Source organism: Peribacillus sp. TE19612 (genome assembly GCF_056279465.1).
The window spans coordinates 1-50,879 of record NZ_JBWCCL010000021.1; the positions used below are offsets into that span (position 1 = coordinate 1).

At 37.3% G+C, this 50,879-nt stretch carries 49 protein-coding genes and 5 pseudogenes; 12 read left to right on the forward strand and 42 right to left on the reverse strand.

Annotated elements, in window-relative coordinates; all coding sequences use genetic code 11:
* Window positions 1-334 precede the first annotated feature (334 nt).
* A pseudogene (locus ACZ9AO_RS24275) lies at window positions 335-1,650 on the forward strand (IS1182 family transposase).
* 485 nt (window positions 1,651-2,135) lie between these two features.
* Here the strand turns inward: ACZ9AO_RS24275 and ACZ9AO_RS24280 are convergent.
* The gene (locus ACZ9AO_RS24280; RefSeq protein WP_048678486.1) at window positions 2,136-2,342 is read right to left on the reverse strand and encodes a hypothetical protein; all 207 of its coding nucleotides are present in this window, start codon (window positions 2,340-2,342) and stop codon (window positions 2,136-2,138) included.
* Window positions 2,343-2,653: 311 nt separating this feature from the next.
* On the opposite strand from ACZ9AO_RS24280, the gene ACZ9AO_RS24285 reads away from it, so the two are divergent.
* Together ACZ9AO_RS24285 and ACZ9AO_RS24290 are read left to right on the forward strand one after the other, a co-directional pair.
* Window positions 2,654-3,160 carry a DinB family protein gene (locus ACZ9AO_RS24285; RefSeq protein ID WP_476110880.1) on the forward strand — a complete coding sequence of 169 codons (507 nt, stop codon included), beginning with the start codon at window positions 2,654-2,656 and terminating at the stop codon, window positions 3,158-3,160.
* A gap of 42 nt (window positions 3,161-3,202) precedes the next feature.
* Complete coding sequence (locus tag ACZ9AO_RS24290) at window positions 3,203-3,373, forward strand: hypothetical protein (RefSeq protein ID WP_170946962.1); 171 nt, start codon at window positions 3,203-3,205, stop codon at window positions 3,371-3,373.
* A 36-nt stretch (window positions 3,374-3,409) separates the two neighbouring features.
* Here the strand turns inward: ACZ9AO_RS24290 and ACZ9AO_RS24295 are convergent, their stop codons facing one another.
* From ACZ9AO_RS24295 to ACZ9AO_RS24320, 6 genes are all read right to left on the reverse strand, one after another.
* Window positions 3,410-4,138 (reverse strand): GntR family transcriptional regulator, encoded by a 729-nt coding sequence (locus ACZ9AO_RS24295; RefSeq protein ID WP_101221531.1) that lies wholly within the window; start codon window positions 4,136-4,138, stop codon window positions 3,410-3,412.
* 67 nt (window positions 4,139-4,205) lie between these two features.
* A complete protein-coding gene (frlD, locus tag ACZ9AO_RS24300) occupies window positions 4,206-4,988 on the reverse strand; it encodes a fructoselysine 6-kinase (RefSeq protein WP_476110883.1) in 783 nt (260 codons plus the stop codon).
* Window positions 4,989-5,045: 57 nt separating this feature from the next.
* Window positions 5,046-6,059, reverse strand: a complete 1,014-nt coding sequence (locus ACZ9AO_RS24305) for an SIS domain-containing protein (protein ID WP_476110885.1) — start codon at window positions 6,057-6,059, stop codon at window positions 5,046-5,048.
* A gap of 134 nt (window positions 6,060-6,193) precedes the next feature.
* Window positions 6,194-7,537, reverse strand: coding sequence for an amino acid permease (locus tag ACZ9AO_RS24310; protein ID WP_034313170.1), 1,344 nt, complete (start codon window positions 7,535-7,537; stop codon window positions 6,194-6,196).
* Between the two features lie 24 nt (window positions 7,538-7,561).
* Window positions 7,562-8,140: a TIM barrel protein gene (locus ACZ9AO_RS24315; protein ID WP_476110887.1), complete on the reverse strand. Its 579-nt coding sequence runs from the start codon at window positions 8,138-8,140 to the stop codon at window positions 7,562-7,564.
* A complete protein-coding gene (locus ACZ9AO_RS24320) occupies window positions 8,112-8,381 on the reverse strand; it encodes a hypothetical protein (RefSeq protein WP_476110939.1) in 270 nt (89 codons plus the stop codon). The genes ACZ9AO_RS24315 and ACZ9AO_RS24320 overlap by 29 nt, the downstream gene beginning before the upstream one ends.
* Before the next feature lie 518 nt (window positions 8,382-8,899).
* On the opposite strand from ACZ9AO_RS24320, the gene ACZ9AO_RS24325 reads away from it, so the two are divergent.
* Window positions 8,900-10,393 carry a DHA2 family efflux MFS transporter permease subunit gene (locus tag ACZ9AO_RS24325; protein ID WP_476110889.1) on the forward strand — a complete coding sequence of 498 codons (1,494 nt, stop codon included), beginning with the start codon at window positions 8,900-8,902 and terminating at the stop codon, window positions 10,391-10,393.
* 122 nt (window positions 10,394-10,515) lie between these two features.
* On the opposite strand, the gene ACZ9AO_RS24330 is transcribed toward ACZ9AO_RS24325, so the two are convergent.
* The 14 genes and pseudogenes from ACZ9AO_RS24330 to ACZ9AO_RS24395 all read right to left on the reverse strand — a co-directional run bounded on the left by ACZ9AO_RS24330 (window position 10,516) and on the right by ACZ9AO_RS24395 (window position 21,222).
* Window positions 10,516-10,884 (reverse strand): hypothetical protein, encoded by a 369-nt coding sequence (locus ACZ9AO_RS24330; RefSeq protein ID WP_476110891.1) that lies wholly within the window; start codon window positions 10,882-10,884, stop codon window positions 10,516-10,518.
* A 15-nt stretch (window positions 10,885-10,899) separates the two neighbouring features.
* On the reverse strand, window positions 10,900-11,658 hold the full coding sequence (locus ACZ9AO_RS24335) for a response regulator transcription factor (RefSeq protein ID WP_318262233.1): 759 nt from the start codon (window positions 11,656-11,658) through the stop codon (window positions 10,900-10,902).
* Between the two features lie 5 nt (window positions 11,659-11,663).
* Complete coding sequence (locus tag ACZ9AO_RS24340; protein WP_476110893.1) at window positions 11,664-12,905, reverse strand: sensor histidine kinase; 1,242 nt, start codon at window positions 12,903-12,905, stop codon at window positions 11,664-11,666.
* 463 nt (window positions 12,906-13,368) lie between these two features.
* Entirely contained in the window at window positions 13,369-13,803 is a 435-nt protein-coding gene (locus tag ACZ9AO_RS24345; RefSeq protein ID WP_289349523.1) for a GlcG/HbpS family heme-binding protein, read from the reverse strand.
* Entirely contained in the window at window positions 13,790-14,155 is a 366-nt protein-coding gene (locus ACZ9AO_RS24350) for a glycerol dehydratase reactivase beta/small subunit family protein (protein WP_251543822.1), read from the reverse strand. The genes ACZ9AO_RS24345 and ACZ9AO_RS24350 overlap by 14 nt, the downstream gene beginning before the upstream one ends.
* Entirely contained in the window at window positions 14,152-15,990 is a 1,839-nt protein-coding gene (locus ACZ9AO_RS24355) for a diol dehydratase reactivase subunit alpha (protein WP_289349522.1), read from the reverse strand. The genes ACZ9AO_RS24350 and ACZ9AO_RS24355 overlap by 4 nt, the downstream gene beginning before the upstream one ends.
* A gap of 4 nt (window positions 15,991-15,994) precedes the next feature.
* Window positions 15,995-16,441, reverse strand: a complete 447-nt coding sequence (locus ACZ9AO_RS24360) for a diol dehydratase small subunit (RefSeq protein WP_476110896.1) — start codon at window positions 16,439-16,441, stop codon at window positions 15,995-15,997.
* A gap of 10 nt (window positions 16,442-16,451) precedes the next feature.
* Window positions 16,452-17,030, reverse strand: coding sequence for a propanediol/glycerol family dehydratase medium subunit (locus ACZ9AO_RS24365; protein WP_095394192.1), 579 nt, complete (start codon window positions 17,028-17,030; stop codon window positions 16,452-16,454).
* A 14-nt stretch (window positions 17,031-17,044) separates the two neighbouring features.
* Window positions 17,045-18,709, reverse strand: coding sequence for a propanediol/glycerol family dehydratase large subunit (locus tag ACZ9AO_RS24370; RefSeq protein WP_241637644.1), 1,665 nt, complete (start codon window positions 18,707-18,709; stop codon window positions 17,045-17,047).
* A 46-nt stretch (window positions 18,710-18,755) separates the two neighbouring features.
* Window positions 18,756-18,980, reverse strand: coding sequence for an aquaporin (locus tag ACZ9AO_RS24375; protein WP_251543827.1), 225 nt, complete (start codon window positions 18,978-18,980; stop codon window positions 18,756-18,758).
* On the reverse strand, window positions 18,977-19,312 hold the full coding sequence (locus ACZ9AO_RS24380; protein WP_476110899.1) for an aquaporin: 336 nt from the start codon (window positions 19,310-19,312) through the stop codon (window positions 18,977-18,979). Before ACZ9AO_RS24380 ends, ACZ9AO_RS24375 begins: the two co-directional genes overlap by 4 nt.
* Window positions 19,303-19,482 carry a hypothetical protein gene (locus ACZ9AO_RS24385; protein WP_476110901.1) on the reverse strand — a complete coding sequence of 60 codons (180 nt, stop codon included), beginning with the start codon at window positions 19,480-19,482 and terminating at the stop codon, window positions 19,303-19,305. The genes ACZ9AO_RS24380 and ACZ9AO_RS24385 overlap by 10 nt, the downstream gene beginning before the upstream one ends.
* A gap of 428 nt (window positions 19,483-19,910) precedes the next feature.
* Window positions 19,911-20,252, reverse strand: a pseudogene (locus ACZ9AO_RS24390) (aldehyde dehydrogenase family protein); the annotation flags it as partial.
* 325 nt (window positions 20,253-20,577) lie between these two features.
* Window positions 20,578-21,222, reverse strand: coding sequence for a zinc-binding dehydrogenase (locus tag ACZ9AO_RS24395; RefSeq protein ID WP_251543831.1), 645 nt, complete (start codon window positions 21,220-21,222; stop codon window positions 20,578-20,580).
* A 43-nt stretch (window positions 21,223-21,265) separates the two neighbouring features.
* On the opposite strand from ACZ9AO_RS24395, the pseudogene ACZ9AO_RS24400 reads away from it, so the two are divergent.
* Window positions 21,266-21,636 (forward strand): annotated as a pseudogene (locus tag ACZ9AO_RS24400) (IS110 family transposase); the annotation flags it as partial.
* 174 nt (window positions 21,637-21,810) lie between these two features.
* On the opposite strand, the gene ACZ9AO_RS24405 reads toward ACZ9AO_RS24400, so the two are convergent.
* Entirely contained in the window at window positions 21,811-22,674 is an 864-nt protein-coding gene (locus ACZ9AO_RS24405; RefSeq protein ID WP_476110903.1) for an SDR family oxidoreductase, read from the reverse strand.
* 225 nt (window positions 22,675-22,899) lie between these two features.
* Between ACZ9AO_RS24405 and ACZ9AO_RS24410 the strand changes: the two genes are divergently transcribed.
* Entirely contained in the window at window positions 22,900-23,343 is a 444-nt protein-coding gene (locus tag ACZ9AO_RS24410) for an Rrf2 family transcriptional regulator (RefSeq protein ID WP_323599313.1), read from the forward strand.
* Window positions 23,344-23,475: 132 nt separating this feature from the next.
* On the opposite strand, the gene ACZ9AO_RS24415 is transcribed toward ACZ9AO_RS24410, so the two are convergent.
* From ACZ9AO_RS24415 to xylA, 8 genes and pseudogenes are all read right to left on the reverse strand, one after another.
* Window positions 23,476-23,961, reverse strand: a complete 486-nt coding sequence (locus ACZ9AO_RS24415) for an HIT family protein (RefSeq protein WP_249598321.1) — start codon at window positions 23,959-23,961, stop codon at window positions 23,476-23,478.
* 124 nt (window positions 23,962-24,085) lie between these two features.
* Window positions 24,086-24,579, reverse strand: a pseudogene (locus ACZ9AO_RS24420) (phosphoribulokinase); the annotation flags it as partial.
* Window positions 24,580-25,065: 486 nt separating this feature from the next.
* The gene (xylE, locus tag ACZ9AO_RS24425) at window positions 25,066-26,487 is read right to left on the reverse strand and encodes a D-xylose transporter XylE (RefSeq protein WP_251542673.1); all 1,422 of its coding nucleotides are present in this window, start codon (window positions 26,485-26,487) and stop codon (window positions 25,066-25,068) included.
* A gap of 189 nt (window positions 26,488-26,676) precedes the next feature.
* Window positions 26,677-26,895, reverse strand: a complete 219-nt coding sequence (locus ACZ9AO_RS24430) for an aldose epimerase family protein (RefSeq protein WP_476110906.1) — start codon at window positions 26,893-26,895, stop codon at window positions 26,677-26,679.
* Window positions 26,825-27,103 carry an aldose epimerase family protein gene (locus tag ACZ9AO_RS24435; RefSeq protein ID WP_476110937.1) on the reverse strand — a complete coding sequence of 93 codons (279 nt, stop codon included), beginning with the start codon at window positions 27,101-27,103 and terminating at the stop codon, window positions 26,825-26,827. Before ACZ9AO_RS24435 ends, ACZ9AO_RS24430 begins: the two co-directional genes overlap by 71 nt.
* Before the next feature lie 17 nt (window positions 27,104-27,120).
* Entirely contained in the window at window positions 27,121-27,363 is a 243-nt protein-coding gene (locus ACZ9AO_RS24440; protein WP_289349514.1) for an aldose epimerase family protein, read from the reverse strand.
* A gap of 196 nt (window positions 27,364-27,559) precedes the next feature.
* Window positions 27,560-29,062, reverse strand: coding sequence for a xylulokinase (xylB, locus tag ACZ9AO_RS24445; protein ID WP_476110909.1), 1,503 nt, complete (start codon window positions 29,060-29,062; stop codon window positions 27,560-27,562).
* A gap of 58 nt (window positions 29,063-29,120) precedes the next feature.
* Window positions 29,121-30,458, reverse strand: a complete 1,338-nt coding sequence (xylA, locus tag ACZ9AO_RS24450; RefSeq protein ID WP_476110911.1) for a xylose isomerase — start codon at window positions 30,456-30,458, stop codon at window positions 29,121-29,123.
* 228 nt (window positions 30,459-30,686) lie between these two features.
* On the opposite strand from xylA, the gene xylR reads away from it, so the two are divergent.
* A complete protein-coding gene (xylR, locus tag ACZ9AO_RS24455; protein WP_251542680.1) occupies window positions 30,687-31,841 on the forward strand; it encodes a transcriptional repressor XylR in 1,155 nt (384 codons plus the stop codon).
* Between the two features lie 526 nt (window positions 31,842-32,367).
* Window positions 32,368-32,775, forward strand: a complete 408-nt coding sequence (locus ACZ9AO_RS24460; protein WP_476110913.1) for a DoxX family protein — start codon at window positions 32,368-32,370, stop codon at window positions 32,773-32,775.
* Between the two features lie 158 nt (window positions 32,776-32,933).
* Here the strand turns inward: ACZ9AO_RS24460 and ACZ9AO_RS24465 are convergent, their stop codons facing one another.
* The 4 genes from ACZ9AO_RS24465 to ACZ9AO_RS24480 all read right to left on the reverse strand — a co-directional run bounded on the left by ACZ9AO_RS24465 (window position 32,934) and on the right by ACZ9AO_RS24480 (window position 37,123).
* A complete protein-coding gene (locus ACZ9AO_RS24465; protein ID WP_251542668.1) occupies window positions 32,934-33,584 on the reverse strand; it encodes a class D sortase in 651 nt (216 codons plus the stop codon).
* 1 nt (window position 33,585) lies between these two features.
* On the reverse strand, window positions 33,586-35,004 hold the full coding sequence (locus ACZ9AO_RS24470) for a processed acidic surface protein (RefSeq protein ID WP_476110916.1): 1,419 nt from the start codon (window positions 35,002-35,004) through the stop codon (window positions 33,586-33,588).
* Window positions 35,005-35,691: 687 nt separating this feature from the next.
* Window positions 35,692-36,318 carry a hypothetical protein gene (locus tag ACZ9AO_RS24475; RefSeq protein ID WP_476110918.1) on the reverse strand — a complete coding sequence of 209 codons (627 nt, stop codon included), beginning with the start codon at window positions 36,316-36,318 and terminating at the stop codon, window positions 35,692-35,694.
* Between the two features lie 154 nt (window positions 36,319-36,472).
* Window positions 36,473-37,123 carry a hypothetical protein gene (locus tag ACZ9AO_RS24480; protein ID WP_289349509.1) on the reverse strand — a complete coding sequence of 217 codons (651 nt, stop codon included), beginning with the start codon at window positions 37,121-37,123 and terminating at the stop codon, window positions 36,473-36,475.
* A 764-nt stretch (window positions 37,124-37,887) separates the two neighbouring features.
* Between ACZ9AO_RS24480 and ACZ9AO_RS24485 the strand changes: the two genes are divergently transcribed.
* The gene (locus ACZ9AO_RS24485) at window positions 37,888-38,085 is read left to right on the forward strand and encodes a hypothetical protein (RefSeq protein WP_476110920.1); all 198 of its coding nucleotides are present in this window, start codon (window positions 37,888-37,890) and stop codon (window positions 38,083-38,085) included.
* Window positions 38,086-38,139: 54 nt separating this feature from the next.
* On the opposite strand, the gene ACZ9AO_RS24490 is transcribed toward ACZ9AO_RS24485, so the two are convergent.
* The 4 genes from ACZ9AO_RS24490 to ACZ9AO_RS24505 all read right to left on the reverse strand — a co-directional run bounded on the left by ACZ9AO_RS24490 (window position 38,140) and on the right by ACZ9AO_RS24505 (window position 44,288).
* Complete coding sequence (locus ACZ9AO_RS24490; RefSeq protein ID WP_251542658.1) at window positions 38,140-38,688, reverse strand: SMI1/KNR4 family protein; 549 nt, start codon at window positions 38,686-38,688, stop codon at window positions 38,140-38,142.
* Between the two features lie 126 nt (window positions 38,689-38,814).
* Entirely contained in the window at window positions 38,815-39,675 is an 861-nt protein-coding gene (locus ACZ9AO_RS24495) for a hypothetical protein (protein WP_476110922.1), read from the reverse strand.
* A gap of 941 nt (window positions 39,676-40,616) precedes the next feature.
* Window positions 40,617-41,309 carry a LysR substrate-binding domain-containing protein gene (locus ACZ9AO_RS24500; protein ID WP_476110924.1) on the reverse strand — a complete coding sequence of 231 codons (693 nt, stop codon included), beginning with the start codon at window positions 41,307-41,309 and terminating at the stop codon, window positions 40,617-40,619.
* A gap of 603 nt (window positions 41,310-41,912) precedes the next feature.
* Entirely contained in the window at window positions 41,913-44,288 is a 2,376-nt protein-coding gene (locus tag ACZ9AO_RS24505) for a M14 family zinc carboxypeptidase (RefSeq protein ID WP_476110926.1), read from the reverse strand.
* Between the two features lie 1,525 nt (window positions 44,289-45,813).
* On the opposite strand from ACZ9AO_RS24505, the gene ACZ9AO_RS24510 reads away from it, so the two are divergent.
* The 3 genes from ACZ9AO_RS24510 to ACZ9AO_RS24520 all read left to right on the forward strand — a co-directional run bounded on the left by ACZ9AO_RS24510 (window position 45,814) and on the right by ACZ9AO_RS24520 (window position 47,320).
* On the forward strand, window positions 45,814-46,242 hold the full coding sequence (locus tag ACZ9AO_RS24510) for a MarR family winged helix-turn-helix transcriptional regulator (protein WP_289349504.1): 429 nt from the start codon (window positions 45,814-45,816) through the stop codon (window positions 46,240-46,242).
* Between the two features lie 49 nt (window positions 46,243-46,291).
* On the forward strand, window positions 46,292-46,933 hold the full coding sequence (locus ACZ9AO_RS24515) for a nitroreductase family protein (RefSeq protein ID WP_476110928.1): 642 nt from the start codon (window positions 46,292-46,294) through the stop codon (window positions 46,931-46,933).
* A 93-nt stretch (window positions 46,934-47,026) separates the two neighbouring features.
* Complete coding sequence (locus ACZ9AO_RS24520) at window positions 47,027-47,320, forward strand: putative quinol monooxygenase (protein ID WP_476110930.1); 294 nt, start codon at window positions 47,027-47,029, stop codon at window positions 47,318-47,320.
* Window positions 47,321-47,738: 418 nt separating this feature from the next.
* Here ACZ9AO_RS24520 and ACZ9AO_RS24525 read toward each other — a convergent pair whose 3' ends face one another.
* From ACZ9AO_RS24525 to ACZ9AO_RS24540, 4 genes and pseudogenes are all read right to left on the reverse strand, one after another.
* The gene (locus ACZ9AO_RS24525) at window positions 47,739-48,359 is read right to left on the reverse strand and encodes a recombinase family protein (protein WP_476110932.1); all 621 of its coding nucleotides are present in this window, start codon (window positions 48,357-48,359) and stop codon (window positions 47,739-47,741) included.
* Window positions 48,360-49,078: 719 nt separating this feature from the next.
* Complete coding sequence (locus tag ACZ9AO_RS24530) at window positions 49,079-49,393, reverse strand: hypothetical protein (protein ID WP_476110933.1); 315 nt, start codon at window positions 49,391-49,393, stop codon at window positions 49,079-49,081.
* A 148-nt stretch (window positions 49,394-49,541) separates the two neighbouring features.
* On the reverse strand, window positions 49,542-49,805 hold the full coding sequence (locus ACZ9AO_RS24535; protein ID WP_476110935.1) for a hypothetical protein: 264 nt from the start codon (window positions 49,803-49,805) through the stop codon (window positions 49,542-49,544).
* Between the two features lie 551 nt (window positions 49,806-50,356).
* Window positions 50,357-50,879 (reverse strand): annotated as a pseudogene (locus ACZ9AO_RS24540) (hypothetical protein); the annotation flags it as partial.

Sequence of the window (50,879 nt, forward strand, 5' to 3'; positions counted from 1 at the left end):
ACAATGAATATTTTCTGTTCGGCAGAAAAATTAGCCATAAAAAACACCCCGTAAATGTTAGTTTGGTGTCTAACATTTACGGGGCAGTTCAACTCAATGAAAATCGAGTTTGTCTACAGTTTTTTTGGCTTGTACAAATTTGGACGTTGATTTCCACTTCATGCATTCGCTTTCCGCGGGAGTCTCGCACACCCGCTCCAATCAACTATGTTTAAAATTTTAGATGGAAACTCCTTTTGCCTACAGTCTTTTTTGTTTTAAAATAGAACTATTAAAACTTGAGGTGATGAGGATGCTTTCGAAACATCATTCTATTCAACGAGATTAACTTGAAATGATTACTTTAGATCAACTGGTGCCGGCGAATCATTTGGTTCGTAAAATGGAGGCTTCCATTGACTTCACTTTCATTTATGATTTGGTGATAGATATGTATTCAGAGGTAGGACGCCCAAGTATTGATCCAGTTATTTTAGTTAAACTGACATTCATTCCATATACCTTCGGTATTCGTTCCATGCGTAAAACGATTGAAGAAGTGGAAACAAATATGGCTTACCGTTGGTTCTTAGGCTATGGTTTCCATGATAAAGTACCTCCTACTCCACGTTCGGGAAAAATTATGAACGACGCTTTAAAGATACAGACCTGTTTGAACAGATTTTCTATCGCATCTTAATGACAGCTGCTGATAGAAAGTTAATAAGGGCTGAACACGTATTCGTCGATTCCACACATGTGAAAGCCAATGCGAATAAGCGCAAATTTGAAAAGAAAATCGTACTCAAAGAAACACGAGCATATCAAGGACGTCTTCAAGATGAAATAAATCAAGATCGTGAAAACCATGGAAAGAAGCCTTTTCCACCAGATAAATTTGATAAGGAAGAAACCAAAGCAATTAAAAAAAGTACTACGGATCCTGAGAGTGGCTACTATGTGAAAGATGAACGAACAAAACAGTTTGCCTATTCATTCCATGCGGCCGCAGACCGCAACGGTTTTGTATTGGGAACGATTGTAACACCTGGTAATACACATGACAGTCATATTTTGGAGCCACTTGTTGAGCAAGTGATTGAGAAAGTTAGAAAACCAGAAGCAGTTGCCGCAGATGCAGCTTATAAAACACCAGCGATTACAAGCTACCTATTTAACAAAGAAATCACACCTGCTTTACCCTATACACGTCCTCGTACAAAAGAAGGATTCTTTCGCAAACATGACTATGTTTACGATGAACACTTTGATTGTTACCTTTGCCCTTCGGGAGAAACTTTAAAGTACTCAACAACAAATAAAGAGGGCTTTCGCGAGTACAAATCGCCAAAACAAATTTGTGCAACATGCTTATTTTTATCACGGTGTACTGAAAGCAAAGACCATCAAAAAGTAGTGACACGGCATATCTGGCAAGCATATGTGGAAGAAGCAGATCATCTGCGTCATCATCAAGAGGTAAAACCTATATATGCGAAACGCAAAGAAACGATTGAGCGTGTATTCGCAGATGCAAAAGAAAAGCATGATATGCGTTGGACTACTTTAAGGGGACTTAAAAAATTGTCGATGCAAGCGATGCTTACTTTCGCTGCCATTAATTTAAAGAAGATGGCCACTTGGACATGGCAAGGTCCTAAAATGGCTTAACATTGTGGCTCGAAGAGCCCAAATCTCTTAACCTTTGGTCAAAATTTCAAAGGAATTTCAAAGGAATTTCAAAAGGGGTTCGGAATTTTTTAATTCCGAACCCCTTTTGTCTACAAACTGAATCCATTTATCATTAAATAATGAAAAATGGATTTTAATAAACTTTTATAAGATTCTAGTTATACACCCAGATAATTCGTTTTAAAGACTCTTCCGACGGCGCGCAGAAATCTACTGGTAAGGTTAGAAAGGTTTTGCTGGATTATCCATACCCACTTTTTACCTAACGGATATGCGCATGATCATAAATTTCCTCTCTCCTTATATTTTTACATTTATTAATATAAGGAGGAGGATTATTTAGCAAGCTACAAGTTATACATGGTTCTCTTATTTAATTACACTTTTAAACATTAAAAATTCCGTTGTAATGAAGGAGAAAAAATTCGAAAATGAAATATTCGTTTCCCTCCAGAGGGGATGACTTACATTGTTTCATAGTTTTTTATTTCAAATTCATTTAAAGGCCGATTAATCGACTTACTCAATTTTTTAGTAAGCTCTTGGTAATCCTTAGTATCATTTGGATCTATACCTTCTCTGACGTTTAGTATCTCGTATCGGTCATACTGTTCTGGAATAAGTTTTCCGTCTACATGGATATAAAGCCTATATTTGATCCTCAGATTCATATTACCATCTCCTTTACTATCAGTTCGATATAGGGAGCTATTTTCCTGCAAGAAAAAATGCCTATATGTGATGCTCCACTATTATTCATTTTATGACCTGAATGTTCGTAGTTCGTATAATCTCAAAACCTCTTATTTTATATGTATTACATTTAAGGAGCACATATACCCGTAGAATCATAAGGAGGATTGTTATATAAATTATAGAACAGCATATTAATGAATATACTGCATTGAATAAACCTGAATACTTTGTTCTTACTGCATAAATTGTCCAATCCGAAAAAACTAGTGTATATGGAGGTTTTTTAATGAATCACCCCGAGCCAGTATTAGAAATGTATAACTATCACGCATGGGCAAATGGAGTCATCATCGATCGGTTAAATGAACTTCCAGAACACGTTTACCATAAGGAAATTCAGAGTGGTTTTTCGTCGGTATCAAAAGTGTTGTCTCACATTTATCTCACAGATTACGCGTGGTTTGATATTATCTCTGGTATAAGTATGGATGAAGCAATGGCATCTTCTAGTGAATTAAAAGAAGAGGTCGAAAAGAAAAGTATTGAGGAAATGAAAAAAACATTTATGGACTTGTACGAAAGAAACAAAGCGATTCTGAGTACAGTGGATATGGAAAAGGTAATGGTTGTGGATAACCCATATGCTGGGTCGCTTGAAACTACCATTTCCGAATCGGTATTACACGTTGTCACTCACGGATCATATCATCGTGGCAATATAGCTACCATGTTACGGCAAATGGGGCACACTTCCGTTATGCAAGATTTTGGCCTTTACCTTTATACAAAATAGAACATCAAACTATATACCATTCCTGAATAGGGGGATGTATCGATGGATGAACTAGTTGGCTCTTGTGTTCGCTGTGCACATGATGTGTATTGTACGGCTGGTTTTCTGAACGGTATTCTTTTAGATAACAAGAATATCTTATGTTTTAATTGTAAGGATATTTTAAATGCGATGATCAAAGAAGAAAGTTTGGAGGAGGAAAATCAAAACTAGATGTTTAAATAGGTCATGCCAAATTAATGGCATGACCTATTTTGCCCGATGAACAGTCAGATTGACCTTGTTGGTTTCACACATGAACGTTGAGAGGTGCACAGGCTGGTCGTTTGCATCGAAAGCAATCTTCACTATTCTAAATAAATTTGCGCCAATATCGCATTCTAAATATTTAGCATAGATTTTTGTAGCACCAATCACGTCTATAATCTTATCGTTACTGACTATTTCGGTATGGTAATCTTCCAATAGGATCTTATAAGTTGATTCATCCCTTGCAATCTTCTTTTCCAAATCCGGAAAACGAAGTAACGAATAATGAGCGGTATCGTAGAAAAGCGGACGCTCATCTACATACATGAGTCGCTCTAGTTCGAGAACGGGGCTTCCTTCTTCAATGAGGAGATGACCTGCAACATCTTTTGGTGCTGCTATGACCTCACTTCTTAAAATCCGGGAATTCGGTATCTTCCCAAGCTGATGACTAAACTCTGAGAATCCACTTATGGATAACAACTCATTATGAAACTTATTAGATGCAACAAAGGTACCCCTGCGCGGAATACGTGTCAATGTTCCTTCCTTCACCAATTCCTCGATTGCTTTTCGAATGGTGATCCGGCTAACGTTATAAGTTTCACAAAGCTCTGCTTCGGTTGGGATTTGTTCATCTGGTTTGTATTTACCGTTCTGAATATCATTCTTCAACATTTGCCTTATTTGCATATATAGTGGCTGGGGGGTTGAAGGATTTAAATTCATATTAGATTCATCCTTATCCGTCAAAATTTATTATTTACTACCTATTATACATGATTTACAGTCCCAGTCACCATGCACCGAAATAGCTAATGGTTTTCGCAGCAGACTCTGTACCCATTTCTAAGCAATTTTCGATAGATTGGCCTTTCAATAATCCATAAATAAAACCGGAAATGAAGGAATCCCCCGCACCCATTGTATCCACCACATTCGCTTCAACGACACCGCATTGATAAAATTGAATGCCGTCATAGGCAAGTGAACCATATTCACCTAAAGTGGCGACCGCAATTTTAGATCCTTGATTTTTTACATCCTTTAAAAATTGGCGGATAAAAGCATCATCCTTCGTATAAGAGAAAAAAGGATAATCAACAAACTGTGGTAAAGTCTTCACTAGATCGTGATCTAGCTGATCTGAGAAATCAAAAGACGTGAGCATTCCATTTTCTTTAAATAAGGAATAGTACTTATCCGCATGTCCCCAAATCCCTGAATGTATGAGCTGGTATGTTTGAATGTAATGGAGTTCTTCCGTCGTTAAGCGGAAATGTTTCATGACACCTTCATCGTATTCTCCAAACCTGCGGTCATTTCCTACCATTTCAACAAAAGTAACAGCTGTTTTTCCTTCTTTCCGCGAAAGATGAGAAATATCAACACCTTTTTCCTGTATCGCCTTCACCATTTTTTCACTGTATTGATCGGATCCCACCCAGCCGATATAAGCAGAGTCAGCACCTAACCCTCTTAAATAGACAGCCACATTTAAAGGATTACCCCCAGGATAGACCTCCCCGCTCTTTTGATAAACATCCATACAGTTATCTCCGACTGTCACCGTTCTCATCATTTTCCCCCGCTTTCTTGAAACTTAAGAGCACTACTAAGTAGTGCTCCACTTATCTTAATATTCCATTTGGCGATAGTATCTTCTAAGTGTTAATGGATGATTTCTTTCACGCTCAAGGTATACGCTGATTCGACTTAATACTGACCAGTTGATGCTAACAGAAAAATGCTTTCTGAATTCTTCGCTGATGCCTTCCATTTCAAAGCTTTTGGTATCAATAACCGTTATATTTTTTGAGATTTTTTCTACAAATCTCTCTACACGGTCCATCAGCGGTCTAGTTTCATCTTCCCCTTTTAATAAAATAACACTTGTATCTTCAACAACAAGTTCAAGCGTACCATGGAAAAACTCTGCAGCGTGGATGGATTTCGCTTGAATCCATTGCATTTCCTCTAAAATGCACATGGCATATGAATAAGTGTTTCCCCATAGGTTACCAGAGCCGACCATCATGTGGTAATCCGTGTCTTTATGTGTAATGGCAAATTCCTCTGCTTTTTTGTCAAAAGATTTAACGGCATCTAGAATTGCACGCGGAAGTAGAGAAACCTCCTTCGTGAATTGTTCATATTGCGGGAATTCATTGTTGTTATGCATGAATCGGAAGACGACCATGTCCAAAAGCATAAAGAAAGTATCAAAAGAGTGCGTTTCAGAACCAGTCGTTATACAGTAATCCGCAATTTGTGTTAACGGAGTATTTGGCTCTGCAACTAAAGCGATTGTAGTGGCGCCTTTTTCTTTACAATATTCAGCCGCTGCAACTGTTTCTTGAGTAGTCCCGGATACAGATGTAAAAATGCAGACTGAATCTTTGCTGAAATGCTTATGATTCATCACCATGAACTCAGCAGCAATTTCTGCATGGACATCGATGGTAGAATTTGATTTTAAAATGTATTCATATGGATACATCATGGCTATGGTGCCACCAGCACCGATAAGGAAAATATTGCTGTAGCCCCTTTTTGTGATTCCATCTACGATTTCTTCAATCTGGCCTCTAAAAGCAAGGCCCTCTTTTTCTACAAGATTTAGAAATAACTCCTCATCAAACTTTAGCATTAACAGCTTCCTCCCTTACCCCTGTTTATTTGTTATGTCTTGTATTATATCTAAACATAATAATTTGCACAATTGTTTTATTTTAAAATTTTTTTGGTTTATCAAAAGAAGTCCTAACTTCCCTTATCATTCTGCTAAGCCACGATATCGCTGTCGTTATTTTTCTTTGATCCATATTTCCTTTCCCAATAATAGTATACCGGCAGACCTGTTACGATAACGATCAGCGCTGCAATCACTCCTTGAATAGGCGCCCAAGTAAATGTTCCCCAGGCCAGCCATGATGCTCCAAGAATAGCTAAAACCGTCGTTAACCTCCACATTGGCATACGATAGATTGGATTATAATCATCCCTTTTACGGCATTTATAAACAGCGGCAAAGTCCAGGATGTTAATTACCAATTGAATCAGTGTGAAATAGCCAAGTAACACAGTTAAATTACTGAAGCACACAAGTATACATGCATACGTAACCTGAACGATGATAGAGAAACTTGGAGTTTCATATTTAGGATGAACTCTTGCAAAACGTTGAAAGAATAGTCCGTCCTTTGCCATTGCGTACTCAAGGCGGGGCTGAAACATTATGCAAGAACTCAGCGAACCCAAGATAACAATAATCGCCGTAATGGCCACGAATGATGATGCAATATCAGATAAACCCGGAATATATTTTACAGCTTCGGAAACAGCCGCATTGGAGTTGATTAATTCATCAAACGGCATCAAACCGATGACACAAACGGCTAACAGTGTATATAAAGCCAACACAATGAATACCGAACTAATAAGAGCTCGTGGAAGTATTTTCCCTGGATTTTTGAACTCCCCAGCCATGAAACAAATCGCAGCCATTCCCGTATATGCCCATGTGGTTGCGGATACACCACCTATTAAACTTGACTTTTGGGCACCAGGTCCTGGTGTATAAGCAAAGTTATCAGGGTTCATGTACATAATTCCCAAGACAATGACAATCAGGAAAGGAATGATCTTGATAGCCGTGATAATGACTTGGAAAAGACCTCCTTCCTTCACACTTCTATAATGAATCGATGTGATGAGCAGGATGATCGCAATACCCAATAATTTCCCGGCGACCCCAGAGAAAAATGGAAAAAAAGTTGCTAAATAAGAAACGATCGCTAAAGCCATAATCGATATGGATGGAGGATCCAACGCCCAGAAAGTGGCCCATCCATATAAAAATGCCAGAGGCCTCCACCCAGCTTTATTTAAATAAACGTAACCGCTTCCATTTTGGGGGTATGCTGTCGATAACTCCGCCAGCACCATTACTTGCGGAATGGCAATCACCCCGCCTATTATCCAGGCTAGAATGGAAATGGAAGGAGTACCCGCAGCCTTTGCAACATCACCGGATGAGACAAAAATACCCGACCCTATTGTAGTTCCAACAGCAATAGCCAGAGCAGACCAAAAACCCAGTTTTCGTGTAAGTGTGCCATTACTCATAAAGAGTTCCTCCAAATTAGATGATTAAATTCCCAATTCCCTAACTTTTTCAATTGATTTCTTGATTGCATCTCTTGGATTTTGATAATAATTTGATCTTATAATCTCTAAAGTACAACTTCCTTTGTAACGATGGCTTTGAAGGCTTGTTAAATATTCCCTCCAATTTAAAACCCCATCATCCAGTGCCAAATGTGCATCTGATTGACCATCTCCGTCCATTAGGTGAAAATGGCCTAATTCAGGAAGGAAGGAATAGTACTCATCAGGTGTTTCACCTGCCAGGTCCATGGAAACCGTATCTATCATTCCTTTTAATGAAGTAGATTGGATTTCCTCTAACATTTTCTTTAGCCCTTTAGAGTCGATTACCAGATTGGATTCATACTTTGTCAATGGCTCTAAAGCAAGAATCAAACCTTCCATCTCAGCTACTTTGGTTAATTGAAAGATTGAGTCCCTGGCATATTTCCATGATTCCTCTTGTGAGACAGAAAAGTCCCCTATTCCAGAAGTGATAAGCATCATGTTTGTGTCCAACTCCAGCGCGGCGTAAAGATTTTCCATAAAATATTCAATGCTTTTTTTTTCGCCAATGAGCATCCGAGGATGCAATGTTATAAGGATAAATACATTGTTCTGGAGTATAGTAGATGATTTTCATATTTCTAGATTTAATTTCCCTTCTCATACTCCTTATATTTCCTAATATGTTGCGATAAACATACAAATGCGGCTCCCCACCCCATAATTCAATGCTTTTAATCTCAAGGTTGTCCATGCAATCCAAAAAATAATGAAAAGGGAGATGCCTAAAAGTGATATTCATCCCTGCAATATTCAATTCTTTCACCCCCTCATAATGACTTTTTATTTGTCATGCTTTGTATTATAATTAACCAGTACATTGATTGCAATAATTATTTTGAATATTAAAAAAATAATTATTCGCAAAATACGGAAAAGTCGTGATTTTATTATTCAACATTAATTAACTATTTTTTAGTGAATACGAATGGTAGAATGTTAAAGTATTTATACCTAGTGCACAAATTTCTCTGGTACATTGTAAGTATTATATGGGTGATTATTGTTTGAAATATGATATACCTGTAGAATGGATGTTAACCTGGGGGATTTCCAAGAGATAATGTATCCTGAAATATTGTCAAGTGAGTGGATAATAAAGAATAAACACCTCAAAAAAGCTTAATGAGGTGAATCTCCTTAAATGCTGTATTTTATCGGAAAATATAGGTGGGTTTACACTAATACTTCGTGAGACGAATTAGTTTCTAAAACTTTTAAAAATAGCAGGCAGTACAATTTTTACTATCCTAGCGAAAAGGACGTGCCATAATAATGAATCACGACAAAACAGCCATCACTAAAATCCGTACAGGTCCCATGTTTGCGGTGATGCTGGCTGGTGCTCTAGTTGCTTTCTTAAATCAGACTTTAATTAATATCGCATTGCCTCAATTAATGACTCATTTTGACATATCAGCTGCAACAGCGAATTGGCTTACTACTATCTTCTTATTGGTCAATGGGATTGTCATCCCGATTACCGCTTTCTTAATGGAACGATTCAATACAAGACAATTATATCTAGCTTCGATGGGACTCTTCGCCTTAGGAACTTTTTTATGCGGAATTGCCCCCAGCTTCTCCGTCTTATTGATCGGACGAGTGGTTCAAGCTGCAGGTGCGGGGATTTTGTTCCCGTTGATCACAAATGTAATTTTCACTTTATTTCCGCCTAACAGACGCGGTTTCGCAATGGGCATATTTGGTATCGCGATGAATTTTGCCCCAGCTGTAGGACCTACGCTATCAGGATGGATTATCCAAAACTATTCTTGGCGGGTTCTGTTTTTTATCATTTTCCCATTTGCCCTGCTTGACTTCATCTTTGCCATTTTCATCATTAAAAAAGTAGGGAAAACCAGCCGGCCTAAACTCGATAAACTGGGTGTAATTCTATCCACTATCGGATTCGGCGGGGTTCTATATGGATTTGCTACTGGCGGTACTAAGGGCTTCGGCAGCCCCGAAGTACTGACGATGTTCCTTGTTGGAGGAATCAGTTTAGTTTTATTTGTCTGGAGGCAATTTACTGTATCACATCCTATTTTGGAATTTAGAATTTTTCGGTATCGGATGTTCACTTTAACGACAATCATCAACATCATCGCAACCATGGGTATGTTCTCTGGAATGATCATCATGCCAATCTATATGCAGAATATCCGTGGGTTCACTCCGATGGAATCCGGTCTCATGTTATTGCCTGGCGGGATTTTAATGGGGATCATGTCACCTATCACAGGTAAGCTGTTCGATCGATTTGGTGCGAGATGGCTTGCGGTGAGCGGACTTGGCATCACTATCATTACAACCTATCTTTTAACGCGGCTTCAAACAGATACGTCCTATTCTTATGTGGTGTGGGTATATACCATTAGAATGTTCGGAATGTCGATACTGATGATGCCTATCTTCACAGCCGGATTAAATGAATTGGCACTTAGCCTAAATAAATACGGCACAGCAATGGTCAATACATTGAGAATGGTGGCAGGTGCTGTTGGCATGGCATTCTTTGTGTCCATCATGACAAACCAAGGAACGAAACATGTTCAGGAAATCTTATCTCAAAGGAACATATCACCGGATAATACATCACAAATGGCGATGGCCATTAAACAAGGCAGCGTAATGGGAGTGGATGATGCATTCATGATAGCAACAGGTTTGACCATAGTTGCATTCATACTGGCCTTTTATATACGGCAAACTTCACCACAAGAAGATACCATTACAAATCGCCTATCAAAAAAACATCTTGAATAAAAAAGGTTAAATCCAACCTATTTTCCAAGGTATAAAAAATTCTTATATTATTAAACTGACTTGCCCCATGAAAACAAGGCAAAAAAAAGAGACTCTTTTAGTGTCTCTTTTTTTTGCCCTAATTACATCATGGCCTCAACGAGAACGCCTTTATTTTGATTAGCGTACCCCATGTGAATTAAAAATACTAATGGAACAGGCGGGTAAAAAGGCTGGAGGAAAAATTGTAAAGGTAAAGATAAAGTAAGAAGAAAGCTAAGGAGTAACATTCTGACTTTTATTACGAGCGTAGAATATTTGCTCAGCAAATTGTTCCTTCTACCCGAAGGCGCTACTGTAAGTTTTAGAGGTTGCATCAAGCAACCGTCATGCAGGCTCGATGCCTGCTCTAAATCGAGAAAAAAGGATGTTTTTTTCTCCATGCATGAACGCACCAGCTGACGATCCAGCCGGTGTGCCTCCAGGTAATTCAACTCTTTCTTGTGTTCCATTGCAAAAAATCTACTTTACATCACAAAATTATTGAATGTATTGATTCTTTTCTTTCTTGACAAAAGAGATTTCTGCTGAAATTGCGTAGGTGTGATTCCTTCGTATTTTTTGAACACCCTAGCAAAATAATTGGAATCGGTAAATCCGCATTTCTCGCTTATTTCCATTACAGTTTCCCTACTGTAGCTAAGATGCTGTTTCGCTTTTTCCAGCCGACGGGACGTTATATAGTGAGTGATAGTGCAGCCCGTCTCTTGTTTAAACAGTCTGCTGAGGTACTGACCGTTAAGGTATACTAATCTAGATAATGTGTCTAAGTTTAAATCTAAATGAAGATGGTTTTCTATATATTCTATAAGGGTTACAACATCGTCATGCGTGCAGGATGCTTTTAAAGAGGGTGGAGCCGGGCTTTTTACCACCGGTATATATTTAATTAATGTTTGTCTGATCTCATTCTGATGAGCTGGTTTTAATAAATAATCATCTGCTTCCAATTTACTCGTTCGGTTGGCTAAGTCACACTCATCATACGCTGTAAGGAAAATGATGCGACAGTCTGGAACATCGTTTTTGATTATTTCTGCTGCTGCCAAGCCATCCATAATAGGCATTTTAATATCCATTAGAACGATATCCATGCGATTTTGCTTCGCCAGGTCTACAGCATCCGCTCCATTTTTAGCTTCAAATAAGTGGCTTATTGCGAGGTTTTCTCTATTAATCATCATCGTTAATACTTCCCGTTCTAATGGTTCATCATCCACTATCATCACATTCAATACAAAACTCCTCCTGAATTTGGAAGGACGAGCCGCACCGTTGTACCAACTTCTGGTTGACTTTCAATGGCAGTAATCCCGTACTCTTCTCCAAAATAATATTGAATTCGTTTTTGTACGTTATTCATCCCAATTCCTGTGGTATGACTGTTTTTTCCCACTCCTGAATGCGAAAAAATAGAGGCTACTTTTTCTTCCGTCATCCCCACTCCTGTATCAGAAATTTCTAACACCACGTGGTTATCTACTAAAAATCCGTTAATATTAATAACCACTTTACTATCCTGTGGCTCAAATCCATGGATGATAGCGTTTTCAATTATAGGCTGGATAGAAAGAATGGGCATTTTTATGGCTTCTGTATCAAAGTCTATTGTCTCTTCGTAATGAATTTGATTACGGAAACGAGATTGTTGAATATTCAAGTAATTTCTTGTGTAATCCAGTTCTTCCCTTAATGAAACAAGCTGGTCTATATTTCGCAGGCTGTATCTCATGATTTTAGCTAGCGAGTACGTCACATTTTGTGTCTGTTCCGCATTCTCTAAATAGGCAAGTCGTGAAATAGTGTTCAAAGTGTTAAATAAAAAGTGCGGATTAATCTGTGATTGCAATACCTTTAATTGTGTTTCCTGAAGGAGTTTCTCCAGTCTGGAACGAACCTTTATCTCTTCCATTAGTTTTTGATTCTTCTCATTTAGCTCTTCTTGTACAAGGTTATTAGCGCCCAATTTGACGATATAATTGGCAACAAGCTGCAGCATTTCTGTTGATGCTTCGATCTTTTTTTGACTTGTAAATTCAATCTTCTCAAAATAAAGTTGGAGGAGTTCTTGATCAATTGGCAAGTGTTTTGTTTTCTCTCGAATCTTGTCCAACTGCTTTTCATCTTGATCTTCTAGTAACACCTGGCCACACAGAACAGATCCAAGGTGTTTATCGTTAAGAACAATAGGAGCAGCTATATCAACTAGACCAGAATGGCAATAATGGATGCTTGGCTTTGCTTGTTTAGCCGCAATCTGTCCCACCTTTTTATCAGACCATACACAGCATCGCATTCCTTCCTGTGAGGAACGCATATGTTTGCAAAAATTTGTGAAATTAGTTGGACTGGTGACAGGCACTCCTTGATCATCTGCAATGATGACTCCCAAACCAGTCACATCGGAAAATCGCTCCTGGATTTCCTGAAGAGTCTCAACATTCACAATGCTCCGTAATGTAAATGCATTCACCATGTACCTCCTTATCAATTTACTTTATATTGTGAAATTTACACTTTTTGTAACATTTATACCTATCATTATAGCTTATTCCTCTCTAGCTAAAAAGTATATTGTCTCCTTCGATAAAGTGATGGTAATGCACATAACGGGCCAATACAACGAAAGAGCTAATCCAATCATGGAATTAGCTTCACCACCCGTTCCTTAAGCTTCTACAGAAATAGATGCCTTTTTACATTCTATTTCCATATACAAGGATATTATTTCAACTTTATCACCGGATTTTGTGTAAATCTTCATTTTTTGCAATCTCTTTATTTTGTCTTTCATTTCAAACATACTAACCAATTTAACTTTCATCAAACAGATGATATCCTTGGAACCAAACAGATTGAATCGTTGGCTCCAAGGATATTAATATGGCTATATTAACTGGATGGCAGGAAGACCTCCAATGAATACCATACGGACCCTATCTGATGAGACTAGAAGTTAATTCTATATCATTCAGCACATTAACAGCCGCTTGGGCTACTCGTATATCCTCCTCGACCGAGCCGCCGCTTACGCCAATTGCCCCAATAATTCGGCCTTTTTTGCGTAAAGGAATGCCTCCGCCGAACACGACAACCCGTCCATTATTGGTTGTATTAATACCGTAAAGTTCTTTTCCCATTCCGGCTGCCTGAGCTAAGTCTGCTGTGGGCATTTTCATTGCTACTGAAGTCCAGGCTTTGTTTTGGGCAATATCCACACTGACCAATAAAGCATCATCCATTCGATGGCAGGCTATGAGGTTCCCTCCTTCATCCACAATGCTAATGACCATAGGGACTTCGATTTCGTTTGCTACCTTTTCAGCAACCTCAATTAGTTTTTTTGCTAATTCTAAATTAATCTGCTCCATATTTTTCATCCTTTCCTATTAAAAAGATTAAGGGTAAGCCTTTGATTAGACGAGCCGCGTTCTTTCCTAATCTGCGCCCGTTTTGAAGGCTGTCCTGTAAATAGGGTTCTTCTGGTTTCAATTTTTCGTGATGTAAACATAAATCGCCATTTTGTTCAATGCCTATACCAACTTGCAAAGGGGATATAGATGCTGCTTCCCACCCTAGTTCTATAAAACTACTTGCTTTGTTCCCCTCTTGAAGTAAGAATGGAACCCCTTCTTCTTCCAAGCCCGCACACACTTCTTGAATTTGTCTAGGGGAAAGTGCGTTGTTATATAAAATTGTAATGTATACGTCTCGTTTATTCATTTGAATACCTCATGCCTGATAGAGGATAAGACCAAACCGGTTGCCACCGCATTTCTTGGGCCTTCTGTACCGCGAATATTGGCAAAACCGGCAACGATACCATACTTACCTAGTTCTTCTGTCAACATTTGTGGAATTTCAAAGTCAAGTGCCGATCCCCCCACCATGACAACAAAGGACAAGTGTTTTAAATTGCCTGTTGGGATTACTCGCTTAAGCGCACGCAGAGCATTCGTTAAAAATACTCTTCGCTTGGCGCTGCGGCGTATTTCCCTGACCTTTTCCATGGATACCTTGGTTGATAATGGCGTGAGATCTTTTTCTTCCCGAATGACTACTTTTCCGAAGGTGTACGGAGGAAAAGGCTCTTCAGAAAATAACATTGTTCCATCTTCTAGTTGCATATGGAACAAGCTCAGCACTTTTCCTAAAGGGAATTTTTTTATTTTTTCAGCTAGTTCCTTGTCTCTCAATGCGAGTTCAGAATTAATTAGCATCGTTACCATGTCTCCTGCACCAGCCAAGTGGCTTGAGATGATGTTGCCGGATTCATTCATCATGGCAGCATCGGTTGAGCCACCGCCCATATCGAGAATGACAATTGGTTTTCTCGTGCCGGGAGTCGTTAAGGCCCCGCGGATGGCCATTTCCGCTTCAACTCCTCCCACTTCAACCTCGATGCCCATTTCTTTTTCCAATAAAGAAGCCACTTTTTGGACCGGCACTTTATCTGTTTTGACCATGGAGGCTAATGCGACGCCACTTTCCATGGAAAGCTCACCCGCCATGGAACCGCTAATGGAGGTCGGGATTACCGCATCAACCGCTAGAAGATCTGAGATGGTAATTTCAAGGGGTGATTGTCCGGTGAGTTGAGCTAAATCATGACGGAGCCCGTTAAACATCCCTCCGACATTAGTTCCTGTTTCTCCCTTGACGTCTATCAACGTTTCCAGTTTTTCATACTTTTTCATAATGGATTCTGCCCCATCGTTAATGGATACTTCTAGCTGCCGGTTGTTTGTCCCAATTAACATGAATCGTCCCGCTTCTATTTTCCGTTCAACGACTTCCCCCTGCGGTGTCCGGATTACTACGGCAGAACGGTTGCCAACTAATGCTTTAGCGACTAAAGCAATTTGTAACGTCTGGTCCGGATCCAACTGAAAGACAGTAGAGAGCCCGTATGGATTACTTAATGTTCGAATGACATGACCTGGTAAAGCAACTTCAATCGCGGCCAACTTTAAAAGAGGAACTTTATCAATCAACGCAACCTCATCGACGATAGGAATTTTTTTGTACAGTCGATTGTGTATTAACACCCCATCATCCTTTTGTACAATTGCCCCGGTAACAGAAATTCCTACGCTTTTTGCCTGATTTAGACGGTGAGCCACCCATTCATAATCAAATAAATTAGGAATCACGGCGATATAATCCTGCTCTTTTTCTTCGACGTTCAACAATTGATCGATTAAAACCGTTGTCCCAACACCTAAACCGGCTCCGCCTGGGGTATCCGGATTATGGCCAATCATGGACGATTCCGTGATAATCGTTTCGCTAATAAGATCCATGGCCAAATCGCCAATGACTGGCACAGCATCATTCAATCTGATAAGATCAATATCCTTCAACTCAATATCTGCTTTTTTGACCGCTTCCTGCAAAGCAAGACGGATGCCCTTCACATTATCAGTCGTTCCTTTAATACCCGTAGTTTTGACTAAATGTTGGGAAAGAAAATAAGCATGGTCGTCCTCCACACACGCGATTGCCACTTCAGTGGATGAATTGCCGATATCTACACCGGCTAAAATTTTTTTGACCACACCTTTAGTCCTCATTCTTCTTTAATCTTCCGCGTCTTTCGTACACATTTGCCGCTTCACGGATTAATTCTGCGTTTTCTGTCGCTTCGTATTCTTCTTCTAGTTCATCGGCAATCGCTAAAAGCTCTTCTTTCGTAGAACGGTTCGGGCGCAAAGCATTATAGATTTCTAGTATACGGGCATCAGATATTTTGATCATTTCAGCTGCTCGGCGAAAATTTTTCGCGAGTTGTGTTCTTCCTAAACTTTCAGTAATGTTTGCATGCATTTCAAGCGTTTTGGGGCTGATACGTAAATCGGCTCCTGTTATCTCTCCTTTTAAAGCAGCATCCAATGTTAAATCGTTGTAAGCCTGTTCTCTAGGTGTAAACAATAAATCCGGCCTTTTTGAACCTAGTGGATAGTCTTCTTTTGTTAGAAATTCTATTTTTTCTTTCATTGTATTTTCCATGTTCATCCCCCTATTCTTTTATGAAAAATTCGGCTTTCAATTCAACTGGCTTCTGTTCTGGAACCAGTGACTGACACTCTTTTAAATAAAGCAAGGCAGCTGCCGCCTGATATTTAGGACGTGTCATTTCGTCATTTACTACCAGTACTGGATTAGGGCTTTCCCCTAACGCATACATGGCAGCATTCCGTCCTATCTCCCGGTACATGTCTAACGTAATGACTGGAGATTGAGGGAATAATTCAAGATTACTTAGCGGATCCAAATCGCGCTGGTGGATTACAATCGTTCCCCTCGACTGCAAGCCAATGCTTATACCTGAACCACTTATTTTGGCTGCTCCATGCGCCATAAAAGCTAAGTCAGCCGTTCGCAAGCTACGAATCACCCGAGGAACGGCTCCCTGCTCTTCAATTCCAGATAGGATTTCACGCAGAACCAAAGCGTGATCAACTTTCACGATTGTTTTATTCATCTCTTTTCCAAAAGCTGGGCCTATGGCTACTATCACTTCTCTTGCATTCGTTCCTTTCGCTGGCGTCCCAATTTCTGTTAATTTCATTTCAATAGAAAACGTTGGTACCGTCATGTTTGCTCCCTCCTTTAATCAAAGTCTTTCGGACTGATAGCTTGACGAATGTTTTTGATTTCTTCCCATCTTTCCGGACTAAGGCGATAGCCCGTTCCAGGTCCTTTATAGTCATTTTCATCATTGACCGCACTTATCACCACATTATCCTTATTGATAATGGCTGATGTATGCAAATAGTCACCAGCAACCCTTTGTTTTAACAAATCGAAAATCCGCTCAGCTGTTTGTCGATATCCGCGTTTCGCTAAAATAAGCGCGATGTCAAATCCTGAAATCCCATCCTGTAATATCTGCTCGGCCGACTTTAAGTCCTCTACCACGTTTCTTGTCGGCATATCTTCGCTACTGTTGGCATAAGTGGCAGCTTCCACTTCTTCATCTGTAATGACCGGGAATCCTAGCTCATCAAAAATGGCTTGCAACGCTTTCGCCGCTTGATAACGGACTTTGATTACCTCTTCTTCGCTTACTGGTTTTAAACCGCCGTCCACCATCATGTCGCGTTGAAGAATCAAGTAATCATCCAGATCGCTGGAATCCATATTTGATCCTGCAAACATATCCTCGTTGTTCGGTACAGCACTAAATCCAGCAAAGATAAAATCTGTACCAGGTAGCATTTGGCACAGCATTTTAGCGCTACGTCGGATTTCCGAATGGGAAAACGTTTGGTCGTTTCCTGATGCTACTTCCATATCAAACAAGGTAGTCGCCAAATTTTCTGCTAATACGGCGCGGATTCCGCTCGGTACAGAGGCTGGTATACCAATACAACTAATGGAACCATTTTGTAGCCCTTGCACGCCTGCTCCCTTGGCCATCATCACGCAGCGAATTTCTAAATAGAGCATGGATTTCCCTTCTGCTCCGGCCATTTGCACTTCTGAACCTGTACCTGATGTAAAGCGCATTTTAGCACCGCGTGAAGCATATGCAGAGGCTAAAAATGATTTAGACCATGGGGTATCATCTCCGTCCATGAACACAGACTCTGTGCCATAAATTGAAATGGTTTCAGCGTAAGACGTTAATCCAAGCATGGCTAAACGAAGTTCTGTCGCTTCTTCTAATGAATCCTGTGTTAAGATTCCTCCTCTTGCGGTTTGGGAACCGACGAGTAATGCTAACGCATTGAAGGGGGCATAACGAACAACTCCAACAGTTGTTTCCTGTTCATCAAATCCGTAAACTCCCGCTTCTGCAGCATCCGCCGCCATGAGGACAGGATTATCACGCACGTTCGTGACATGACATTGGTTGGACGGCGTTTTTCTTGCCCTCATCTTTTGTAAAGCCATCATCATTTCCACGACATTCATATGATTAAGTACTTCCAACACTTTTGCTGGCGTGAGTCCTTTTGACAGCTCTACGATTTCTGAACGAGGGACATTAATATCCACAAGTTTTCGGGCAATTTCCAAGCTGTCAAGAGCCATGATTTTTTCCGTTACGCTTGCATCAATCGTATAATCGGCAATAAACTGGTCGAGCATATCGAAGTCTTCTCGTCTTTTTTCATCCAATTCTACAATCGTGCCATTTTCTACTTTGATAGAAGGCTTTGGATCATTAGGACCTGTCATTGCAACAAATCCCATTTCTGGCCATTCTTTGACAAATCCATCTTTATTCACGGGTCTTTCTTCTAAAATCTCAAATCGTTTTGAACGCAGCATAAGAAATATCCCTCTTTCTATCATTATTTGGTTAGATAATTTTTTAAGATGAATGTGTTTCCGTAGAAGCAGCAATTTCTTCCTGAGTGCTTACTATTTTCAGAGAGGTTCCAATGAGAGAGTGATACAGTCCGCCCCCGATAATCGCCCCGACCATAGGTGCGATTATAGGTACCCAAAAATAGCCTTTAATTTCGGGAAAAGCGATAGGTCCCCAGCCAACTAGCGCGGAAAATAATTTAGGACTGAAATCTCGTGCTGGATTCAATGCCCCCAGTTAACGTACCAAAGGACTAATGCCGCTTGAAAATGATTGAGATAGGGGGCAGGGAAGGTGAAAAGATACTTGCCAAAGGTTGACTTTCTGCACTCCCACGAATGATTTCGTTTGTCGTCATAGTGAAGAAAACCATTGTGATAGAGCCCATAGACTAAGGCAGCCCCTGTAAAGGTACCTGCTATTTGTGCGAACATATAAGGGATTACCTTGGCCCAAGAGAACTTGTGATAAATGGCGAGCAATAAGGTGACCGCTGGGTTAATGTGCGCTCCCGAAATCGCTGCGGTTAAATAAAGAGCCAAACTCACCTCTATTCCCAAATGATGGCTAAACCCCAAATCGTGTATTGGGCTTCATTTAAGACAAGAGCAGCGACACAGCCAGCACCAAAGAAAATCAGAATAAAAGAGCCAATAAACTCGGCGATTATTCCCCTTTTAATGCTTTTATGGGACACACCTTCTTTCCATTTTTTAAAAGTCACCTCCATGAAGCCATGGGGCGTATCCTTGTTTCCTTCCATTGGAAGTTTGTTGCTCAACTAGCTGGCAAGGAGCCTACGTACTGCTAACGTAATAGGTTGAATATTTTCTTTTGACTATAACCTCCTCTTTTTTACTTTGATAAACTTATTATAATTTTCTGAATTTTAAATGTCCCTAGACATAACTTACATGTCCTAGCACTTTTTCTACTTTTTAAATCAAGGAATTTTATTAGTACCTAACTAGACATGTGTATATGGACCACTTTAAAAAAGAAGGTGTCTCCCTTATGCCATTTGGTTAAATATAAGAGGTTAAAGAGGTTTTTGTTAGTCTGCTACAAAAAAAGACGTGTATAAACGTTGTCACACGTTCCGTACACGTCTCACCTCTTACTAAAATGATTTTATATAAAATGGAAGAGTTGGAGGACTTAGTCCATGTTCACCCAGACACTCTTCACTTCTGTATAGTTAACTAATACGTAACTTCCCATTTCACGATCAATACCAGATTGCTTGTAGCCGCCAAATGGACTTGCTGCATCAAATGCATTATAGCAGTTGACCCATACTGTACCCGCTTTAATCCGATGTGCGAGGTAGTGAGCTTTCTTAATATCCTTTGTCCAAATTCCAGACGCTAAACCGAAATCGGAATCATTTGCTTTTACAATCAAATCATTTAAATCATCAAACGGCATTGCCGCTACAACAGGGCCGAAGATCTCTTCTTTGGCAATAGCCATCGAATGGTTTACATCAGGGTAGGACGTACGGTGCTTGGGACCATGATCCCGTCTATTGAGACTTTGAAGGTTTCTACTTAAACTAAAGGGGCTTATGCATTAAATTCCAAATAATAGTTTCACTTAAAAGCGCCTTCTTTTCGGTTCACCACTATTTATCCTTACTAATTTACCTTTTGTAAGTCAGCGCAATTCTTCCTTCGCAATCTGGCCAATTGTTGAATAACTCCTTATGTACTCTTCAACTAGCTGCCCCGATGGTTCCATAAGAAAAAGCTGCCTTAAAGACAGCTCTGATCTTCAGCTAACTAAGATAAGCGTTGTTTACTTCTTGAAAAAGGTTAAATGTTTTTTAATATTTAATAATTGTTCTTCCCAAATGGTGACCATTTTTAATCGCTTCAATCGTTTGAGGTAATTCTTCAAGTGAAATTTCACTTATTAGAGTAGTTTGAGAAATATTCCATTCATTCACTATTTTCTCCCAAATATAACCACGATCTTTTATTGGTACATTTACAGAAGCAATTCCCAAAAGGTTAATTCCTCTAAGTATAAACGGCAATACTGTTGATGTTAGTTTTATACCACCTGCATTCCCACACATACTCATACATCCACCATAAGAAATTTGAGGAATTAATACAGAAGCAATTTCCCCACCAACAGTATCTAGGACAAAGTCAAACTTTTGCTTATTTAATGGTTTATTTTGCACTCCTAATTCATTTACAAAAATGACATCGGTAGCTCCTAAAGATATAGCTACCTCTATTTGGTGTTCTTTTCGAACTAAAGCAGCAATATTTTTGTAACCAATTTTAGATAAAATTTGTAAAGCAATACTACCTACTCCACCAGTTGAACCAGTGACTAGAATCCTAGGATTTTTAATTATATCCATACCTTTCTCCTCTAAAGCTATGATAGAAAGGGCAGCCGTGAACCCTGCTGTTCCAAAAACCATAGCATCTTTTAAGGATAAGTTGACCGGCATAGGAACAATCCAATCTCCAGGGACTCTAGCATAGTTTTACTAGATACTAAACTGGATCAAGGAACTAAAACACATGAAAAACCTAGACACCACGATAGTCGGAATGGAACCTACCGGTCATTATTGGATGAACCTCTCAAAGTGGCTAGTCAAACAAAACATGGATGTCGTTACGGTCAATCCTTACCATGTCAAAAGAAACAAAGAAAATCGTGATAATACGCAATCCAAAAGTGATAAAAAAGATGCCCTTGTCATCGCTGATATGGTAAAGAATGGCTACTATGCCTTCATTCGTTCCACTTCAGATCATTTGAAAAACTTCGTGTCCTTATGGCTAACCGAGATGTGATCGTTAAGCGTCTTGTTAGCTCCATCAACCAAATTAATCGCTGGGTGGATGTTGTCTTTCCCTTTCCGTCTTCAACTATTCTGCCCCTTTAGCTCTATAAGAAAAAGGCTGCCTTAGCAACCTTCCCCATGAACATTTTACATATTGAATACAAGTAATCTCTTATTGGCGTTGCATGATTCTTATATTTAAAACCGACCGACCTTTCTAATTTAAACTAAGTTCAATTATGCTGTTTAAGAGATACCTTTAATGATTTGAGTTAAGCCCTCACTAATTGGTGTAGCTGACCGTCCAAGAAGTTTTTCGAAATCATTGCTTTCTACTTCAAGGGTGCCTTCTCGAACGCCTTTTTGGATATCAACGAGCATAGGAATAAGGAAATCAGGTAAGCCAACATTTTTCATAATATCAGCATAAGTAGCATCATCAACCTTTTGAACAGGTACTTCTTTACCCAATACATTACCAACTGCAGATGCAAGTTCTTCCTGAGTCAATAACTTGCCTGAAAGCTCATAGATTGTATTTTCATGTCCGTTACCAGATAGTACCGATGCCGCAGCTTCTGCATAATCTTGTTGTAGTGCCCATCCTACCTTGCCATTTCCTGCTGATGTCACCCAAGGAGCTCCTGCTTGAACACCTTGAATACTTGAAATTTCATTCTCCAAATACCAGTTGTTGCGTAAGAAGGAGTATGGAATGCCTGTTTTCAGAATGGATTCTTCTGTTGCCTGATGCGTTGGAGCAAGAAAATTTTTACTTTCCTTTGCATTGGCCAAGCTAGTATAAGCAATAAATTTAACTCCAGCACGCTCTGCCGCAACTACCGCATTTGAATGCTGACGTATCCTTGTTTCATTGTCTCCATCCGCAGAAATAATTAACAAGCGATCAATTCCTGCAAAAGCTGTATCCAATGTTTCTGGACGATCAAAATCTCCTTGACGTACGTCTACTCCGCGAGTTCTTAATTCTTCTGCTTTCTCTGGATTTCTCACACTTACAGCCAGTTGATTAGCTGGTACAGTTTTCAATAAGGTTTCTACAACTTTCGTTCCCAACTTTCCTGTTGCTCCTGTTACTAATATTTTCATTTGGGATTCCTCCAATAATTTTTTATATTCAAATTAAACATCCATTAACCTGTATCTATATCTAATACATGTATTTATAATAGATACATGCGTTTGTCTTGTCAACCAATTTATAAACCTTTTATATTTTCTTCAAATTTTAAGGTATAATACGTTGTAAACAAATTAAATACATGATTATCTGTGTAATAAACTTTGCGATGAAGTAAAAGGTAGGTGAATGATATGTCCATCAGCAGCCGATTTACCGTTGGTGTTCATATATTAGCTCTTATTGAATTAAATAAAGAGGGAATAAGCTCATCGGAGTTCTTAGCGGGGAGCGTAAACACAAACCCAACCTTGATAAGAAAAATTATGGGTATGTTAAAAAAGGCAGGGTTAATTGAAGTACAACCTGGTATTGCAGGGGCAAAACTAGCCAAGGAACCTTCTTATATAACATTACTTAACGTTTATAAGGCGGTCGATGTTGTGCAGGAAAAAGAATTGTTTAGTATGCATGAAAATCCGCACCCTGATTGCCTTGTGGGCAGGAACATTCAAGATTCGATCACTCCTGTGTTGTCAGCGGCTCAATTTGCTATGGAAAAGGCACTGGAAAATGTAACCATCGAAGATATTGCTAAGGATATTGTTGAAAAAGAAAAGCTTAAAATACAATACTAAATTAATAAAAGACATTCTTGAAAACAGAATGTCTTTTTTTCGTAGTCCAAATCCCTTCTTTAACCTGCCCTGCACCGTTTGTTGCATAAAAAAAAGAGCTGCCAAAGCAACTGTTAGTGGGACAAGGAGGGATTAAGTGTATAGTTCTTTTTTTAAAGCCTTAATTCCATCAATTACACTTTTTACATTTTCATCATTATTCAATTTGTTTCTTGCATGGAGCAAAACTGGTCTAACAGATTCCACAGACCGTCCAAAATCGTACATCCATTCATATCGAGGAACCATCCAAGTATGAAAATGGTGGGTAGTATCTTCATTATAAAAGTAATAAACATGTTCAATCCCTAATACTTCCCTTTGAGCTTTTCTAATCTTGGATAATAAGTTTATGTAATCAACCTTTTCTAAATCATTTAACTCGTCCAAGCACTTAATATGGCGTTTAGATGCTAAAATTACTAAACCTTTAATGGGATATGCAACGTCTTGGTGAGCGTGAAAATATTCAGTTTCGACTATTACACCACCATCCGGCTCTATTTCCCCACTTGTTAAAGCACAACTTAAACATTCGACTTCAACTGTTTTTCCATTAGACAAAGTAATTTCCCTCATAATTCCCTCCAAAAACAAAATATTATCTCACTTAAAAATATAAAAATAAACAAACCCTTGTTGAGCTATCCTGCCCCGATAGTTCTATAAAAAAAGCTGCCTTAAAGACAACTCCGATCTTCAGTTAATGCACCCGTTTACTGCATTTAAATTCAAATGTATTTTTTTCTAGACATATTGCTTCATCAAAAGTTTTGATAATAATATCAAAACGCTGAATTTATGGATGCATAAATACTTCGTACTGAACCCGACGTTCCTCATGAGACTGCCTTAAATAATTGATATTGGTTCCTCTCTCAACAATATCACGGCTCGACCTTCTCATTAATTCCGTTTCACCATCTGTATAGGATTAATAAATGCGACACTCATTCCTTCTACAATCGTTACTTTGTTTTTCGAAGAAATTAACTCACTTTTCATATAATGCGTATCTATTGTATATAAATCTAAACCCTCTCTAACCATCTGAACATCTCTTTCTATAGAATGCAAATGATGAGCTGATGGATGGCAAGCCGTCATTTTATAACGAGGATTTTCGTTTTGATATGTATAGTCGATAACTGCATGCTTTCGTATGTTCGAACTAACAATATATGGATCTGTATTGATTTCTTGTAATAACTTATCCACCCCTCTCCCCCTTTTACTAAAATAATGCTCTTTTCAGGCATAACTTACAAATTCCAGATGAAGCATCTGATTTCCTTTCTTACTCCTGAATATGGCCAATTGTTGAATAAAGATCAAACAGTACTCTTCAACTATCCTGCCCCGTTAGTACCATAAGAAAAAGGCTGCCTCAGCAACCTTCCTTTTTAGAGTAAGAGACCCATTAGGTGAAGATCAAAGTATTATTATACAAGACACTTTAATCCAGAAATACCCAAACGGAATTACAGCTATGAGACCTGAGATTAATGCTTTTTTTCGTCCTAAAGATCCGACTTTTTGTTTTTTCTGAATGAAAATTTGCTCTTTGTTGTTGTCCACCTGTCCATGCTCCGATAAAAACCCTGAAATAACAATACTTATTATCCCAACAATAAGAATCCTTTTATATTATATTTTGTGTCCAGTTTAAGTGAATTTTACTATTTAAATAATTTGACTATCTTCTGAACTTTTAACATTTCTTCTCCATATTTTCTCCATCTGTTCAAGAGTCTTGCCTTTGGTTTCAGGAACCATTTTCCAAACAAATAAGGCAGAAAGCACGCTCATTGAACCATAGAAACCGTATGTTAGTCCCCCACTATATTCCATCATCATAGGATATGTAGAAGAAATAAAATAGTTAGCCGCCCATTGGGCAGCTACGGCAATAGCTACAGCCCGACCTCGAATTTTATTAGGGAAAATCTCTGAAATTAGCACCCAGCAGATCGGACCCCACGACATCATAAATGAAGCTGTATAAATAATGATAAATACAAGCGTCCCTATTCCAATTATATTAGAAAAGGCCATGCTTGCTACACCAAACATACCAATTGCCATTCCAATAGAACCTACTATTAATAATGGTTTTCTTCCCCATCGATCAACTGTTAAAATCGCGATAACTGTAAAGATAACATTTACTAATCCCATAATAATGGTTTGCAGCATAGAAGAATCTTTAGCTGCTCCCATGCTTTCAAAGATTCGCGGTGCGTAGTATAAGGCTACATTTATACCTACAAATTGTTGAAATACAGAAAGCAGTACACCTACAATAATAACTAATTTTCCATAAGTGAATAATTTTTCGGAAGAAATATTGATCGTGGTCGTTTTTTTAATATCACTCAGAATCGCTTTCGCTTCTGAAGATCCATTGATTCTTGTAAGTATAGCTAAAGCTTTTTGATCTTGATTCTGTATTGCCAAATAGCGAGGTGTTTCTGGAACTAATAACAAAAGTACAGCAAAGATTAAAGCTGGTATCGCTCCTGAAGCAAACATGTATCTCCATCCTACATCATTTATCCATTCTAACGTTTCACCATTTGCAATACCCCAGTTTACAAAGTAAACGACTAACATACCAAAAATAATCATAAACTGATTAAATGATACCAATCTGCCGCGAATATCAGCCGGAGCAATTTCTCCTATATAGATTGGACAAATGGCAGACGCTAATCCAACACCAATCCCCCCTATAATTCGATAAAAGTTAAAAGCTAGTAATAAAGAAAGTGTTGGTTCACCTTTTGTAAAAAATAAAAATTCAGGATAAGAAGCACCTAATGCTGATACTATAAAAAGAATCGCTGCAAGTATAAGTGATTTTTTACGTCCTAGTCTTGATCCAAAATAGCCGGAAATTAAACCTCCGATAATACATCCTATTAAAGCACTTGATACGGTGACGCCATGTGCCAAAGGTCCTAACCCTAAGCTATCAATTAAATAAACCTTTAAAGATTCTTCAGCTCCAGAAATTACAGCTGTATCATATCCAAACAGTAATCCTCCAATTGCGGCGACTAATGTAATCGAAAAGATATATAATGAGTTTCGTTTTTGCTTCATGTTTTACTAAAAACAGTTATGAATGAAGTCTATTTAATATTAAAGCGCATTCTTTTGGTTGCGCTTTCAAAATTAATGAACAAGAAGGACTTCTTCCCTCACCCATTCTACTAACTGCTTTTATCCTCCCTTCCATTGTAGATTTTCATTTCACTAAAACAACATTAGACCATTGAATACCAAAGGTTTTTACTCGACGATAAACGTAAAACGAGTTTTAGAATGATACTCTTTATTTTTTACTAATAAAATAGAAGGTAATTGCTGATTATGAATGGCATTTGGCGGATGTTGAGTTTCTAAACATAAGCCAAGGTGTTTTTGACAAGGAATCCCTCTAATTAGAAAAGTATCTTCTAACATATCTTCTAACATATTTCCCGTATATAAAACAACATATGGGCTCATCTGTTTCCACTATCATTTTCCGTCCGTTAGAAGGATTAACCAAACAAATTTCCTTTTGATGATTTTCACTTAATAAGAATGGATGGTCATACCCATTTCCAACTATTTCATTTTGTTGATGTTCGGATTTTACTCCTTCAATAATTCGCTTTCCCGCTCTAAAATCAAAAGATGTATGTTCAACGTCTATTAAATTGCCTGTTGGCAGTAAGGACCGATCAAGCTCTAAAAACTAAATGTCACACTAGCCTCATCTACACTCTCACTAGTAGAGGATTTCCGGATTACGTTATGGAATCCCTCAGGACCACCGTGTAAATGAGTTCTCCCTTCATTCTCAGCGAGGAGGTATGTAACCCCTTCCATATCAACGTTTGGTGGATTAACTCTCCCTGCCACTCGACCGATCACTGCACCAAAATAAGGGGAATAATGTAAATAATCTTCTGCAGAATCCAATCCTAACACGATATTTTCTATATTCCCTTCTTTGTCTGGTACATCAATTCTAGTAATCGTACATACAGGTTACTTTTATGTTTTGATTGTTCATGATTGTATAAGACTTTACCAATTCTCTATTCATTTCACCGAAAATTCCCTCTTCTATTTTCATATTACTCTCCTTTTCGAAGAAAGGGATGCATGATTCAAATGCAACCAGTTACTTTCTGCTAAATTGATTCAACTTTTTGCTTAAGTCTTTTGTTTGGTAATATACCTCTTTATATAATGCATAAAGTTGTTTATACACTGGAACATTTTCTAATTTAGGTTGATATGTTTTTGAAGTAGATATGAATAATTCTGCACATTCTTTTAATGAGTTGTACCACCCACATCCATAAGCGGCTAACATGGCTGCCCCTAGCGCCGGTCCTTGCTCAGTAGATAGTTTTATAATTTTTGTGTTAAAAACGTCTGCTTGAATCTGAAGCCAACTATCGTTTTTTGCTCCCCCGCCAATTGATACAATAGATGTAATTTCTTTTCCATTTTCTCGAATAATTTCTATTGATTCATTTAATGAGAAGGTAATTCCTTCAATGACTGCCCTTGTAAAATCCCTCTTTTTATGAGAAGCATCCATTCCTATAAAGCTTCCACGTATAGTAGCATCTGCATGTGGTGTTCGTTCCCCAACTAAGTATGGAGTAAATAGAAGCCCATTTGAACCAATTGGAACATTATTTATATCGGCCAGTAGTTCTTCAAATGACTCATTTTCAGCAAAATTATCTCTAAACCAACTTAAACTGTGGCCAGCAGATAATGTAACTCCCATCGTATAAAAAGCATTTTCTTTTCCATGATTGAAATAATGCACTTTCCCAGCAAAGTCCCTATCATTTCGCTCCTCATAAGAAAGTACGACACCAGATGTCCCGATGCTGCATAACGTTTCTCCTGATGATAGAATACCAGCTCCAATTGCTCCACAAGCATTATCAGCTCCACCCGCAAATACCTTAGTCGATAATGTTAGCCCTGTTTTTTGAGAGAATTCTTCATTAATTGTTCCGACACATTCACTGGATTCCACTAGCGATGGGCAAATGCTGATATCAATGCCCACTAATTGACAAAGCTCTTCGCTCCATTTTTTCTCACTCACGTCCAACAATAATGTACCGGCAGCATCTGAATATTCACTATGAATTAAGCCTGTCATTTTGAAGCGTAAATAGTCTTTAGGCAGCATAAATACAGCTGCTTGATCAAATATCTCCGGTTCATGCTCTTTAACCCATAGCAGCTTAGGTAGTGTAAATCCTTCCAAAGCTTGATTTTTTGTTATTTCTAAAAGACGTTTCTCCCCAATCATTTCATATAGCTTATGACACTGTGCTGTCGTCCTTGTATCGTTCCATAAAATAGCATGACGTAAGAGATTATGATTCTTATCCAACAGTACGAGACCGTGCATTTGCCCAGAATAACTTATTCCTTCTATATCTTCTGGTCTTACACCGGATTTGGAGATTAGCTCATTTAAAGCACTAGCAGTCTGCTGAATCCACTCCTCTGGATTTTGTTCACTATATCCTGTTTTTTCATGCAGAAGAGGGTAATTTTTAGAAGCTTCTGCACAGATCTCACCTTTTGTATTAACTAAAACAGTTTTGACAGCGCTCGTTCCTAGATCAATTCCTATAATATATTTCATCTTGATTCCTCCACTTTTATAAAAGAGAGCAGAATTTATTTCTACTCTCATTTATCCGTTAAACTTCTAAAATATATTGATTTAAGGTGGCTTTTAATCGTTCCTGTCTTCCTGAATTATTCGTAATGTTTGGATTATTCAATGCATACTGCTCTAGTGTTTGGAAGTTGGCTCTTCCTTCAACAATCTCAAGACCAATTCCTTTTTTGAAACTGCTGTAGCGTTCATCAATGATGTTTTCAAAAACACGATCTTCCAATAATTTATGAGCCACTTTTAAACCTCTAGCGAACGCATCCATTCCTGCCACATGAGCATATACTAAATCTTCTTGTTCAAAGGAACCTCTGCGCACTTTTGCATCAAAATTTAACCCTCCACTACCTAATCCTCCATTTTGTAGGATCTCATACATTGCTAAAGTTGTAGAATATAGATCTGTTGGGAACTCATCGGTATCCCATCCTAAAAGAGGATCACCTTGGTTTGCATCCACTGATCCCAAGAAGCCTTGAACTCTGGCTACGCGTAATTCATGTTCAAACGTATGCCCAGCTAAAGTAGCATGGTTAGCTTCAAGGTTTAATTTAAAATGGTAATCTAATCCGTATTGTCTTAGGAACGAAATGGTCGTAGCTGCATCGGTGTCATACTGATGCGTTGTTGGTTCCTTTGGTTTTGGCTCAATTAAGAATTGACCGTTAAATCCAATTTCCTTAGCATAATCTACAGCCATATGCATAAATCTAGCCAAGTTATCTAACTCTAACTTTAAATTTGTATTGAGCAGTGTTTCATAGCCTTCACGGCCGCCCCAGAACACATAGTTTTCTGCTCCTAATTCTTTTGCCGTTTCGAGTCCTTTCTTTACTTGGGCTGCTGCATAAGCAAATACATCTGCATTACAAGAAGTTGCTGCACCATGAACGAAGCGAGGATTTGTAAACATATTAGCTGTGTTCCACAATAACTTTACGTTACTTGTTTTCATATATTCTTTAATCATGCTAACGATTACATCAAGATTTTCATTCGTTTCTTTCAATGTGTTTCCTTCAGGTGCGATGTCTCGGTCATGAAACGCAAAGAAAGGAACCCCTAATTTTTCGAAAAGTTGAAAAGCTGCCTCTACTCTAGCTTTTGCTAAGTCCATTCCATTATATTTATTCCATGATCTTTGCATCGTAGCTGCACCAAAAGGATCTGTCCCATCAGCTGTAAATGTATGCCAGTAAGCAACTGAGAATCGCAGTTGTTCCTTCATTGTTTTACCGCCTACTACTTCTTCTGGGTTATAGTATTTAAAAGCTAAAGGATTTTTAGAATCTTTTCCCTCATATGAGACTTTGTTTACGCTTTCAAAATAATTAATTTTATTAGTATCAGTTTGAATCATGTGTTACTTCCCCCTTTAATTAAAGTGAAAAACTTTCTTCAGAAATATGAAACGAGAAAGTTTGTTGTGTCAATAAACTAACTTTATTTCATGATATACAAAATAATTAGTTATTTCAATGTTTTTTTAAGAAAATTAACGTTATAATATGAAATATACTATTTCCATACTATACTTTTGTTAAAAAAAAAACACTTAGTCCAATGGTAAAACAAAGGAGCGATTATCATTCCGATAGCAGATCAAGCATTAGTAAAGAAAATGAATCAAAAGTTGATTTTAAATGAAATTTTAAAAAACTCACCAATCTCAAGGGCAGCCCTTTCTGAGATTACAGGGTTAAATAAATCCACTGTTTCTTCCCAAGTAAATGAATTAATTGAAAAAAATCTTATTTTTGAAATTGGAGCAGGACAATCTAGTGGTGGCAGAAGACCTGTGATGCTTGTTTTTAATAAAAATGCAGGCTATTCAATAGGTATCGATATAGGTGTTGATTACCTTAATGGAATTCTAACCGATTTAGAAGGCAACATTATCCTTGAGAAGGCTTCTGACTTGTCTAGCCCTTCAGCTGGTGAAGTGAAAGAAATTCTGTTTGCACTTATACATGACTTTATCATTCATATGCCCGACTCTCCTTACGGTTTGGTGGGAATAGGTATTTGTGTACCAGGTCTTGTGGATAGCAATCAAAAAATTATTTTCATGCCCAACTTGGAATGGTATATTGAAGATTTGCAACTCTTAATTGAAAGCGAGTTCAATGTACCTGTTTTTGTTGAAAATGAAGCTAATGCAGGCGCATGCGGTGAGAAAGTGTTTGGAGTTACTAAAAACTATGAAAACATCATTTACATCAGTATTAACGTTGGAATTGGAGTCGGAATTATTATTAATAATGAATTATATAAAGGAGTAAATGGCTTTTCTGGAGAAATGGGCCATATGACGATAGATTTTAATGGTCCCAAATGCAGCTGCGGGAACCGAGGATGCTGGGAATTATATGCATCAGAAAAAGCATTACTGGATTCTTTTTCTAATGACGAAAAGAATATGTCACGAAAAGAAATTGTTGAACGTGCAAATAAAAATGATGTAGCCGTCTTAAATGCACTCCAGAACTTTGGCTTCTACGTCAGTATTGGCTTAACAAATATTCTCAATACATTTGATGCACAAGCTATTATTTTGAGAAATAACATTATCGAATCTCACCCGATAGTGTTAAATACCATTAAGAATGAGGTTTCTTCTAGGGTAAATTCTCATTTGGAAAGTATGTGTGAACTATTGCCCTCTTCATTAGGAAGAAATGCACCTGCATTAGGGGCAGTTTCAATTGTGATCGAACATTTTTTAAATGTTACTACAAGCTAATCTATTTCAGAGTATAGATGATAGATGTCTGAATATCTTTTCTAACATAACAAGAGAGGTCTTTCTCTACCTAGGGAAAGACCTCTCTTGTTTATTTTCGCCCTTACATCCAGAAATGATAATCGTATTAAATGAGTTAGGTTCTAGATAAAACAATTTGTTGTACATCCATCATTTGGATACCACTCTCTTTCATCATTAATAATGATTCTTTTGGTTTGGCTCCAGACACAGTTCCTCATCTATATCCTAAGGAGGAATATAATTTCTTTCATTCTTCAACGGAGAATAAGAAGTGGCACCACTACTATTGGCATTGGAAAAGGAGTGGATTTCTGAAATCAACTGAATATTTCCCAATAAATACCTGAAGGAAAACTCGCTTTCTTCAAGTTAGCCTACAGCCAAGCGCGATTCCTAAAGGATTGCGACACAACTGTTTACGATTAAGATTTTTTAGAATGCATTAAAAAAAGAAAAGTGGAATATGATTAAAATGTCAATCTAAGGGAGGGAATGAGAATAAATGAAAAAAACAAAAATTATATATTGGATTTTCACAGGACTTTTGGTGGCACTAATGGTTTTGGGTTCTATTCCGGATATAATGTCTGTTCCCGATGCAGTCGCTTTATTTAATCATTTAGGTTATCCTACCTACCTCCTGCCCTTTATTGGGATTGCCAAATTATTAGGTGTCGTGGCAATACTTATTCCTGGCTTTCCGAGAGTCAAGGAATGGGCTTATGCCGGTTTTGTATTTGATTTGACGGGGGCTATGTATTCAAGCATTTCAGTGGGCGACCCTGCCAGTGGATGGCTGATTTTCATTATCGGGTATATATTGATAGCCGGCTCTTATATTTACCATCATAAAATATTAAAATCCGCTTCATCGGGCACTTCGAGCAATAAGAATAGTTTAACAATATAAATAAATTGGCAATGAAAAAACACCGTGAAAGGTGTTTTTTCTAATTGGTTTAAAAGTGGAGGAAGTGATATCATCTTCGCTTTTCTTTCTAAAAAGAAATAAAATCAAAAGAGTCCCAATAGGTTTCCTTATTGGGACTTTTTTTTTAATACATTTGATTAACTTACTGTTTTTGAAGTTAAATACGCGACAAGGATATAGCGTTCAGGTGCTGACCCAATATAATCAAAAGGGTAACAGGTACTGACGGTTAGCGTTGCCCTTGGCTTTGGTACGATTACGGTTCGATCATCCTCATCCACAATTCGAACTTTGTTGACTTTGTATGTGAACTCTCCTGCCGATGTTCTTACTATCAACAAATCTCCTTCGCCCACTTGCCCGAGTTTACGGAATACCGTATCTCTATGACCGGAAAGTACGGAATTGTCATTTTCACCAGGTAACACACTTCCTGCAAAGTGACCAACGCCTTTTTCCAATTCATCCTCATTTGTGCCATGGAAAATAGGGAGTTTTGTTTTTAGTTTGGGTATATAAAGCTCCCCGATTTCTTCACCCGTTTTAGGGCGGACAGGATATAGCTCTTTCTTTGTTGTGTTATTACTTGGTGTTTTATCAATTGTTGGTTTATCACTTGATGGTTTCTGTACAGTTTCATTCACTTGGCTACTTGGAGCATGAGTCTTGTAAAGAAAGTAGCCTTTTGCAAACTTATACATATTGGATGTAGAAAACCAAACCCCCAAAAAAATGATGGCAATTGTACAAGAAAGCAGCAGTAACCGCTTTTTCTTTAATTTTTTCATATTAAGCTTTCCTGATTTTTCGATACATCAAGCTTCCGAACAAGACAAGAAATAGTCCGAAAAGGGCACTAGGCAAATAATTGGAAGCGGTATTTGGCAGTTTAGCCCCTTTTACGGTTTGATGTTCTGAATTAGTATGGCCACTGATTTTTTGTTTTACTGGTTTAGCAACTGGTGCCTTTTCAATGGTCTTTTGTACATCTTTCGCAGATTCCTTTATTTGTCCGCCTGCATTAGTAAGAGTATCAGAATCGACCATATCACCTGTTATTAACAGATCAGCCAAGAACTTCCCGTCAGTATTATATATCGATATTTTCAGGTTAGCACCCTTCAATTCTTCCAATTTCATTAAATCCAAAAGGGATACAGGTGATTCCGAGCCACTTTTCACAAGGGAATAGGAAACATTAAGCTTAAAGATGGAAAGTAATTCTTCATAGATTGAGGCCATTTCAGCAATCTGTTCGGCTGTAAGCTCGGTTGCTACATCAAATTCCTCGAAAGCCATCATGCGGTTGCCCAATTCTTCAAGTTGCTTGACTGTTTCCGGGTTGGAAAGATGGTCTTCCAAAGACACCAAGTGGTCTTCAAGCCGCTGTAGTTCCTCTTCCGTTAGACCGAGTTCTTGCTCGAAAATAGGTAGAAGATCTTCGGCAACTTCGCCATCAATCCCTCCGCCAGTAAGGTTCCAAACAGTTTCTTCAAGATTATCTATGTATATATAATCATTAATATTTTCACCATTTTCTTCTAACATTTGAAGCAAGGCTTGTTTATCCAATCCATAAGTCTCATTAAAATAATCTAAGTTGCTTAGATCTGCCTTTATGACGTCACCTAGGAATTCGCTAAGCTCTTCGACAGATTCAAATTCTTCCGTGCTAAAATCATAGGGTTTCAATGACGCTTCGATATCTTCTTGTGTTACTTGGAAGCCTCTTTCCTTGCTAACCTTGGCTAAATAATTGACTAATTCTTTGTCAAAGTTCGGATCGCGTTCAAAATCGCCCTCTTCTGTCTCTTCTGTATAGAAATAAACAGTTTCATCGAGGTCCCAGATAAAGATATAATCGTCTAGTTCTTCGCCATTTTCGTGTAATAGATTAATTAGGCTCTCTTTAGTTAGATTATAATCTTCATAAATGGCATCTAAATTACTCAAATCAGCCTTAATAACTTCGCCCAAGGCTTCTTTTAGATCACCAATAGATTCAAAGTTCTCAATACTTTCATCGTAAAAAGAAAGTGATGTTTCAATATCATCCTTCGTCACTTCAAAACCCCTGACAAGGCTTACCTCTTTTAAATACTTTGTAAGTTCTTTCTCAAAATTCTTGCTTGGTGCCGCCGATGCTAATTGCGGGAATAAGCTAATTAACAACGTAAATGAAACTAAAATGGTCCACAGTTTTTTCATACTTTTCTCCTATTCATAACTTTTCATATGTTTCTAGAAAATTATAAGGTAATAACAATAATTTAACAATGAAGTTATTTTTTCCAATAAGGAAAAATTGCTATATTACTTACTTTGCAAACAAACTTTTTAACAGTATATACATTTGTTTACGTTAATCTAGCCGTATTTCTTCCTATTAATATATTGTTTACAAAAAGAGGGATTAAAGCACTCCCGCTACTGTGACTCCAGATAAAAGAATTATTAATACTGTATGGGAAACATACCTTAGCTGAAGCAAAATGAATAAAAATTTACCACCGGGCTTCATCAATTTCAAGTAAAGTAGTCAGTCTATAAGTATCAGACCTCATATCCTATAAATTTTACGCTTAGACAAAGCGAAAATAGACATACTCCACCCTGGAATGGGTAGATTATGTCCAGACACCGATCCAGCTTAATGCTCCTTCTTCTACAACTAGACAAAAAACTACAGGTTTTTTATCATTATTTAATCTCCGGTAAGCCGACCATTTGAACATCCACGAAAAAAACCACAGTAACAACTGTAGTTCATCAGAGAATCAATCTTTTTCTAGCTCACTTTTCAGGATTGTAGGCTCATTTTTTTATGTAAATCGTATATACAACAATATGCGCCAGCTTTGGAACTGATTTCCAAATACCGAACGATTTCTTCTTTTAATAACCTACTTCTTCATCTGTAAAAGTTGCTGTCCAATTTCCTTCTGGATCAAATCTTTTTCTACCATTTTCATCTCTATCAACATGCTTATATCCATTCATACCAGTATGTAAGCCATAAAGGACTCTATAAGTTATGTAGATATTTCCATCATTTACATACTCAAATCCTGTTCTCATTTCTCCTAAAGCCATATACAAATCTCTATCAAGATTAGCGTTCTTCGTTGGTAACAAATCTTCAATTTCATCAGCTCTTTTTTCCACTTCTGATTTGATTTCTTCAGTTAGCCAAGCATCTTCTTTACCTAAGTCGAACATTGGATCATTTGGATCTGCATTTCGAGATTTGTAGAAGTAATCGTTGTTTACAATCTTGTCAAAGTACTCGAAATTATCTTTAACCATTGCTTTGATTTCCGGTGTGATAGCTTCCTCACGCGAAACGGAATTTTCAAAATTATCTGAGTAATCAGATTCCTCTGGTTCTGAAACTTTTACTGGTTTATGTACTTCGACTGATGCTGTTGCTTTAACTTTTTCTTCTGGTTTTTCTTCTTGCATACATGCACCAATAAATCCGATTGAGATAACGCTTGTTGCTAAAATTAAACTTTTCTTCATGTGATTTTCCCCATTTTCATTTTTCGGGATATCTCCCTTGTTGTAATACTTATCGTACATTTTATCGAGCCAATTCACATCTTTGAGATTAACCAACCTCTCGAATATTCCCAATATTTTCTAGCGGTATATTTTTTCTCAAAACCGCGTTCAATTATTTTTGACTGATGAATTTTTCAAGTTCTTCTACTTTCTTCCCATCAGAATGGTATGTGTAGCCAGATAGGTCGTTTCCTTTTAAATCATTTACGGCAATATCAAGATCATTAAACACTAAGCTCATGTACTTGATAGCTTGTTTCTGTCTGTCTGTCGGTGGATTCCAATATTTATGTACTTCCCATTTGTCTGTTCCTTTAGGCAGTGTAACGCCATCTAAAACTTTACCTTGCTCATTTTGTATTATGTAGGATAGAGCCATAAGGTTATTGAAGTCTTCTTTCATACTATCTCGTACATCAAGAGAATCTTCGTACACATTCATAAATGCTTGGGCTTCTCCATAGTAGTAATACTCAGCTGAGAAACCTTCTTCTTTCATTACATCAGCATTTTCCTTTTCAACGCCACCACCAAAAGCATCAGCATAATAACTAATCTCACTTTCAAATGATCCGGAATCTTCTTGTTCAGACATTTCTTCAGATTCTTGAATTTCTTCAACTTCTTCCGGAGAAAGTTCTTCAACATCTGTCGGTTCTACCTTGGCCGTTGTTTTTATTTCCACATATTTTTCTTCTTGCATCCATGCACCAAGCATTCCAATTGAGATAACGCCTGCTGCTAAAATTAAACTTTTCTTCATGTTGATTTCCCCATTTTCTCTCATTTAGTAAAGAGTACCTACTATATATTAATCTATTAGAACCAAAAAAGCACTCTGATTATTCAGAGTACCCAAATAGATAGCCGCCAGTTTTATATTTCCTACCTGCCGTATCTTTTTTTGGCTTTGTTAAACATTAGTGTTGATTTTCTAGAACAAATAATAGAGACCACTTACTCTCCTTTACAGTGTATGAATATTTACTTTAAAATTAGGGTATGTTATCCTTATATTAACATAAACTAAAAACACCCCCATGCTGGTAACATGAGGGTGACAACTAGCAAGAGTGGTTGGTCACAACTAATAACTCTTAATTAGAAGAAGAACCATTTCCATCTTGGAGGGCGGAGTGGTTCTTTTTCTTACTGAACGCAGATATGATCAGACTGGTTGCTACAGCAACTATAATGTCTTTACCAATATCTGTTATAATGTTCAATAGAAAATGTATCATGCGGTCACCTCCCTTCCCATCTATCATTAGATGGCAAAGGTGAAACTGTGACCTCCCACTCTTTCCTCAGTTGTTCCTCTATTTTATACATCTCCCCTAATATGGTAATTACATGAAGAAAAAGATTAACAACTAAATTAATAATTAGAGAGTGTTAAATCTCCCTTTTCCTTAAATTGTTCTTTTCATCTGATTTTAAATATTTGTCCTCTTCTTTTCAAAATACGACACAAAAGTGATATCTTTCCATGTTATGCTTTTAACAAACAAATAAGGAGCTGTAAGCTTGATTAAAAAATATGCTGTCATTTTACTTGCTGGCTTAATGCTAATTGGTTGTTCTTCTCAATTGAATGTAAAGTCATCTAAAGTAAATACATATAAAGAAGAGTCTGAACTAAAAGATCCCGCAGACTCTTTTATTTACGAAACAAACAAAACTAAACATACACAAACAGTGATATTTGAAATCGAGTCGAATTAATATCCAAATAAAAGAGCGACTGCATTTAATTAGCAGTCGCTCTTATTATTTATTTTACCTAGTTCTATAGTAGTTTTCAGCTGTGTATATAGGCCAGCTCCAAAACGCTTCACCTTGTGAAATAATAAAGCGGTCTAAAAAGATTTCAAAATTAAGATTTAGAGATGAAAGTTCTGTAAACTCCAAAATATTAAGGTAATTTGGATCCCCACTCTTTAGTTTTTCTGTATCTAGTATGAGATAACAATCATTTAACAGATGTGCAATCGGAATCCCATGTTCACTTAAATATTCAATTTCTTGATATTGTTTTATTTCGTCTAAGCTAAATATCTCAAGACCATCGCCTAGTTTTTCACCGTCCTCTTCAATTGACTCATATATTCTTGCTCCATTATGGAGTGTTAGGAACTCCTTGTAGTCTTCAGGAAGTTTGATGCTATTTTCATTTTCAAACTTTTCAATTTCAGCTGTAGCAGCTTCGGAATTAAAAGAACAAGTTATCTCTCTAACTTCCCCTTCGTATGATATTATTTTCATTTGGTCGTTGCTATTCAACAATTTTTTAAGTCCTGTTAGGGTGTTTTGTATGAAATGACTCAATTCACTTTTCCCTCCAAATCAAATTAATATGCTCTCCACCAAGGAGTAACTTCTTTTATATGAAAGTCTTTAGGTAGAGCAAATAGATTGGACATCGAATTCGTTCCACCATATTCTAATGGCTTTTCATGATGTACATGAATCTGCGTCCCATTTTGGATCTCCATATTCTTTGATATACCAATTTTTATATGTTTTAGCTAGTCCACTCTTTCTTTTTGTTCTGTCCTTTAGTGGCACTACCGGTATATTAGCTTTTGTAGGAATCCACATCGATGTATTATTGTCTAAATTTGTGATCTCAGGATCGGGAACTGTCTTTTTATTGACTAATACCTCTTCTGTTACTCCTTCATTAGTCCTTGTCCCAACCTTGTTCCATCCCACAGTAGTTTTATGATGGCTTTGGTAAAAATTCGTAGTTTTATTATTGTAGGTCTTAGATGTTTTTTTACCAACTTTTAACTCTGAACCTCTCCACTCCGTATCAAATTTGTCTACTAATCTATACTTACCATACTGATCATTACTTCTGTAAAGTTTTGCACCTGTCCATATGACAACTGGTTTTTCTCCGGTCATTGCATCAATTCTTGACGACATCGTAATAGTTCCTTTTGTACCATTATATACCGTTTCGTGAGCTACTCTCACGTAATTAACTGGTTTTTTAGCTTTAGCTGCCATTCCTTTATTATTTAAATTAGACTGTCCCTTTTTTGTATAAATAGTATTTTTCTTCTGATTTTTAAAATACTCTTTCTTTGCTAATTTTTGTATTTCACGAGATTCTTTAGCACTTAAGCTTCTCGTTGTACCATTCTTATTTACTGCAAGGTCTTCATATACTGTCTCCTTAACTACTTCTGGGCTAGATACCTTAAAACCTTGACCAGTTGCAGCGCTAACGCTATCTCCACCTATAAATGGAAATAACGTACTTAAAACAAAAACAACCGCTAACAAAACTCCAATGATTTTCTTCAACTTAATCCTACTCCCTTTTGCGCATATTTACTAACAATATGTATATTTCGGCAAAATATCCCAAATAACCTTTTGTTTTTCCAAATTAATACTTTTAGTGAAGGTTTTGAAATTAACAATTAGAACTAAGTTAAAAAAAGAAGAGGGTAATTATGCCCTCTTCTACTCTAACTCTATGATCACCAATTAATTCTCATATCCATAGCACATTTTAGAACCTTATAATGCTTTTCGTCCAAACTATTCATGCAATAATACAAATTAAATTGCTTATATCCATTCCACATATTCAAAGAAAATTTCCCGAGTTGAACCATTAGTTCTGTTAAGTCATAAGGAACATCTAGTGGCTCTCCTTTGTCATAATAGGGTAATAGGGTATATTTATTAATCCCAGAGCCATATCCAGTCTACAGGTGTCTTAAAAGAACCTAAATACTTCCCTACTTCTAGAAATATCGTAGGTGTCGATAAAATATAGCAAGCTGTTAATCTTTCCGTATCTTTATCACTTACATTCCAACCGGTACAATCCCAATAGATTTCCCTCAAATTAATCCTTTTTAGTGGTTTTGATTAGCAGCGGGAATTTGTCAGTCAATTTAATCCTTCCATCGTCATCATCATTCCATATTGGTTGAAGAAATTGACCCCGGAAGATATTAGAGTATTAACCCATTCATTTTATCATCACGTCAATCCATATGAACTCTATATGTATTAGCGAATATCTATTAAGTTGAAAGTGTATTTGTTATCTCAACCAGTTCTTGTCGTCCAATTGCAAATCTGCTAAGCATAGATAAAGATGCCACTGCTGAAGGATCTCAATGAACCTTTACGGGCAAAGAACGTTCCAAATGATGTACTTCATTGCAGAAATGGAAAGAAACAAAAAAAGGATAAAATCCACCCTGAAATGGTAAATATGCCCAAAACGTTTAATCAAGCCCGATTCGCTGAAATAAATAATTACGGAACTCTTTGACCAGTTCCTTTGTAATATACTCTTTTTTCTGTACGATCCACAAGTTCCTTTTAAAGTCTATGCCCTCGATTGATAAAGCCTTTAATGAACCCTCTCTTATTTCTTTTTCTAGTGTGAGCTTAGATAAAATGGATATCCCTAAGTTCTCTTCGACTGCTCCTTTGATTGCTTGTGTACTTCCGAATTCCATATAAATCTTTAATTGTTCAAACACTTGAATGTTCTTAAGTATATCTTCTACAACTATTCTGATTCCAGAATTCTCTTCCCGCCAAATGATTTTTTCAGCCATTACTTCTTCTATACATACTTTTTCCCAATCCTTCCACTTATGATTAGCGGAACAAACAACCATAACCTCATCTTCGGCAAATCTATTTACTTTATATTCTCCGCCTTCAACTTCTCCTTCAACTAAGGCAATTTGGATTTCATCTTTTTTTAATTGTTTGAGTATTGACGGTGTACTTCCAATTTTTAATGTTACCTCAATTTCGGGAAATTCCGTTTTAAATTCCCCTAGTATTTTAGGTAATAAATATTCCCCAATTGTTAGAGAAGCACCAATATTCAAAGCAAAACTACCCTTTTCATCAAATTTAGAGGCTCCCCAAACCCTTTTTCTATGTAAAGACTCTTTCCTCAAACACTCTTTATGAAAAGAAATTTTTTGTTCGACTAACGAGTGCTTTAGCTTAAGATCAGAGCTGTCTTTAAAGCCAGCTTTTTCTTAATTAAGTTGTAAAAAGCAAACAGAAATAAGATAAAAAAGTGCAAAATATCTCAAAAAGTTACAGGTTGCTAGGGCTGAGACTCTATTTTTCATCTTTTCCTTTATAAATAAACGTTAAGATCAACTTATGGTACGTAAAAAAGATATTTTACGCAAGGATAAATTGTTTACCATCTCCACTCCTTAGGTGTACTCACCCGTACAAACCTCCTAGGGCCGATACGTTGTTTAAAACATAAAAGGAGACAGACAGCCCCCTTTGCAAGTTAATTATTTTGTTCGCTAATCCAATCATTTAACTTCATCTGTAATGATTCCTGGTTAGTTAATCCATATCCAGCTTGTGAATTATAAGAGTAGTCACCATTTTTAATCGGCTAAAAAACTACTTATTAATCGTCCTTCAGCGGTTTTTGCAACAGATGATTTAATAGTAATGAGTTCAGTCCAAGCATTCAGCATTTTTCAAATAGCCAAAGCCGAATTCATTGCTGAATCCGGCTTTGGCTATTTCTACTATTTTTCGAAAATTGCATTAGATAGAAGACGGAACAAGTAATCCGGGTGGTCACGGAAACCTGCTTCTAACCCAATAAGAGTTACATCTTTATTCTGTTCTTTTACGATTACGGCTTGGCCCTTGGCGGTTATGTTATTTTTCCAGTGACCAGCTACGAAGAAATTATCTGAATCTGCAAGGGTCGCGACAATTTCATCATTATCAGTATCCGTGAACCATGTTGGACGATAGACAAATCCGATATCATTTTCTCCATAACCTGCTGTTAAACCAGTTCCCTCATAATCGACTTTTACGATACCATTACTGTTGGAACCTCCTACATTAATGATGTCGTCTGTAAGACCGAGTGTCTTAGTTGCTCTAGATGCACCAGCACCTACAGCTATATATTTGCCTCCTTCATTTAAGAAGCTTGTAACATTGTCTTTAAACGCATTAAGTTGCCCGGCGTTCTGTAATCCAAATTCTTTATTAGCTTCGGAAAGGTTAGTAGAAATGAGACTTTCCGTTCCACTATAGACAAAAATATCAAAACCGTTAAGGGGATTTTTAGCCACTTCGACTGGCGTAACTTCTGTCACATCAAAACCTAGTCTTTTCAAAGCAAGCTTTGTTCCTGCGTGTGATTTCTGTTTACCCATACCTCCATCCTTTAATATAGCCACTTTTAAAGACGTAATAGCCACTGCATCTGCTGGTACATCGGCAGTTCCAACCTGTAACCCAGATTCTTTCACCGCTGCTGATACCTGATTAGCTACTGTTTTTGCAAAGAAGTTACCTTGTGCATCACGTACAATAGGTATTCCTTGCTTAAGCAATCTATTTACTAAATTTACCGATTGGACAGAGCTGTTCGGAATCATAAACGGTCCTTTTCCTGAAACCTTGCCTTGACCTGTAATCTGGTTTACTTTCGTTGCAGTGACTTTAATAGCATTTTGTGTGGCTACTGCCTCGAATCCCCAAAGCTCCGGTAAGCTCCATGCGGAAATGTCGTACATTGCTGGGGTATCGTTCGTGATGTCTTCCCCATCCCAGAGCATCGTGTTTGCTAATCCGGCTTTCGCCTGGTCCATCTCAACGAGATAAGTTCCTTTTGGATATAACACTCCATCCGCTTCAAATGCATTCACAGCTTGAACAACTTCAATATCATTATTGATCAAATGATTTACAGCCTTATTCGTAACAGTCGGATCCTTAGGGTCTAGTGGAAGTATGTAGGCTTTTGGAAATAACCCTTCCTTATGAAAAGGATGGTCAAAGTTAATTCCTCTTTTAAAAACTTCAATTTGATCAGTAATCATGGATTGCTTGTTAGCTGTTGCAAATTTCAGTGCTCCCATAATCGAATTATACATCCATCGTACGCCGTCCCAATCATTTGTTGGAGCTTCTAATGTATGACCGTAAGCCCCATGATACATCGCATACATTGGTGTGAAAATTGGTGGGTAATCATCCCAGCCAGCGGAGTCATCGCGCAGCGGAATATAGGTACCTTTCATGTTTTGATACAAGGATCCTGAATAGTTCTCATGATCCTTCATTATTTCCGCTTCCATCGCTTCTGCCTGTTTATAGGCCCATTTTCCGTATAAGTCATACTCGTAATTAGGATTATGCGGTGGCGTACAAGGCTCAATTAACCCCTGCAGATTTGGCTGATAATCCTTCACATAACCATGAGTATCAAGGAACACCATCGGGTTCCATTCTTTAATGAGCTCAACCATCTCTTTCGTTTCTGGCTGCGATTGAGTGATAAAGTCACGATTTATGTCAATTCCTTCGCCATTAAAGCGGGTGGCATCAATACGTCCATCAGGGTTTTGTACGACATTGAAAATAAGAATATTATTCTCTAAAACGTCTTTGGTTGTTTCATCATTTTGGGTAGCAAAACGTTCAATTAATTGAAGGATTGCATCGCTTCCGACAAATTCAGTCCCATGAATAGAACCATTAATCATGATTGGAACTTTAAAGTCAGGATTATTGGCAACCCATTCTTGAGCTTTGCCTGGATTCTTAAACATTTGCTTTCTAAGTGCCTTCACTTTTCCGAACTTCCCTTGTGTTGTTGGGTCGGCAATTGTGACAACATAGAGTGGGTTTCCATCAGCTGATGTTCCACGGACTTCAACTTTCACACGGTTTGAAAGTTTTTCAATCTCTTTTAATTTGGAACCAATTTGTGAAAATTTCACAAAGTCATAGTTTTCGCTATTAAACTTGCTTCCGTCCTGTTCCTCATATGTATTCACATTTGTCCATTGAGGTTTCTCAGCATGTCCAGAACTCCACGGAATTACTGTTAGTAAACTCACAGCCATCAGGCCGGATAATGCTTTTTTCTTTTTCATCCTAAAACCTCCAGTATGTATATAGTGATTTTTTTTGTATATATCCCACCAAGTCGTTCAAGGTTTATTTTATTGGGATTCGCTCTCCTATTGCAGCACTAGTTTCGGAAGGTCAAATTTATGTAGTGTTACTTGCTGGGGGAGCTTATCAAATTTTATAAAGAATATTTTTAACGATGTGGTTTGTTCAACGTTATAAAATTAAACCGCTTTCAACAGGATTTGTTCAACCCTTTAGCGAGTCATTTCGTGTTGTATTCAATTAAAATATGTATTAATTAATTAACACAATACCTAAACCCGCATTGGCTACTGTAGCTGATTAAATTCCTTTCTAGACTAATAAATTTCTCCTTTTCTGCACCCTACTAATATTTTAAATTTCCATACATGTTTAAGAGTATCGCCTCCTTATTAAGAAATAGTAACCCGCAAACTTAGATAACTGTTTTTAATATTATACACTTATTTTTGTGCGAATTAAGAATTTTCAGTTAATAATAATTGAATTTTTTATCCTTTTTTCATACTTCAGAAACATAATATTATTTACAAATAATTTCCATGTGCTAAATTAGTAAAAATCTGTATAACTGTTTTGAAGTTTGTCCCCAACGGTCAAGTTACATGGGAAATCCCTCGAATCCTATGAAATTCATGTGCTTTTTGATTTCCTCTAATCAGTATTATGTAAACTAAAATGAGCTCACTTTTCTGATAACCTTATATTGAGCATAGTAAATAGAGCAAACCACAAATGTTGAACTTCCGTACTTGGGCCTGTAAATTCATATTCAGTATTGCACCCTGCGAAGGAATTCCGAGAGGACTATTATAAAACTCCTATGCCACAGTTTATAAAAAAGCAACCGTCTTATATCCAAACGGTTGCTTTTTTTCATTGCTATAAACGTTTCCAAATTCTCTTTAAATCTATTGGTACGAATACTTTATCCCCATGTATTTCCTTATGTATGATGAGATGTGAAAAGTATGGTTCTAAACTTAACCCTTCTGTTTTATGTCTAGCTGGATTTATTGATAATAGGAGCCCATTCATTGCACTTACACCATTAGATTTAAATCTCCACACACATAACTGACAAAGAACTTGAATATCATTTACAGGCATCGTACTCAATCAAATTTAATTGATTGAAGTAGCAATACAGAAAAGGATGGAGCATTCGCTCCTTCCTTTTCTGTATTATGACACATAAATCGAAGAATAGTCTTGGTCTACGACTATCAGATGAACTTTTCCACCTTATTTAAGGGCAGTTTTTATAACATTGTGATTATCATACTTATACCTTGGCTAAAAGCTCCAAAGGTTTAATGAGCTTTCTTGAAAAGATTGCCTAATTAAAAAGGAGATAGAGCAACATTCTGGTCTAGATCATATTTAAGCAAAAGTTGCAGTACTAAAAAACTTGCTTTATTATTTAGGGTATAGTATATTAATTGACGCATCAACTATTGAGCTATCAATTATTTTATCTAACGTATGAAAAGAGGGTGTTTCTTGACGAATTCATGGTGTAATGAATCTTTTATTTTATATAAAATGAACTGCCTTAACAAACAGATAAGTTCAAAATTTGAAAGTTGTACAGGCATTAGTCAATCAAGACATGATATCTTATATCAGCTTTATCAAGTTGATGAAATTAGTCAAACAGCACTTCAAAAAGAGGTTAACATTGACAGTGCAGCGATTACCCGGCATTTAAAACAACTTGAAGCGACTGGGATGATTTTAAGACGCAAAGATCCGGAGGATAATCGATTTACTCTTGTCTGTCTTTCAGATCATGGTCGCAAACAGATTATTCTCTACCAAGCTGAAAAGGCTCGTTTTGTCACTTTAATGCTTAAAGATTTTAAAGAAGAAGAACGTCAAGAGTTAACAGATATGCTGACACGCATTCAAAAAAATATAAGCCAAGTCTAACACTTGCTTAAATTAAACTACTAAAGTTAAAAAGAGGAGACTATCAGCTATGACTACTACAGCACAATTAACAAATGATTTCAACGAAATTGTCACAGGACGCCGCTCCATAAAAAATTACGACAAATCCGTAAAAATCAGTAGGGAAGAAATGGAGAAAATACTTACCTTAGCGACACTTGCTCCTTCATCAGTTAATATGCAACCATGGCGCTTCCTTGTAATTGATAGTCCTGAGGGAAAAGCAACACTTGCACCTCTTGCTCGCTTTAACCAAAATCAAGTCGAAACATCTTCCGCAGTAATTGCTGTATTTGGTGATATGAACAATTTTGATAACGGCGAAGAAATCTACGGTAAAGCTGTAGATTTAGGGCTTATGCCTTTAGAAGTAAAAGAAAACATATTAGCCTCATTTACTGGATATTTCGAAAAAATCACTAGTGAAGAGATGAAAGAGGTCGTTCTAGTTGATGGTGGTCTTGTATCCATGCAACTGATGCTTGCGGCTCGTGCTTATGGCTATGATACAAATCCAATCGGTGGCTATGAAAAAGACCAGATCGCAGAAGCTTTTGGATTAGAAAAAGATCGGCACGTACCAGTTATGCTAATTTCAATCGGTAAAGCAGCAGATAATGGCCATCAATCAGTTCGTCTTCCAATTGATAAAGTCGCACAATGGAAGTAAAGAAGCCATTCATTAAATTTCAACCGAGATGTTATTTTTACTTTAATTATATATTAAGTTTATTATGCATAAAAAATGAGAGGATGACGTTTAATGATTATCATTCATGCCGTATTCAATATTAACCCAGCAAAACAAGATGCATTTCTAGAGGAGATTCAACCGCTAATCGTAGCTTCAAGAGCGGAAAGTGGAAATGTTTCTTACAATCTTCACAAAGCTACAGAAAAAGACAATGAGTTTACAATGGTTGAAGTTTGGCAAGATCATCTAGCGGTTGCAAGCCATAATTCAAGTGAGCACTTTACCTCGTTTGTTGGTAAAGCTAAAGAATTCCTCTCTTCACCTTTAATTGTTAACGCATTTGAAGGACAACCATTAAAATAATGAGTTAAAATGTATGGGATTTCCTATATCCCATCTTATAAAACAAAGAGTTGCTGCTTCAGTAAAACAAGCTGCAACTCTTGTTTATTTCTATTCCATTTTCTCGAACATCACGCGCTTATTTGGCGTACATAATCTGTGTGACAATTTCCATGGAAAGAGGAATGCAAATAGTTCCATTTATTTATCGAATTTCAGTTTTTCCAAAGCATCCGCCAATGCTGTATTAATCGGTTCTTCTTTATTTTGCTGTTTGACACTTTTTTTGATTTTAATTTTGTTAATTATTTTGATGTTCATGCGACTTCTAAAAGGAGGGCTGAAAGTGTATATGCTTCATTCACCCAGGATGGGTATCATCCACAATGAAGCGAAATATCTAGGGATGGCCGACTAATTTTTTGACGAGTTTCTTCTATTATATAGTGATCTTTTTAAATTCTTTTTCATATTCCTTAACCAACTTGTAAAAAGTCGTCTTTTTAACGCCTAATACCGCCATGGCTTTAACGGCTGTCATCTCTCCTGCTTTCCATAAATCATAGACTTCTTTAAACTCTTCCATTACTTGAGTTTTCGGCCGGCCGAAAGGCACACCGTTTTGCAAAGCCGCATCAATTCCTTCACGCTGCCGTTTTCTAATACGGTCCCGTTCCTCTTCCGCCATCCAAGAAAGGATTTGTAAAACAAGATCTGCGATGAAGGTCCCTAAACTATCCTTAAATTGAGTGGTGTCCAACAAAGGCATATCCATCACCACGATATCTGCTTGTATATTTTTCGTGATGTCATTCCATTCCTGGAGTATCTCTTCTTTGTTTCTACCAAAGCGATCCAGTGAATGAATGTAAAGTACATCCCCTTTCCGGATCATGCGTTTTAATAATTGATAATGAACTCGATCGAAATTTTTTCCACTTTGTTTATCTAAAAAGATATCTCGTTCATTGAGACCTTTTTCTAACATGGCCTGAAGTTGTCGTCCTTCATTTTGATCTTTGCTACTAACTCTTATGTATCCGAATTTACGAACTTCCATCTTTTTACTCCTTTTTCTACTTACTTTCCTATTATTCTACCAAAAGCGTTCGTAAAAGTGATTGTAAAATCACGAACGTTCATAAAGTGTTTTTCAACTTTAACGAACGTGAAAATGAGTTGATTTTATAAAAAAAAGAACCGTTCGTAAAAGTGTAGTTTTACGAACGGGTTACTATTAGTAATAAAAGACCTTATAAGTATAAAATGCTAAAGTGTATTCTTGGTCATCTGATTTACCCTTAAAATGTAGAGTACTTATAAAAAATGAAATGAACAAATAGTAGCCTCGACATACACCATTCATGTAGAATGTTTTGGGGCTACTTGACGTTTACAGATACAGAGATTATAAGTGAAACATAGGTTGGAATTTTGTTCTTTAGGGAATAAGTGGAGAAAGACTACTAGAAGAAATAAAAGGAACTTATTAAAAGAGGACAAAAAATTGGTGGTACAACCTATCCTATTTTAGCATGCCTTTCTTAATCATCATCATGATCATAATCATTGTTCTTTGGAGCTGTTAATCTGAAGAAGACTTCAGGGTTAATACGAGTATTTAGAGTATTGCGATTATTACCTCAAGAGTGAAGTAAGCAACTTCCGGGTCCTGCGATAACTTGATTATATTCAGTCATATAACATCGAGCAACAACACCACCAGGACTAGGATTTGTAATAGGCACTGGAGAAAACTGAGTACTTACCATCATTTCTTCACTTAAACCAGTATAAGAATAGAAAATCTTTGTAAATATTCAAAAATGTTCCATTACCAACACCGCCAACCCCATTAGGATCATTAAAACGGTTATATTGAATATGGGCTCCGTTGCAATTCATCGTTACCGATGGAAAATATGAATGGGATAAATTATTTGTGACCTTTTCATTATTCCATATATTTCCTTCATCTTGACTATATGCTAAAAAGACATCAATATAGGTTCTGGGGCCAACAACTGTACCAGCATTCCACACTACATAAATCGTACCGTCTGATCCTATAGCTTCTTGAGGTATTTCAAACATTCTGATTTGTACCACCATTAGTAGACTTAACCATGCGAATAGTCGATTTGGAGTACCTAGTTGAGTAAATGAATTAGGTAAACGACTCTCGTAAAAGATGTATATATTTCCACGATAATCTACGACTGGGAAGGCTCCAAAAGCAGCATTAGCACCAGATTACAATAGTTGTACTTTGAATAATAGGATTTAACGTCACACCAGTACTAAATTTTGAAAAGCGAATCCTAATACCTGGATTTGGAAGATTAAAATCAGTCCATGCAACATATAAATTCTCATTTAAAGCTTGATTAATCGGAGTATTAGCGTCAGGTCCTACTGTAATCCACTCTTTATCTTGCTCAAAATCAACGTTAGGATTGTTATCACCAAGATTTTGCCCCCGCCCGACGACTTGGGGTAAGTTCATTATTATCGTTCCACCGGCATAAGCGTTCCAGTCGAAATACTGATTACACTTTCGGTACCTGCTATCAATTCACTCCCAATACACTGATACTTTCGATCCTTTACGGCAACAGAGCAAAGATCATAACCCCGAGGGGATTGACTTTACAATTCATTCTTAATCCACCAATGACATGAAATCCTTTTTCGCTTCAAACCTCATGATTTTTTAACTCGTATATGAGCTGTCAACTAGCACAAAAAAGATTTCATTTTTTGAAGGTGGATAGTTCTTGAATAAATCAAGTGCCAAGTCTTTTTTACTTTTGAAAGGGAATGCTATCTATGGCAATGCTATTTTAAATAAGGGAAAAAAATAGTAAATCAATAGTCCTCTGTCACTGCATGTGCAGTAACGAGACAACGAGAACCATATACTTTCCCGACTGAATAAGGGGGATGAAAAACAAGGTTTTCTATTTGGAAATAATGGACGGGAACAAGTGTCACCTTGCTTTTCACCAGAGTTTTTATTTACTCATAATAAAAAGTTCAATCTTTGCCTAACTATGACTATACAAGGGTATTTTCATTTTCATCTAATGGGATTGGTGTTTTTGTCCATTCAGCATACGTACCGGGATCTAACGCCTTCACTTGTTCTAAAAAAGTATCTAAAAAATTTCTTTCTCGCAGGTCTTTAAATAACTCGAGAGGTCTTTTTTGTTCACGTGAAAAAGAGTACACATGGTCGACTAATTTAAAACCATTCTTGGTTACAATAATATGTCGTAGTGGGGCATCAATTTGTTTGAAGCCTGATTTTTCCATTGTTTTCAATATATAGAGTAATCGTCTTGTTATGTCCTCGGAAAGTACAGGTTGTTTTTTAAGAAACGTATTTAAATCTGGTCCTAATAGATATTCCATTAGAATATAATTTGGTCCTGTTTCAAAGACTTTCGGAATAAAAGGCAAGTCTTGACTTGATAAAAGAACCTTTTTTTCCTGATTTGCATGTTCAGTTTTTCCGTAAAGTTTAACGCATGTCTCTTCAGACACTCGATAAACAGCACCTTGATGCCCTTTTCCAATG

Excerpts from the sequence above, each read along its gene's own strand:
- ACZ9AO_RS24280 (WP_048678486.1), bottom strand. The coding sequence starts at position 2,342 with ATGAATCTGAGGATCAAATATAGGCTTTATATCCATGTAGACGGAAAA.
- ACZ9AO_RS24285 (WP_476110880.1), top strand. The coding sequence starts at position 2,654 with ATGAATCACCCCGAGCCAGTATTAGAAATGTATAACTATCACGCATGG.
- ACZ9AO_RS24290 (WP_170946962.1), top strand. The coding sequence starts at position 3,203 with ATGGATGAACTAGTTGGCTCTTGTGTTCGCTGTGCACATGATGTGTAT.
- ACZ9AO_RS24295 (WP_101221531.1), bottom strand. The coding sequence starts at position 4,138 with ATGAATTTAAATCCTTCAACCCCCCAGCCACTATATATGCAAATAAGG.
- frlD (WP_476110883.1), bottom strand. The coding sequence starts at position 4,988 with ATGAGAACGGTGACAGTCGGAGATAACTGTATGGATGTTTATCAAAAG.
- ACZ9AO_RS24305 (WP_476110885.1), bottom strand. The coding sequence starts at position 6,059 with ATGCTAAAGTTTGATGAGGAGTTATTTCTAAATCTTGTAGAAAAAGAG.
- ACZ9AO_RS24310 (WP_034313170.1), bottom strand. The coding sequence starts at position 7,537 with ATGAGTAATGGCACACTTACACGAAAACTGGGTTTTTGGTCTGCTCTG.
- ACZ9AO_RS24315 (WP_476110887.1), bottom strand. The coding sequence starts at position 8,140 with ATGCTCATTGGCGAAAAAAAAAGCATTGAATATTTTATGGAAAATCTT.
- ACZ9AO_RS24325 (WP_476110889.1), top strand. The coding sequence starts at position 8,900 with ATGAATCACGACAAAACAGCCATCACTAAAATCCGTACAGGTCCCATG.
- ACZ9AO_RS24330 (WP_476110891.1), bottom strand. The coding sequence starts at position 10,884 with ATGGAACACAAGAAAGAGTTGAATTACCTGGAGGCACACCGGCTGGAT.
- ACZ9AO_RS24335 (WP_318262233.1), bottom strand. The coding sequence starts at position 11,658 with ATGATAGTGGATGATGAACCATTAGAACGGGAAGTATTAACGATGATG.
- ACZ9AO_RS24345 (WP_289349523.1), bottom strand. The coding sequence starts at position 13,803 with ATGGAGCAGATTAATTTAGAATTAGCAAAAAAACTAATTGAGGTTGCT.
- ACZ9AO_RS24350 (WP_251543822.1), bottom strand. The coding sequence starts at position 14,155 with ATGAATAAACGAGACGTATACATTACAATTTTATATAACAACGCACTT.
- ACZ9AO_RS24360 (WP_476110896.1), bottom strand. The coding sequence starts at position 16,441 with ATGGAAAATACAATGAAAGAAAAAATAGAATTTCTAACAAAAGAAGAC.
- ACZ9AO_RS24365 (WP_095394192.1), bottom strand. The coding sequence starts at position 17,030 with ATGACGGTACCAACGTTTTCTATTGAAATGAAATTAACAGAAATTGGG.
- ACZ9AO_RS24385 (WP_476110901.1), bottom strand. The coding sequence starts at position 19,482 with ATGGAGGTGACTTTTAAAAAATGGAAAGAAGGTGTGTCCCATAAAAGC.
- ACZ9AO_RS24395 (WP_251543831.1), bottom strand. The coding sequence starts at position 21,222 with ATGCCGGTCAACTTATCCTTAAAAGATGCTATGGTTTTTGGAACAGCA.
- ACZ9AO_RS24405 (WP_476110903.1), bottom strand. The coding sequence starts at position 22,674 with ATGAAAATATTAGTAACAGGAGCAACAGGAAAGTTGGGAACGAAAGTT.
- ACZ9AO_RS24410 (WP_323599313.1), top strand. The coding sequence starts at position 22,900 with ATGTCCATCAGCAGCCGATTTACCGTTGGTGTTCATATATTAGCTCTT.
- ACZ9AO_RS24415 (WP_249598321.1), bottom strand. The coding sequence starts at position 23,961 with ATGAGGGAAATTACTTTGTCTAATGGAAAAACAGTTGAAGTCGAATGT.
- xylE (WP_251542673.1), bottom strand. The coding sequence starts at position 26,487 with ATGAAGCAAAAACGAAACTCATTATATATCTTTTCGATTACATTAGTC.
- ACZ9AO_RS24430 (WP_476110906.1), bottom strand. The coding sequence starts at position 26,895 with ATGAGCCCATATGTTGTTTTATATACGGGAAATATGTTAGAAGATATG.
- xylB (WP_476110909.1), bottom strand. The coding sequence starts at position 29,062 with ATGAAATATATTATAGGAATTGATCTAGGAACGAGCGCTGTCAAAACT.
- xylA (WP_476110911.1), bottom strand. The coding sequence starts at position 30,458 with ATGATTCAAACTGATACTAATAAAATTAATTATTTTGAAAGCGTAAAC.
- ACZ9AO_RS24460 (WP_476110913.1), top strand. The coding sequence starts at position 32,368 with ATGAAAAAAACAAAAATTATATATTGGATTTTCACAGGACTTTTGGTG.
- ACZ9AO_RS24465 (WP_251542668.1), bottom strand. The coding sequence starts at position 33,584 with ATGAAAAAATTAAAGAAAAAGCGGTTACTGCTGCTTTCTTGTACAATT.
- ACZ9AO_RS24470 (WP_476110916.1), bottom strand. The coding sequence starts at position 35,004 with ATGAAAAAACTGTGGACCATTTTAGTTTCATTTACGTTGTTAATTAGC.
- ACZ9AO_RS24475 (WP_476110918.1), bottom strand. The coding sequence starts at position 36,318 with ATGAAGAAAAGTTTAATTTTAGCAACAAGCGTTATCTCAATCGGATTT.
- ACZ9AO_RS24480 (WP_289349509.1), bottom strand. The coding sequence starts at position 37,123 with ATGAAGAAAAGTTTAATTTTAGCAGCAGGCGTTATCTCAATTGGAATG.
- ACZ9AO_RS24505 (WP_476110926.1), bottom strand. The coding sequence starts at position 44,288 with ATGAAAAAGAAAAAAGCATTATCCGGCCTGATGGCTGTGAGTTTACTA.
- ACZ9AO_RS24515 (WP_476110928.1), top strand. The coding sequence starts at position 46,292 with ATGACTACTACAGCACAATTAACAAATGATTTCAACGAAATTGTCACA.
- ACZ9AO_RS24520 (WP_476110930.1), top strand. The coding sequence starts at position 47,027 with ATGATTATCATTCATGCCGTATTCAATATTAACCCAGCAAAACAAGAT.
- ACZ9AO_RS24525 (WP_476110932.1), bottom strand. The coding sequence starts at position 48,359 with ATGGAAGTTCGTAAATTCGGATACATAAGAGTTAGTAGCAAAGATCAA.
- ACZ9AO_RS24530 (WP_476110933.1), bottom strand. The coding sequence starts at position 49,393 with ATGTTTGAAATACCTCAAGAAGCTATAGGATCAGACGGTACGATTTAT.
- ACZ9AO_RS24535 (WP_476110935.1), bottom strand. The coding sequence starts at position 49,805 with ATGAACTTACCCCAAGTCGTCGGGCGGGGGCAAAATCTTGGTGATAAC.